This window comes from Microbacterium sp. EG9 (assembly GCF_059759475.1).
Map to the genome: position 1 here is coordinate 1,413,327 of NZ_CM186217.1, position 54,215 is coordinate 1,467,541.

Sequence of the window (54,215 nt, forward strand, 5' to 3'; positions counted from 1 at the left end):
GGCGCCGATCAGCTCGGCGACGAGTGCAGCGAGCCGGTCGTTGTCGCCGAAGCGGATCTCGTGGGTGGCGACCGTGTCGTTCTCGTTGACGATCGGGAGCACGCCCAGCCCGAGGAGCCGGTCGACGGCACGGCGCGCGTTGGCGCGGTGAGCCGGGTTCTCGAGGTCGCCGGCGGTCAGCAGCACCTGCCCCGCCAGCATCCCGTGCCGGTCGAGCGAGGTCTGATAACGCCACATCAGCACGTTCTGGCCGACCGCCGCGGCGGCCTGCTGGGTCGCGAGGTCGGACGGCCGCCCTTCGAGGTGCAGGAAGGGCAGTGCGGTCGCGATCGCGCCGGAGGAGACCAGCACGACCTGCGTGCCCCGCGCGCGCGCCGCGGCGAGGGCGTCGACGATGGACTCGATGCGGTAGTGGTTCTCGCCGCTGATCGACGACGAGCCGACCTTCACGACGACCCGCTGCGCTCCTGCGATCTGTGACCGGTCCTGCACGCTCACGCTTCCTCGTCGTCCTCCCACTGGTACGCGTCCGCCGCGCCGCCGAGGCGCTCGGCCTCGAGGTCGGCGCGCGCTTCCGCCTTGGCGTCCATGCGCTCGTGATACCGCTCGCGTCGCTGCGACGTGGTGCGTCGCGGGTTCAAGTCCAGACGCGGGTCGGTGCCGCGGGGCGCCGTCATGAGCTCGGCCGCCGACGAGAGCGACGGATGCCAGTCGAACACGATCCCGTCGCCGGGGCCGATGACGACGGTCGAGCCGGCGACCGCGCCGACGCGGTAGAGCTCGTCCTCGACACCGAGCTTCTCGAGGCGGTCCGCGAGGAAGCCGACGGCCTCCTCGTTCTGGAAGTCGGTCTGCTGCACCCAGCGCAGCGGCTTGTCGCCGAGGATGCGGTAGACGTTGCCGTAGGTGCCGCCTTCGACCCGGATCTCGAAGTCCTTGTCGGCGCCCTTCGGTCGGATGACGATCCGCTCCGCCACCGGGGTCTCGGCCAGGTGCGCGCGGTGCGCGGCGACGATGTCGCCGAGGGCGAAGGTGAGCCGACGCAGACCCTCGTGGCTCACGGTCGAGATCTCGAACACGCGGTAGCCGCGCTCCTCGAGCTCGGGGCGGACGAGGTCGGCGAGATCCTTCGCCTCGGGCACGTCGACCTTGTTCAGCGCGATGAGCTGCGGGCGCTCGAGCAGAGGCGTCTGCCCCTCGGGCACCGGATAGTTGCCGAGCTCCTCGAGGATGACGTCCAGGTCGCTCAGCGGGTCACGGCCCGGCTCGAGGGTCGCGCAGTCGAGCACGTGCACCAGGGCGGTGCAGCGCTCCACGTGGCGCAGGAACTCCAGTCCGAGCCCCTTGCCCTCGCTGGCCCCTTCGATGAGGCCGGGCACGTCGGCGACGGTGTAGCGGGTCTCCCCCGCCTGGACGACGCCGAGGTTCGGATGCAGGGTCGTGAACGGGTAGTCCGCGATCTTCGGCCGTGCTGCGGACACTGCGGCGATGAGGCTCGACTTTCCCGCAGACGGGAAGCCGACCAGGGCCACGTCGGCCACCGTCTTCAGTTCGAGGAGGACGTCGCCCTCCCAGCCCGGTGTTCCGAGCAGCGCGAACCCCGGCGCCTTGCGCTTGGGGTTGGCGAGGGCGGCGTTGCCGAGACCGCCCTGGCCGCCCGGGGCGACGACGAAGCGGGTGCCGGGGACGATGAGATCCGTCAGGGTCTCGCCGTCGGCATCCTTCACCACGGTGCCGACGGGGACGGCGAGCTCGAGGCTCTCGCCCGCGGCGCCCGAGCGGTTGTCGCCCATGCCGAAGCCGCCATTGCCCGCGGAGCGGTGCGGCGAGTGGTGGTACGAGAGCAGCGTGGTCACCTGCGGATCGGCGACGAGCACGATGTCGCCGCCGTGACCGCCGTTGCCGCCGTCGGGACCGGCGAGCGGCTTGAACTTCTCGCGGCGGACGGACACGCAGCCGTTGCCGCCCTTGCCGGCTCGCAGATGGAGCGTCACTCGATCGACGAAGGTCACCATGTCGGTCTCCTGACGGGATGGGTCGAAGTGGGGGTGGATCTCGGTGGTAAAGAAGGAGGGGCGAGCCGAAGCCCGCCCCTCACCTCATGTCTGTGGTCGACCGCGCGGTCACTCCGCTGCGGCGACGATGTTGACGACCTTGCGGCCGCCCTTGCTGCCGAACTCGACCGCACCCGCGGCGAGGGCGAACAGCGTGTCGTCTCCACCGCGGCCGACGTTGGCGCCCGGGTGGAAGTGCGTGCCGCGCTGGCGGACGAGGATCTCGCCGGCGAGGACCTGCTGGCCGCCGAAGCGCTTCACGCCCAGTCGCTGGGCGTTGGAGTCACGACCGTTACGGGTAGAGCTTGCGCCCTTCTTGTGTGCCATCTCGTCTGCCTCTTCCGCTTACTTGATGCCGGTGATCTTGACGCGCGTGAGGTCCTGACGGTGGCCCTGGCGCTTCTTGTAGCCGGTCTTGTTCTTGAACTTCTGGATGACGATCTTCGGACCGCGCTCCTCGCCGAGGACCTCGGCGGTGACGGTCACCTTCGCGAGCTTGTCGGCGTCGGTCGTCACGGCGTCGCCATCGACGAGCAGCACCGCGGGCAGCTCGAGCTTCTCGCCGACCTTGGCCTGCTGACGATCGAGGACGACGATCGTGCCGACCTCCACCTTCTCCTGACGGCCACCGGCGCGCACAACTGCGTAAACCACTTCACACCTGTTTTTCTTCTGCGGAACCTGCGGCTCCGGCTGTCTTCATGGGACGAGCACGTCCCGGGAAGGTCGTGCCCAAACATCCAGTGCGGAGGCGGAACTCGACGCACCAAGGGTCTACTTTACCGGATGCCGGGGACATCGGCAAAAGCAGAGTGAGGCGTGTCGCGCGTCGACCTAGACTGCGGGCATGGCGATCCTCATCGATGACCCCCGCTGGCCGGCCCATGGGCGGCTCTGGGCGCATCTGGTCAGCGACAGCGACCTCGAGGAGCTCCACGCCTTCGCCGCGGCCAACGGCATCCCCCGTCGCGGATTCGACCGCGATCACTACGACGTCCCGGAGGACGCGCTCGACCGTCTCGTGGCCGCCGGTGCGGAGCACGTCAGCGGCCACGAGCTGGTCAAGCGCCTCATCGCGTCGGGCTTGCGGATCACCGCCCGCGAGCGCCGCGAGAGCTGAGGCTCACTCGCCCGACGCGGCCTCCGTGGACTCCCCCGCGGGCGTCGCCGCCACCGGCGTGCCGGTGAGTGCAGCCGTGGTCACGCGGCGTCGACCGCGTCCCTGTCCCGGCGCCTTCGGCTCGGGAAGGGCGCTGAGGACCGAGTCGAGGAGGATGTCCTTCTCGGTCTTCTTCTCGGCCGTCGCGCGCGTGGAGGGCTCGCGCTTCTTGCGCGGGCGCTTGGGGCGCTCGGCGGCGGCGTCGTTCTCCGGGTCGGGCAGCGTGATCACGGGCGTCGCGTCGGCCTGCGCCGCGGCATCCTCGGCCGTCGTGTGGATCGTGGAGGCGGCGATCTGCGCGAGCGCGGACTTCGCGCTCTCCGTGATCACGTGCGTGCCTCCGTTGGCGCTGGCGCCGTTGCCGCCGGCGGGCGCGCTCTGACGCGAGCGGCGACCGCCGTTGGAGGACGGAGCCTGCGAGCCGCGGTGCTTGACCACCGGGTCGTGGTGCACGATCACGCCACGGCCGGCGCAGACCTCGCAGGGCTCGCTGAAGGTCTCGAGCAGACCCAACCCCAGCTTCTTGCGGGTCATCTGCACGAGGCCGAGCGAGGTGACCTCGGCGACCTGGTGCTTGGTCCGGTCGCGGCTGAGGCACTCCACGAGGCGGCGGAGCACGAGATCGCGGTTGGACTCGAGCACCATGTCGATGAAGTCCACGACGATGATGCCGCCGATGTCGCGCAGCCGGAGCTGTCGGACGATCTCCTCGGCCGCTTCGAGGTTGTTCTTGGTGACGGTCTCTTCGAGGTTGCCGCCGGAGCCGACGAACTTGCCGGTGTTGACGTCGACGACCGTCATCGCCTCGGTGCGGTCGATGACGAGCGAACCGCCCGACGGCAGCCACACCTTGCGGTCGAGAGCCTTCTCGATCTGCTCGGTCACGCGGAACCGATCGAAGGGATCCTGGTCGTCCTCGTACTTCTCGACGCGCTCCAGCAGGTCGGGCGCGACACCCGCGAGGTAGGCCGTGATGGTCTGGTAGGCGTCCTCGCCCTGGATGAGCATCTTCGAGAAGTCCTCGTTGAAGACGTCGCGGACGATCTTCACCAGCAGGTCCGGCTCGGAGTGCAGCAGGGCGGGGGCGCCGATCGTCTCGACCTGCGTGGAGATGTGCTCCCACTGCGCTGTGAGGCGCTGGACGTCGCGGGTCAGCTGCTCCTCGGTGGCGCCCTCGGCCGCCGTCCGCACGATGACGCCGCTCGACTCCGGAAGGACATCCTTCAGGATGCGCTTGAGGCGGGCCCGCTCCGTGTCGGGGAGCTTGCGGGAGATGCCGTTCATCGCGCCGCCCGGGACGTACACGAGGTAGCGGCCGGGAAGGGAGATCTGGCTCGTCAGGCGGGCGCCCTTGTGGCCCACCGGGTCCTTCGTGACCTGCACGAGCACACGGTCGCCGCTCTTGAGGGCGAGCTCGATGCGTCGCGGCTGGTTGCCGGTCTCGACGGCGTCCCAGTCCACCTCGCCCGAGTACAGCACCGCGTTGCGGCCGCGGCCGATGTCGACGAAGGCCGCCTCCATGCTCGGGAGCACGTTCTGCACGCGACCGAGGTAGACGTTGCCGATGAGCGACGATTCCTGGCTGCGGGCGACGTAGTGCTCGACGAGCACGTTGTCCTCCAGGACGGCGATCTGGATGCGACCGTTCTTGGAGCGGACGATCATGTCGCGGTCGACGGCTTCGCGCCGGGCGAGGAACTCCGCCTCCGTGACGACGGTGCGACGGCGGCCGGCCTCGCGGCCGTCGCGACGGCGCTGCTTCTTCGCCTCCAGGCGCGTCGAGCCCTTGATGCGCTGGGGCTCGGTGATGAGCTCGACGGCGCGGCGGCGCGGCTGGTTCTGCTCGCGGGGCGCGTCGTCGGCGTCGGATGCCGAGCCGCCTCCCCCGCGCCGACGGTTGCGCCGGCGTGCGCTGGAGCCGCTGTCGGGCCCCTGCTCCTCGCGCTCGTCGCGGCTCTCGGGCCGCGCACCCGGGCGCGGCGGGAGCGGCGCGATGGCGGGCGCGTAGAAGACGAGCTGGGTGGAGACCGCCGAGACGAAGTCGGCGGGCAGCAGCCCCAGGCTGACCGCGGTGAGGGGCTCGTCCTTGGCGGGCTCCTCGGCCGCGGCGGACTCGGTCGCCTCCACCGAGGGCGTGTCGGACGCGGGGGTCTCGGGCGCCTCGGCCTCCGTCGGCGCCGCGTCGGCCTCCGCAGGAGCGGCCTCTGCGGGAGCCGCGTCCGCAGGAGCAGCCTCGGGTGCGGTGTCTGCAGCGGACGTCTCGGGCTCCGCGGACGTCTCGGGCTCCGCGTACGTCTCGGCGGCCGGTTCGGTCGCCGCGGGGGCCACCTCGACGTCGGCCGGCTCGTGGGCGGTCGCAGCGGTGGATTCGGGGGCGTTCAGCGCCCCGTCCGCGGCGATGGTGGACTGATCGTTGTTGTCATCGGCCATCTCTGGCTTACTCCTCGCCGCCGGCTCCGCGTGCCGGCGGGTGAACTCTGGCGGCCTCACCCGGGTGCCGGGGAACCGCGTACTCACTCGGTCTGCAGCCTCACCCGCTCGTCGGCGGGGCTCGTGCTGCCAAGGGCGTTCATCGCCCGAAGTCTTCGGTGATGCCGGTTGCGGCGCGGCCGCGATGCATCGGCCCCCATTATCGCATCTTCTCGTGAGGATTGAGCAGAGGCGCCGCCGAGCATCGCGTGTTCCGTCGGAGTGGACCCAGCGGACCTCATGCACATGGATGCGATAATCGCCGTCATGGCCTCACGCACGATCGACAGTCGCCCGAGAATCCTCGCGATCTGGCTGGTGATCGCCGGAGCGATCGGATGGATCGCCGCCTTCGCCCTGACGCTCGAGAAGTTCGACAAGGTCGCGGACTCGACGGTCGCGGCATCCTGCGACTTCAGCATCGTGGTGCAGTGCAGCGCGAACCTGAACTCGCCGCAGGGCAGCGCGTTCGGGTTCCCGAACCCGATCATCGGGCTGACGGGATGGATGGCGCCCATCGTCGTGGGGATGGCGATCCTCGCGGGCGCCCGCTTCGCCCGATGGTTCTGGTGGACCTTCTTCGCGGGGATCACCTTCGCGTTCGGATTCGTCATCTGGCTCATCAGCCAGAGCATCTACATCCTGGGCACGCTCTGCCCGTGGTGCATGGTCACATGGCTCGTGACGATCCCGACGTTCTACGCGGTCGCCGTCCATCTCCTGCGATCGGGAGTGGTCTCCGACAACGCCCGTGTCCGCGCCGTCGGCACGGCGCTGAGCGCGTGGGTGCCGCTGATGGCGTTCGTCACCTACGCCGTCGTGCTGCTGTTGGCGCAGCTGCGCCTCGACGCGATCCCTCAGCTGATCGACGTCATCTTCTGATCGACGCCGAAAGCGGTGGCCGGCAGCGCCGGCCACCGGCTCAGAACCAGATCGCGAGCTCGCGTGCGGCGGACTCGGGGCTGTCGCTGCCGTGCACGAGGTTCTGCTGAACCTTCAGGCCCCAGTCGCGTCCGAAGTCGCCGCGGATGGTGCCGGGGGCGGCCGTCGTGGGATCGGTCGTGCCCGCCAGCGAACGGAAGCCCTCGATCACGCGGTTGCCGGCGAGGCGGATGGCGACCGACGGCCCGGACAGCATGAACTCGAGCAGGGGCTCGTAGAAGGGCTTGCCGGCGTGCTCCGCGTAGTGCTGCTCGAGCACGTCGCGGTCGGGCTCGACGAGCTTGATGTCGACGAGGGCGTAGCCCTTCGCCTCGATGCGGGCGAGGATCGCGCCGGTGAGACCGCGTGCGACGCCGTCCGGCTTGACGAGGACGAGGGTTTCTTCGGTGGGCATGTCATTCTCCGTTCGGGGCGTGCGGGGAGGAAGCGTGCGCGCGCGAGGCATTGCGGCGATCGAGCGCTCTGCCCTTGATCGTCGCATACGCGTACATCCCACCGAAAATGACGCCGACGATCACGAGGGCCGGCACGATGAACCCGCCCAGCACGATGAGCGCCTGCCAGAGCCAGCCGAGCACGATACCCCACCGGAAGCGGACGACGCCGGTCGTCGCGATCATGAGCACCGCCAGCACGGAACCCGCGACGATCCCCCACCACGAGGCGATGCCGGCAGGGAGGGCGTTCAAGCCGTAGACGGCGAGGCCGCCGAGGAAGACGATGATCGACTCGAACCCGAGCACCACCTGCGCGAGCGACTCCTCGGCGCCCCGAGCGCGGCGCACGCGCCCGCTCACGCGCGCCATCCGCTCTTCCAGTCCTCATCCGCAGCGAGCTGCAGGGCCTCACCGGCGAGCACGACGCTGCCGGCGATGACCACGGCACGCCGCTCCGAACCCGATGCCCACTCGCGTGCCGCCTCGGCCGCGTACGCCAGGGCGGGGTGGACCGTGACGGGGATGCCGACGGCCTCGACCAGATCGGCCAGCGCCTCCGGGTCGGCGGCGCGCTCGGAATCCGGCGCGGTGACGAAGACGTGCGCGGCCGCGGGGGCGAGCGTCGACACGATTCCGGCCGTGTCCTTGTCGCCGAAGGCGCCGAACACGATCCCCCACTCGTCGAAGTCGAACGAGTCGCCCAGCGCCGCGACCAGCGCGCGGGCGCCGTGCGGGTTGTGCGCGCTGTCGACGAGCACCGTGGGAGCGACCCCGATCAGCTGCAGGCGACCGGGAGAGGTCACCTGCGCGAGTCCGTCGGTGAGCACGTCGGGGGCGATCGGCTGCACGCCGGCGCCGATGAGCGATTCGACCGCGGCGATCGCCAGCGCGGCGTTGTGTCCCTGGTGGGCGCCGTACAGCGGCAGGTAGAGGTCGTCATAGGCGGCGGCGAGGCCGCGGACGGCGAGCTGCTGGCCGCCGACCGCCAGGCGCTGACTCGTCAACCCGAACGCCGAGCCCTCCACCGCGAGCGAGGCGTCGCGCGCGGCGGCGGCGTCGGTGAGGGCCGCCAGTGCCGACGCATCCTGCTGCGCCGACACCACGGCGGCGCCGGGCTTGATGATGCCCGCCTTGACCGTCGCGATCTCGGCGATGGTGTGTCCGAGCTTGTCGGCGTGGTCGAGGTCGATCGGGGCGATCACCGCCACATCGCCGTCCGCCGTGTTGGTGGAGTCCCACGTGCCGCCCATGCCGACTTCGACGACCGCGACGTCGACCGGGGCGTCGGCGAACGCGACGAAGGCCAGCACCGTGAGCAGCTCGAAGAAGGTGAGGGCGGCGTCGTCGGATGCCGCGAGCTCCGCATCCACGAGATCGACGATGGGAGCGATCTCGTCCCACGCGTCGGCGATGAGTCCGTCGTCGATGGGCTCGCCGTCGATCATGATGCGCTCCGTGAAGCGCTCCAGGTGCGGGCTCGTGAACAGGCCGGTCCGCAGGCCGTGCGCGCGGACGATGGACTCGATGATCCTGCTCGTGGAGGTCTTGCCGTTGGTGCCCGTCACGTGAACGACGCGGTAGGTGCGCTGGGGGTCATCGAGCAGCTCGAGGACCCGACGCGTGCGTTCGACGCGCGGCTGCACCCACTGCTCGCCCTGTCGGGTGAGCAGGGCGCGGTAGACGGCGTCGGCGCGGTTGCGATCGCTCACGAGTCTGCTCCGATCCGGGTGACGGCCACCGTGAAGGCGCCGGTGTTGGCATAGGTGCCCGCGGCGATCAGCGCGGTGTGGTCGGCGTCGATCGTTTCGGCCGCGGCCAGCACCGAGCCCTCGCCGAGCAGCGCCGTGCCGTTGGGATCGACCACGGCGTAGTCGAGGGCGAGCGTCTCCCCCGCGACATCCGCCGCCCCGAACGCCGACGCCACCGCGTCGGCATCCTCGCGCGCCTCGAACAGCAGCTGCAGGCGGATGCGGTCGCTCACGTCGAACCCGGCCGCCTTGCGGGTGTCCTGCACGGCGCGGATCGTGTCGCGGGCGAGTCCTTCGGCCTCCAGCTCGGGCGTGGTCGTCGTATCCAGCAGCACGAACCCGCCCTGGCGGTCGGCCGCGCCCGGAAGCACGGCGAGCGCCTCCCCCTCGGGACGCCCCGCCGTCTCGAGCACCAGGTCGTACTCGCCCGGCTCGAGGGCGATGCCGCCGACCGTCACGACGCCGTCGTACTCGCTCCACTCGCCGGCGCGCGCGGCGCCGATGACCTGCTGCACCTGCTTGCCGAGGCGGGGGCCGGCGGCACGCGCGTTCACCGAGAGGCGGTGCGTGATGCCGAACTCCGCGGCGGTGCCGGCCTCCAGCTCCACCAGTTCCACGGCCTTGACGTTCAGCTCCTCGCGGACGATGTCCTCGAACTGCGCCAGGGCGCGCGCGTCGGGCACGACGACCGTGAGACGCGGAAGCGGCAGGCGCACCCGCTTGCCCTCCTTCTTGCGGAGCGCGTTCGCGACGCTGGACACCTCGCGCACGGCGTCCATCGCCGTGCGGATGTCGGTGGCGGCGGGGAACGCGTCGGCGTCGGGCCAGTCCTCCAGGTGCACGCTGCGGCCCCCGGTGAGCCCCTGCCAGACGCGCTCGGACACGAGCGGGATCAGCGGTGCGGCGACGCGCGTGAGCGTCTCGAGCACCGTGTACAGGGTGTCGAAGGCCTCGGTCGACGCCTCGTCGTCGGTCACCCCGACCCAGAACCGGTCGCGCGAGCGACGCACGTACCAGTTGGTGAGCGCCTCCGCGAAGTCGCGGAGCTTCGCCGCGGCCGTCGTCGAGTCGAGCTGTTCGAGGTCGGCGGCGACACCGCGCACGAGGTCGCCGGTGAGGGCGAGGATGTAGCGGTCCAGCACGTTCGTCGAGTCGGTGCGCCAGCGCGCCTCGTATCCGTCGGCGGTCGCGGCGTTCGCATAGGTCGCGAAGAAGTACCACGTGTTCCACAGCGGCAGCAGGAACTCGCGGACGCCCGCGCGGATGCCCTCCTCCGTGACGATCAGGTTGCCGCCGCGCAGCACCGACGAGGCCATGAGGAACCAGCGCATCGCGTCGGAGCCGTCGCGATCGAACACCTCGCTGACGTCGGGGTAGTTGCGCAGCGACTTGCTCATCTTCTGGCCGTCGCTGCCGAGCACGATGCCGTGGCAGGCGACGCCCGTGAAGGCGGGCCGGTCGAACAGCGCGCCGGAGAGCACGTGCATGACGTAGAACCAGCCACGCGTCTGACCGATGTACTCCACGATGAAGTCGGCCGGCGCGTGCTCGTCGAACCACTCGCGGTTCTCAAACGGATAGTGCACCTGCGCGTAGGGCATCGAGCCCGAGTCGAACCACACGTCGAACACGTCCTCGATGCGGCGCATCGTGCTCTGTCCGGTCGGGTCGTCGGGGTTGGGTCGGGTCAGCTCGTCGATGTACGGACGGTGCAGATCGACCTCGCCCTGCGCATTGCGCGGAAGGCGTCCGAAGTCCTGCTCCAGCTCGGCCAGAGATCCGTAGACGTCGACCCGCGGGTACTCCGGGTCATCGCTGCGCCAGACCGGGATCGGCGAGCCCCAGAAGCGGTTGCGGCTGATGGACCAGTCGCGCGCGCCCTCGAGCCACTTGCCGAATTGGCCGTGCTTGACGTTCTCCGGTGCCCAGGTGATCTGCTCGTTGAGCTCGATGAGCCGGTCCTTGATCGCGGTCACGCGCACGAACCAGCTGGAGACGGCCTTGTAGATCAGAGGGTTCCGGCACCGCCAGCAGTGCGGGTAGGAGTGCTCGTAGGAGGCCTCGCGCAGCAGTCGTCCCTCCGCGCGCAGCAGCCGGATCAGCGGACGGTTCGCGTCCATCCAGAGCTCGCCGGCCACGTCCGCGACCTGGGGCAGGAAGCGTCCGCCGTCGTCCAGGCTCATGATGAGCGGGATGCCGGCGGCCTCGGTGATCCGCTGGTCGTCCTCGCCGTAGGCGGGCGCCTGGTGCACGATGCCCGTGCCGTCGGTGGTGCTCACGTAGTCGTCGACGAGGATGCGCCAGGCCGTGCCGGTCCCCCACACCTCGGCATCCGCGTAGTAGTCGAACAGGCGGTCGTAGTGCACGTCCGCGAGCTCCGCACCCCGGATCGTCCGCTCCACCGCTTCGGCCGCATCGGCGGCGTTCTCGTAGCCGAGGTCCTTCGCGTAGCCGCCGAGGAGGTCGGAGGCGAGCAGGTAGCGGTGCGCCGTGGCGCCTTCGTCGTCGCCGGATGCCGGGACGTCGGCGGCGCCCTGCGGCCCGCCGGGGACCACGACGTACTCGATCTCGGGCCCGACGGCCAGAGCGAGGTTGGTCGGGAGGGTCCAGGGGGTGGTCGTCCACGCGAGGGCGCGGACGCCGGTGAGCCCGAGGCTCTCCGCCTTCACCCCGACGAGCGGGAAGGTGACGGTGACCGACGGGTCCTGACGCATCTTGTACACGTCGTCGTCCATCCGCAGCTCGTGGTTGGACAGTGGCGTCTCGTCGCGCCAGCAGTAGGGCAGCACGCGGTGGCCCTCGTAGGCGAGCCCCTTGTCCCACAGACCCTTGAAGGCCCACAGCACCGACTCCATGTAGCCCGTGTCGAGCGTCTTGTAGCCGCGCTCGAAGTCGACCCAGCGCGCCTGGCGGGTGACGTAGTCCTCCCACTGCTGCGTGTACTCGAGCACCGACTCGCGCGCCTTCGCGTTGAAGGCGGCGATCCCCATCTGCTCGATCTCGCTCTTCTCGGTGATGCCGAGCTGCTTCATGGCCTCGAGCTCGGCGGGAAGGCCGTGCGTGTCCCACCCGAAGACGCGGTCGACCTTCTTGCCGCGCATCGTCTGGAAGCGCGGAAAGAGGTCCTTGGCGTACCCGGTGAGCAGGTGCCCGTAGTGCGGAAGGCCGTTGGCGAAGGGCGGGCCGTCGTAGAAGACCCACTCCTCGGCGCCTTCACGGCGGGCGATCGACGCCCGGAAGGTGTCGTCGCGCGACCAGAAGTCGAGGATGTCGCGCTCGATCTCGGGGAATCGCGGGCTCGGCGACACCTCGGCGGCGGGCCCGAAGGCGCTGGCGCCGTCGGCGGTGGGGGCGCTCGTCGAAGGGCGGGGGTAGGTCATGTCACTCCAGCAGGGGCTCGTGCATCGTGTGAATCGTGCAGTCTTCCTGCGAGGACGATCATGCGACCGCGGTACCACCCCGCTTGCCGACGCGCGAGGCGGCGGCCACTCGTACTGCGGCTGTGACGGGCCTGCCCCGCGCGGTTCTAGCGGCCCCGTGAGGGACTTTCTTCCGCGAGCTCCCCGGTGATGGCCGGATCGTTGCTGATCAGCCCATCATACCGTCCGCGTAGGCTCGAGGCATGGCCGCGCGTTCCCGCACCCCTTTCGCCCCTCGCACGGGAGCCCCCGACCTGCCGGCGGTGCTCGACGAGGTCTCCGCCGTCCACGCCCGCGACGACCTGCTCGGCGTCGCGCTGGTCGGCCTCGGCGGCGACGTGGATGCCGCGCACGCCCGCATCGGCGAGTCGCGTCTGGCCGGGGCGACGGTGGGTCATCTCGATCTCACCGGCACGACGCTCGTCGATGTGGCCGTCGACGACCTGCGGGCCGTCGAGGTCATCGCCCGCGACGGCACCTGGCGCAACGTCGAGATCTCCGGCGGACGCATCACGACGCTCGACGGACTCCGTGCGCGCTGGGACAGCGTGGTGCTGCGTGGCGTGCACGTCGACTACCTGTCGCTTCCCTCGGCGGAGGTGACGGACGTGCTCTTCGTCGACTGCCGGTTCGGGACGATCGACCTCCCCGAGGGCCGGCTGACGCGCGTCGCGTTCCAGGGATGCCGGGCCGACGAGGTCGACACCCGCGGTCTCCGCGCCGCGGATCTCGACCTGCGCGGCCTCGAGGCGTTGTCGTTCACCGATGCGCGCTCCCTGACGGGCGCCTGGCTCGAACCCCGACAGGCGGAACTGCACGCGGCGACGTTCGCCCAGGCCCTCGGCATCCGGATCGCGACGTGATCCTCGCGACCCCACGCCTGGAGCTCCGCGAGATGACCGACGACGACCTGCCGGCCCTTCGACGGATTCTTCAGGATCCGCAGGCCATGCGCGCGTACGAGGGCGCGTTCTCCGAGGAGGAGACGAGGCAGTGGCTCGATCGCCAGGTGCAGCGCTACCACGACGACGGTCACGGCCTGTGGGCCGTCGTCCACCGCGACTCCGGCGAGATGATCGGCCAGTGCGGCGTCACGCGTCAGCGCATCGACCTGGACGAGGTCGTGGAGGTCGGTTACCTCTTCGAACGGGCGCACTGGCACCGCGGGTATGCCGTCGAGGCGGCGTCGGCATGCCGCGACTGGGCCTTCGCCACCCTGCCGATCGACGAGCTGTATGCGAAGGTGCGGGCGACGAACGTGGCCTCCATGAACGTCGCGATCCGGCTGGGCATGACGGTCCGGCGCACCTTCACGACGCACTACCGCGGCGTCGACATGCCGCACCTCGCCTTCGCCGTCGATCGCGCGAGCTGGCGGCGCGGCGCGGTCGCGCCGTCACGCGCCGACCGATCGCGAGGAGATGTCGAGAGCTGAGGACGGGATGCCGGTGAGTGCTCCTCGGCATCTGGCGGCTCCTCGGCATCCGGCGGCTCCTCCGCATCCGGCGAGGGACCGGCGTCCGGGTGGTGCGCTCAGCGGGCGATGTGCAGCCCTTGCGCGACCGCCCTCATGACCAGCGCCTGCACCTCGTGCCAGCGGTGGACGATCTGGCCGTAGCCGACACGGATGACGTGATAGCCGAGCAGCATGAGCTCGGCGTCGTGGGCGATATCGCTCGTGCGCTGCGCGCCGACGTGCGTTCCGCCGTCGATCTGGAACACCAGCCGTGCGCCGATGAGGAAATCCACGCGGTGGCCGGCGATCCACACCTGCGGAACGATCGGCACGCCCAGCCAGCTCAGGCGAGCCATGAAGAGGGTCTCGAGTCCCGATCCCGAGTACGGACTCGCCCGATCGAGCAGTTCCCGGGCGGCGCCGCGAAAGGGCAGGCGGCGGAGCTCGTCGAGCGTCACGAGCTTGTGGTCGAGTGCCGATTCCCACACGATCAGCGCCTCCTCGAACGGGAGGCACTGCGCGACGAGAGCCAGGACGTTCTCGATCTCGTCGACGAGGGCGTCGGGATGTCGGGGCACGATCGGCTGCGCCCAGTGCACGTGCGCGCGGGGCGCGCGGACCGCGCCCGATCGCGGCGACGCCGCCACGTGCGGCTGGGCGGTGCGTTCGAGCAGCCACGGGCCGAGTCGTTCTGCTTGGGTCACGCACGAGATCACCACCCCGGCGCGGGCCGCCGCCGTGAGATGTGGGTCCGCGTCGGGGAGCGCGACCCAGCCCTTGCGCGGACGCGACAGTCGTCGGGTCTCGACGGCCGCGCGCAGCTGCCGCTCGCTCCAGCCGCGTTCGCGCAGCCGCCGCACGCGCACGATGCCGCCCGCACCGCGCACGTCGTCTTCGATCCCCATGCGACCACCGTGCCGCGGTGCGGCGCCTCAGGTGGCGCCGTAGACGCCTCCGTGGACGATCGGTGCGGTCCGCGGGGCTAGTGGAGGGGCCGGCGGCGCGGCCGGACACCGCCCGATCCCGAGGAGATGTCGAGAACCGAGGACGGGATGCCGGTGCAAGCTCCTCGGCATCCGCCAGCTCCTCGGCATCCGCACTCGGCCGGTAGACTGGGCGGACATCCACACTCAGGCACGCTCACACAGTGCCGCACATATCGCTCGAGGAGACCTCCATGTCGAACGCGCAGATTCCCGACAAGCCCGCCCTGGAAGGCCTCGAGCAGAAGTGGGATGCCGCGTGGAGCGCGGCCGGCACCTACCTGTTCGACCGCGACGCCGCCAAGGCCAAGGGCCGTGCCGGAGTCTTCTCGATCGACACGCCGCCGCCGACCGCATCCGGATCGCTGCACATCGGCCACGTGTTCAGCTACACGCACACCGACGTGAAGGTGCGCTTCGAGCGCATGCGCGGCAAGACCGTCTTCTACCCGATGGGCTGGGACGACAACGGTCTGCCGACCGAGCGCCGCGTGCAGAACTTCTACGGCGTCCGCTGCGACACGTCGCTGCCCTACGACCCCGACTTCACTCCCCCGTTCCGCGGCGACGCGAAGAGCCTCAAGCCCGCCGACCAGGTGCCCATCAGCCGTCGCAACTTCATCGAGCTCTGCGAAGAGCTGACCCTGGAGGACGAGAAGGCGTTCGAGGACGTCTTCCGCCAGCTCGGACTGTCGGTGGACTGGACGCAGACCTACCGCACGATCTCCGACGACACGATCCGCACGAGCCAGCTCGCGTTCCTGCGCAACCTCGAGCGCGGAGAGGCCTATCAGGCGCTCGCGCCGACGCTGTGGGACATCGACTTCCGCTCGGCGATCGCGCAGGCCGAGCTGGAGGACCGCGAGCAGCAGGCCTCCTACCACCGCCTCGCCTTCCACAAGGGCGACGGCTCGGGCGACATCCACATCGAGACCACCCGCCCCGAGCTCCTCGCCGCGTGCGTCGCGCTCGTCGCGAACCCCGCGGACGAGCGCTACCAGCCGTACTTCGGCACGACGGTGCGCACGCCCGTCTTCGGCGTCGAGGTCCCGGTGCTCGCCCATCCCCTCGCGCAGCAGGACAAGGGCTCGGGCATCGCGATGGTCTGCACCTTCGGCGACGTCACCGACATCATCTGGTGGCGCGAACTCGACCTGCCCAACCGCACGATCCTCGGCCAGGACGGCCGCATCCTCGCCGAGGCGCCCGACGCGCTCGTGACGGATGCCGCCAAGCGCGCGTACGCCGAGATCGCCGGCCTCACGGTCTTCAGCGCGAAGAAGAAGATGGTCGAGCTCCTCGAGGCGTCGGGCGAGCTGCTCGAGGTCTCGACCCCGTTCAGCCACCCGGTGAAGTTCTACGAGAAGGGCGACCGCGCCCTCGAGATCGTCTCGACGCGCCAGTGGTACCTGCGAAACGGCGCCCGCGACGAGGCGTTCCGCGACAAGCTCATCGCGCTCGGCCAGGGCATGAACTGGCATCCCGACTTCATGCGCGTGCGCTACGAGAACTGGACCAACGGCCTCACCGGAGACTGGCTCATCAGCCGTCAGCGTTTCTTCGGCGTGCCGATCCCGGTCTGGTACCCGCTGGACGAGAACGGCGACCGCGTCGAGGGTGGCGTGATCACCGCCGCGGCAGCGAGCCTGCCGGTGGATCCGACGACCGACGTGCCGCCCGGGTTCACGGAGGCTCAGCGCGGCGTCCCCGGCGGCTTCGAGGGCGAGAAGGACATCTTCGACACGTGGGCCACGTCGTCGCTCACGCCGCAGCTCGCGGGCGGGTGGCAGCGCGACGACGAGCTGTGGAACCTCGTCGCGCCGTTCGACCTGCGCCCGCAGGGACAGGACATCATCCGCACGTGGCTGTTCTCCACGATGGTGCGCTCCGCGCTCGAGGACGACAGGGCTCCGTGGACGGATGCCGCCATCAGCGGCTTCATCGTCGATCCCGACCGCAAGAAGATGTCGAAGTCGAAGGGCAACGTCGTCACGCCGGCCGACATCCTCGATCAGCACGGCACCGACGCGGTGCGCTACTGGGCGGCCTCGAGCCGGCTGGGCGCCGACGCCGCCTTCGACCCCCAGAACCCGACGCAGGTCAAGATCGGCCGTCGGCTCGCGATCAAGGTCCTGAACGCGGCGAAGTTCGTGCTGTCGTTCCCCGTGCCCGCGGGCGCCGAGGTGACGCACGCCCTGGATGCCGCGATGCTCGCGACGCTCGACCAGGTCGTGCGCGACGCGACGAAGGCGTTCGAGGCCTACGACCACGCCCGCGCGCTGGAGATCACCGAGGCCTTCTTCTGGACCTTCTGCGACGACTACCTCGAGCTCGTGAAGGAGCGCGCCTACAACCAGACCGATGTGGGCCAGGCTTCGGCCGCGCTCGCACTGCGGCTGGCCCTCTCGACGCTGCTGCGCCTGCTCGCGCCGGTGCTCGCGTTCGCCGCGGAGGAGGCGTGGTCGTGGTTCGAGGACGGTTCGGTGCACACCGCGCCCTGGCCGGAGCCGGCGGGCATCGACGGCGACCCCGCGATCCTCGTCGCCGCGAGCGCCGCGCTCATCGGCATCCGCCGTGCGAAGACGGAGGCCAAGGCGTCGCAGAAGACGCCGGTCGCGCGCCTCGTCCTGCGCGGGGATGACGCGACGATCGCCGCGCTGCGCCTCGCCGAGGGCGATCTCAAGGCCGTCGGTCGGATCTCCGACCTGCAGCTGGTCGGCGGCGGCGAGGCCCTCGTCGTGGATGCCGTCGAGCTCGCGCCGGAGGCCTGAGATGCAGCTCGGAACCCGATGGACGAGCGGCGACGAGCCTCCCGCGGCCGTTCCGGCGGTGCTGCGAGGGCAGATCCACGCCGTCGATCGTGCGCTCCCCCGCGACGAGCTGGGACAGCCGCGTCCGCGGTGGACCCTCACGTTCCTCGAAGGCCGCCCGATCGCGGAACTCGACACCGGTGTGATCGTGGAGGCCACGGCATCCGGCGAGGTGGTCGTGCGGCACGACGACGAGGACGACTTCGCCTGAGTGCGGGAACGGCCGTCAGTCGGTGTGCCCGGCCGCGGCCTCGACGCGGTAGACGAGGCGGGCGAACGGACCGACCGCGTCGGCACGGCGCAGGGTGAGGCGGTCGGACTCGATGCGTCGCGGCAGCACCGGCGCGCCGCCGCCGAGTGTCACGGGTGCGATCGACACGGCGATCTCGTCGAGGGCGCCGGCGTCGAAGAACTGGCCGGCCAGGTCGCCGCCGCCGACGACCCAGATGTCGCGATCGCCTGCGGCCGCCCGGATCTGCGGCAGCGCCTCGGCGACCGAGCCGGACACCAGGGTGACGTCCGCACCGACGGGGACCGGGAGTGCACGCGTGGTGAAGACGAAGGTCGGCTTGTCCGCGTAGAGCTGTTGCCAGCGTTCGGGGTGCGAGAGCAGGTCTTCGGCGGCGAGCACCCACTCGTAGGTGGTCGATCCCTCCACGAGAACCCCCGCATCCGACGGCAGCAGCTCCGGGTCGGGTTCCGCGTCACCCGCCGCGGCGAACAGCCACGCGAGCGCGTTGTCGGCGTCGGCGATGAACCCGTCGAGCGAGGCGGCGGTGTCGTAGATGATTCGTGCCATGCCGACGACGCTAGCGGCGGTCACCGACACCGACACCCACGCCCCTCCGACGCGGGGGCCGCGCCCGTCTCACGGCAGTTCGGCTCCCGCCTCGCGGGTTCCCACGATGAGCAGCCGCACGCCGAGGAGGGCGACGATGGCCGTCGCGGCGCCGCCCACGAGGAACGGCAGACGCAGATCGACGCGGGCGACCAGGCCGCCGAGGATCGTCGCGATCGGGAACAGCCCCCACGTCACGGTGCGAGCCACTCCGAGCACGCGGCCGAAGATCTCGGGGGGCACGATCTGCTGGCGGAGACTGCCCCACGGCACGTTCCAGATCGACACGGCGCACGCCGCGAGGGCGAACGCGATGATGGCGGTCCAGATCGACGGAGCGAGCCCCGTGAGGAGCATGGCGATGCCGCCGCTGAAGATCGCCCAGAACATCACCGGCCCGCGACCCCAGCGCGCGACCAGGCGCGGTGAGACGAGGGAGCCGCAGAGGGCGCCGACGCCGATGCCCGCCGTGACGAATCCGATCGCGGCCGCGGGCACGGCCATGGCGTCGATGAAGAACAGCACGAGGACGGCCTGCGCGAAGGCGAGGGCGCTCCCGGTGAAGGCCGTGAACATCACCATGGTGCGCAGATACCGGTGGTGCCAGAGATAGGCGAGGGCGTCGCGCGTGCCGGTCCGCGGCGCGGGTGTCGTGTCCGCGGTGGCGGTCGCGGCCGTGTCGCCGCGGAGCGAGCGCGCCGCCGACAGCGGCGGCAGCAGCAGGGCGAGCACGACCGGCACGAGGTAGCCCGCCGAGCCGATCCACAGCGGAAGGGCGAGCGAGACGGCGAACAGCACACCCGAGATCGGCGTCGCGATGAAGCTGTCCACGGTGACCTGGGCGGCTTGGACCCACCCGTTGGCGCGATCCAGCTGATCCCGCTCCACGACACCGGGAATGACCGCGTTCGTGGCGTTGTCGAACAGGGTCTCGCCGAGGCCGAAGATCAGGGTCGCGGCGAACAACGCCCAGAGGGTGAGTCCTCCGGAGGCGCCGAGGATCGCGAGCCACAGCGCGACGCCGCCGCGGATCACGTTGGCCAGCGCCATGACGTAGCGACGGTCGAGCCGGTCGACGATCATGCCGGCCGGCAACCCGAAGACCAGCCACGGCAGGAAGGCGAGCGCGGTCAGCACCGAGATCACCAGGGGGTCGGAGCTGAGCGTGATGGCGACCAGCGGCACGGCCGTGCGGCCGATGCCGTCGGCGAGGTTGCTGAAGACGGCGGCCGACCAGAGGGTGCGGAAGCCCCGGCCCAGCGGACGCTTGTGCACGGGCACGTCCGGTGCGGATGCCGGCGCGGCGGCATCCGGAGAAGCGGTGGGAACGGTCATGAGCTGAGTCCTTCGTCGGGGAGGGGGAACAGGTCGGTACGGATGCTGACCGGGCGCAGGCCCTCGCCGGTCTGGTCGCGGTAGAGATCGACGTAGCGCAGCACGACCTCGTGGATCTCGGTCGCCAAGGCCTCCATCTGCGCGGACGTGAGCCGCAGCGTGGAGGTGGCGATCATGGCCTCGGCCTCGTCGAGACTCTCGGCGGAGATGAGCGTCTCGTTGACGTAGCGCATCAGCTGCTGATGGCGGCGGGTGAGGAACTCGCTCATGACGAGCTGGGTCGCGGCCTTGCCCGCGGGCGTCTTCATCGCCTCCGGGTTCGTGAAGGAGATGCCGCCCTTGGGGCGCTCCCACCAGCGCTCCCGCCCCGTGCCGCGGTCGCTGACCTCGCGGATGAGATCGTGCTTCGCGAGGGCGCGCAGGTGATAGCTGGTCGCGCCGGAGGACTCCCCCGTCATCGCCGCCAGGGAGCTCGCCGTCTGGGGGCCGTACTGGTTGAGGATGTCGTAGATCTCGATGCGGAGCGGGTGCGCGAGCGCGCGCAGGGCTCCGGCATCGAGCCGGCGCTCCTCCTCGCGCACGTTCGCGACGGCAGGGGCCGCGTCGTCTGTGGTCATGTTGCAAAGATAGCGTTGCAAAGAATGCTTTGCAAGGGAATCTTTGCACGGAAGCGGCCTACGCTGGTGTCATGACCGACGTCGATCCCCACCCCCTGCTGACGCCCTCCTCCCTGCCCTACGGACTCCCCGACTACCCCTCGATCTCGCCCGCGCACTACCTCCCCGCCTTCACCGAGGCGTTCGCCCGCCACCGTGCGGAGATCGACGCGATCATCGGCGATGAGTCCGCCCCGACGTTCGAGAACACGATCGTCGCGCTCGAGCGTGCCGGCGACCTGCTCGGTCAGGTCTCGCGGACCTTCTACACCGTCTCCTCCGCCGACGCGACGCCCGAGATCCAGCAGATCGAAGAGACCCTGGCGCCGCTGATGGCCGCGCACCACGATGCCGTGCAGCTGGACAGCGCCCTCTACGCGCGCGTGCGCGCCGTGTACGAGAGCCGCGAGGGCCTCGACCTGTCACCGGAGGAGCGCTATCTCGTGGAACGCCGGTTCCGCGAGATGACGCACGCCGGCGCCGGCCTGGACGATGCCCAGAAGGCGCAGCTCACCGCGCTGAACCAGCACCTCTCGGTGCTGACGACGACGTTCGAGAAGAACCTCCTGGCCGACACGAACGAGCTCGCGGTGGTCTTCGACGACGCGGACGAGCTCGACGGTCTCACCGACGGCGAGCTGTCCGCCGCCGCGCAGAACGCGGTGGATCGCGGCCTCCCCGGGCGGTATGTCGTGACGCTCACGCTGTTCACCGGGCATCCCTATCTGTCCAGCCTCACCCGGCGCGACAGCCGTCGCCGGCTGCTGGAGGCATCGCGCGCCCGGGGGTCTCGGGGAAACGCCCACGACAACCGCGACGTGCTACGCCGGATCGTGCGCCTGCGTGCCCAGCGGGCGGCGCTGCTGGGCTACGAGAACCACGCGGCCTACGTCACGAGCGACGAGACCGCGGGCTCGCCCGAAGCCGTGCACGCGCTGCTGCGGGAGCTGGCGGCGCCGGCGGCGGCGAACGCCCGCTCCGAGCAGGCGGCGCTGCAGGCGATGGTGGATGCCGAGTCCGCACCCTTCCCGCTCGAGGCGCACGACTGGGCCTTCTACACCGAGCGGGTGCGGGCGGCCGAGTATGACCTCGACCGCACCGCGCTGCGTCCGTGGTTCGAGGCCGAACGGGTCCTCATCGACGGCGTGTTCCATGCGGCCACGGCCCTGTACGGCATCACGTTCACCGAGCGCCCCGACCTTCCCGCGTACCACCCCGACGTGCGGGTCTTCGAGGTCCACAATGCCGACGGGTCGGAGCTGGGGCTGTTCCTGTTCGATCTGTACACGCGCGACACCAAGCGGGGCGGTGCGTGGATGAACTCCATCGTCACGCAGTCGCGTCTGCGCGGCACGCGTCCCATCGTCGTCAACAACCTCAATGTGCCCAAGCCCGCCCCGGGGATGCCGACGCTGCTGACCCTCGACGAGGTCACCACACTCTTCCATGAATTCGGCCACGCGCTGCACGGCCTGTTCGCGACCGTCACCTTCCCCCACTTCGCGGGGACGGCGGTCTTCCGCGACTTCGTGGAGTTCCCGAGCCAGGTGAACGAGATGTGGATCCTCTGGCCCGAGATCCTCTCGGCCTACGCTCGGCACGTGGACACGGGCGAGCCGCTCCCCCAGGACGTCGTCGACAAGCTCCACGCCTCCGAAGCCTTCAACCAGGGCTTTGCGACCAGTGAGTACCTCGCCGCCGCCTGGCTCGATCAGGCCTGGCACTCCCTCGACCTCGCGGCCGCGGACGCCGTCGAGGACGTGGCGGGCTTCGAGGCCTCCGCCCTCGCGGACATCGGTCTGGACAACCCCGTCGTCCCCACCCGCTACTCCTCCACCTACTTCGCCCACGTCTTCTCGGGCGGGTACAGCGCCGGCTACTACTCGTACATCTGGAGCGAGGTGCTCGACGCCGACACCGTCGAGTGGTTCAAGGAGAACGGCGGGCTCACGCGTGCCGGAGGCGACCGCTTCCGCGAGCGTCTGCTGGGCGTCGGAGGCTCGAAGGATCCGCTCGAGGCCTACCGGGACTTCCGCGGTCGTGACGCGGTCATCGCGCCGCTGCTCGCCCGCCGGGGTCTCGCCGGCTGACGCGCGTGCGTGCGGGCGGCCGGGCACCGTGCCCCGGCCGCCCGCACATCACGGGGTGGACGTCGGTGTCGCCGGCGCCGGAGACACCGAAGCGGTCGGCGATGCGGACGGGGTCGCCGGGGGGATGCTGGCGGGGCAGTCGATCGGGCGGTACCACGCGCGGCTCTCCCGCACGTGGAAGCGGAAGCACTCCTGAGCGCTGCCCGCCGCGACCCCGGGCTGGAACAGCTCCCTCGACGGCTGGGAGCCGACGTCCACACGGATCGCGACGTCGACGCGGGCGCCGTCCGCGTCGGAGGTCGTGCCGCGCCAGGCGTAGGGGTCGATGTGGGCGCCCCCGATGTCGCCGAACTGCGTGGCGGCGAGAGTCTCGGCATCCGTGGCCGTGTGGGGCGCCGACAGGCGGTGTTCGAGCGCACGCGCCGCGGCATCCACACGATCGTGCGCGATCGACTCCCCGTCGCGCGGTCCGAAGGCGTGCATGAAGGTCACGGCGCCGACGCCGGCGACGATGAGGGCGGCCATGATCGTCGCGAGTGCGATGCGGAGGACGCGAAGACCCGTGCTCTGCGGCGGGCGGGCCGGATCCGGTGCCGTCACCGGGGTCAGGCGCTCTTGCGCTTGTGCTCCAGCACGAGGGTCGGCGGAGCACCTTCGGTCACGGCGGCGCGGGTGACGATCACCTTGGCGACGTCTTCTGTCGAGGGGATCTCGAACATGATCGGACCGAGGACGTCCTCGAGGATCGCGCGCAGGCCGCGGGCGCCGGTCTTGCGGGCCACGGCGAGATCGGCGATCGCGCGGAGCGCGTCCTCCTCGAACTCGAGCTCGGCGCCGTCGAGCTCGAACATGCGCTGGTACTGCTTGACGAACGCGTTCTTCGGTCCGGTGAGGATCTCGATCAGCGCGGTCTGGTCCAGTGGAGCGACGGAGGTGACCACGGGCAGGCGACCGATGAACTCGGGGATCAGGCCGAACTTGTGCAGGTCCTCCGGCTCGACCTCGCTGAACAGGTCGAGCTCCTTGCCCTTCTCCTGCAGGGGGGCGCCGAAGCCGACGCCGTGCTTGCCCACCCGCGACGAGATGATGTCCTCGAGACCGGCGAACGCACCGGCCACGATGAACAGCACGTTCGTCGTGTCGATCTGGATGAACTCCTGGTGGGGATGCTTGCGGCCGCCCTGCGGGGGCACCGAGGCCACGGTCCCCTCGAGGATCTTCAGCAGCGCCTGCTGGACGCCCTCGCCCGACACGTCGCGGGTGATGGAGGGGTTCTCGGCCTTCCGGGCGATCTTGTCGACCTCGTCGATGTAGATGATGCCCGTCTCGGCCCGCTTGACGTCGAAGTCGGCGGCCTGCAGAAGCTTCAGGAGGATGTTCTCGACGTCTTCGCCGACGTAGCCCGCCTCGGTCAGTGCCGTCGCGTCGGCCACCGCGAAGGGGACGTTCAACCGCTTCGCGAGGGTCTGCGCCAGATAGGTCTTGCCGCATCCGGTGGGACCGAGGAGCAGGATGTTGCTCTTCGCGATCTCGACCTCATCGGCCCGCTGCTCGGCGCTCTGCAGGGTGCCGTGGGCGCGGACGCGCTTGTAGTGGTTGTAGACGGCGACCGAGAGCGCCTTCTTGGCGGCATCCTGGCCGACGACGTACTCCTCGAGGAACGAGAAGATCTCGCGCGGCTTGGGGAGGTCGAAGTCGCTGACGACGCCGTCGGAAGACTCCGCCATGCGCTCTTCGATGATCTCGTTGCACAGCTCGACGCACTCGTCGCAGATGTACACGCCGGGACCGGCGATCAGCTGCTGCACTTGCTTCTGGCTCTTGCCGCAGAAGGAGCATTTGAACAGGTCGGCGCTCTCACCGATGCGAGCCATGATGCCCCTCCTCCAGAAAACTCTCAGGGATGCGTTTCGAGCCTAACCGCTGAGACCGACATCTCGGCGGATTGCGACACGGAAGTGAACGTCTCGACGTATGACGAGGCCCCGTCGTCGGCGGGACGACGGGGCCTCGATCGGCAGAGGCCGCGGGATCAGGCGGTCAGCGCCGCGGGAACCCGCTTGCGCGAGGTCAGCACCTGGTCGACGATGCCGTACTCGAGCGCCTCGGACGCCGAGAGGATCTTGTCGCGGTCGATGTCCTTGTTGACCTGCTCCTGCGTGCGGTTGGTGTGCCGGGCCATCGTCTCCTCCAGCCACGTGCGCATGCGCATGATCTCCGCGGCCTGGATCTCGATGTCCGACGCCTGGCCGTGTCCGGCCTCGCCGACGGCGGGCTGGTGCATCAGGATGCGGGCGTTCGGCAGTGCGAGGCGCTTGCCGGGGGCGCCGGCGGCCAGCAGCACCGAGGCGGCCGAGGCGGCCTGGCCCAGTACGACGGTCTGGATCTGCGGCGACACGTACTGCATGGTGTCGTAGATCGCGGTCATGGCCGTGAACGAGCCGCCCGGCGAGTTGATGTACATGACGATGTCGCGGTCGGGGTCCTGAGACTCGAGAACGAGCAACTGAGCCATGACGTCGTCGGCCGAGGCGTCGTCGACCTGCACGCCGAGGAAGATCACGCGGTCTTCGAACAGCTTGTTGTACGGGTCCTGGCGCTTGTAGCCGTAGGCGGTGCGCTCCTCGAACTGGGGCAGGATGTAGCGGCTGGAGGGCATCTGGAAGCCCTGCGGGATGCCGGCGGTGGGCATGTTCATGATCGGGTCCTTCAGTTCTTGGTGCCGCCGCCGCCGATGACATCGGTGGCCGATTCGCGGATGTGGTCGACGAAGCCGTAGGCGAGGGCCTCCTCGGCGGAGAACCAGCGGTCGCGGTCGCCGTCGGCGTTGACCTGCTCGACGGACTTGCCCGTCTGCGCCGCCGTGATCTCCGCGAGACGCTTCTTCATGTCGAGGATGAGCTGCGCCTGGGTCTGGATGTCGCTCGCGGTTCCGCCGAAGCCGCCGTGGGGCTGGTGCAGCAGCACACGAGCGTTGGGCGTGATGTAGCGCTTGCCCTTCGTGCCGGCGGTGAGCAGCAGCTGGCCCATCGATGCGGCCATGCCGATGCCGACGGTGACGATGTCGTTCGGCACGAACTGCATCGTGTCGTAGATCGCCATGCCGGCCGTGATCGATCCGCCGGGCGAGTTGATGTAGAGGTAGATGTCCTTCTCGCTGTCCTCGGCCGCGAGGAGCAGGATCTTGGCGCAGATCTCGTTCGCGTTCTCGTCACGCACCTCCGACCCGAGCCAGATGATGCGGTCTCTCAGCAGCCTGTCGAAGACGCTCGTAGCGACAAGTGGTTCAGCCATGGATACTCCTGATTCCGGGTTTCCGTACGCCATTGAATCTATCTGCGCGCGCCGTCCGCCTCGCCCGTGTTCGCCGTCGGCGGAGCACCGTGTCGGGCGCGCCGTCTCGGGGACGACGAAGGGTCGGATGCCGTGGCATCCGACCCTCCGCACCGGGGTACCCGGTCGTTGAGCGAGCGGAGCGCGTCGAACGCTCCCCCGCCGCGCCCCGTCGTTGAGCGAGCGCAGCGAGTCGAAACGCTCCGCGCCGCGAGCTTTACTCGGCGTCCGCCTTCTTGGCCGGAGCCTTCTTGGCGGCGGGCTTCTTCGCAGCCGGCTTCTCGGCGGCATCCGCGTCGGCCTTCTTGGCGGCCGGCTTGCGGGCCGGGGCCTTCTTGGCGGGCTTCGCCTCGGCGTCGGCGGCCTCGTCGGCGATCTCCTGCGCCTCGGCGACGACCTCTTCCTCGGCCTCCGCCTCGTCCTCGACGATGAAGCCGGTCAGGTTGACCGTCTTGCCGTTGGTGTCGACGACCGACACCTTGCCGAGCGCGATCGCGAGGGCCTTGTTACGGGCGACCTCGCCGACCATCGCCGGGAGCTGGTTGCCCTGCTGGAGCGCGTCGACGAACTCCTGGGGCGCCATGCCGTACTGCGCGGCGGACTGGATGAGGTACTGGGTCAGCTCCTCCTGCGAGACCTGCACGTCGTGCGCCTCGGCGAGCTTGTCGAGGATCATCTGGGTGCGGAACTGCTTCTCGCTGGCCTCGGTGACCTCGGCGCGGTGCTCGTCGTCCTCGAGGCGTCCCTCGCCCTCGAGGTGGGCGTGAACCTCGTCCTCGACGAGCTGCGCGGGAACGGGGATCTCGACCTTGGCGAGGAGGGCCTCGATGAGCTTGTCGCGCGCCGCGGCGCCCTGGACGTACACCGACTGCTCGGAGACGCGCTCGACGAGGCTGTCGCGCAGCTCGGCGATGGTGTCGAACTCGCTGGCCATCTGGGCGAAGTCGTCGTCGGCCTCGGGAAGCTCGCGCTCCTTCACGGCGGTGACGGTGACGGACACCTCGGCCTCGTCGCCGGCGTGGTCGCCGCCGACGAGCTTGCTGCGGAACGTCGTGTCCTCACCGGCGGTGAGCGACTCGACGGCCTCGTCGATGCCCTCGAGCAGCTCGCCCGAACCGACCTCGTACGAGACGCCCTCGGCGCGGTCGATCTCGGCGCCGTCGATGGTGGCGACGAGGTTGAGCTCGACGAAGTCGCCCTTCGCCGCGGGACGGTCGACGGTCACGAGGGTGCCGAAGCGGCCGCGGAGGCGGTCGAGCTCGGCGTCGACGGCGGCGTCGTCGGTCTCGACGGCATCCACCTCGACCGTGACGTCGTCGAGGGCGGGCAGGTCGAACTCGGGGCGGACGTCCACCTCGACCTCGACCTTGAGGTCACCCGAGAAGTCCTTGTCGCTGGGCCACTCGATGACCTCGGCCGACGGACGGCCGACGATGCGGATCTCGTTGGCGGTGACGGCTTCGCGGTAGAAGTTGTCGAGGCCTTCGCTCACGGCGTGCTCGATCACGGCGCCGCGCCCGACGCGCTGATCGATGATCGGCGCGGGGACCTTGCCCTTGCGGAAACCGGGGATCTGGATGTCCTGGGCGATGTGCTCGTACGCGTGCGAGATGCTCGGCTTGAGCTCGTCCGGGGTGACCGTGATGTGCAGCTTGACCCGCGTCGGGCTGAGCTTCTCGACGGTGCTGGTGACCATGCCTGTTGTTCTCCTCGTGTCCGGACGCGCACGTGCACGTCCGTGGTTTCTTAGGTCTTGGGGTCGTTCTGTCGGGGCGACAGGATTTGAACCTGCGGCCTCCCGCTCCCAAAGCGGGCGCTCTACCAAGCTGAGCTACGCCCCGGGCGCGCACTCACCGTTGCAGGTCGCGTGCGCCGTCTAACGGCCGTTGGTCAGTCTAGCCGACAAGACCTTGTAGACTCTTCGGGATGCCGCTTCCGCGCGGCCTCGGGGATGTAGCTCAATGGTAGAGCCTCAGTCTTCCAAACTGATGGTGCGGGTTCGATTCCCGTCATCCCCTCCACAGCTTCACTTCGCGACCTGCACTCACCGCGCGTCCGACGCCGCGGCGTGGGATGCCGAATGCGCCCGGTAGATCTGGGCGTTGCGGAGGATCCCGGCCTTCTCCTCGTCGGTCAGCTCTCGGCGCACCTTGGCCGGGACGCCGGCGACGAGCGATCCGTCGGGGATGACGGCGCCTTCGAGGACGACCGCTCCCCCGGCGATCAGGCACCCCGAGCCGATGACCGCGCCCGACAGGATCACGCTGCCCATCCCGATGAGCGAGCCGTCGCCGATCCGGCAGCCGTGCACGACCGCGTTGTGACCCACCGAGACGTCGCGTCCGATGACCACGGAGTGTCCGGCATCCACGTGGACCGAGACGTTGTCCTGCAGGTTGCTTCCGGCTCCCACCGTGATGGCGGCGCTGTCGCCGCGGACGACGGCGTTGTACCAGACGCTCGCACCCTCTTCGAGGGTCACGGCGCCGACCAGGCGCGCGCCGGCCGCGACGAACGCGCTCTCGTGTACCTGCGGCGTACCGGCGGGAATCGACAGGATCGAGGCGTCTACGGCGATCGTCATGACGCCGACGATAGTCGCCCTACCAAATTCACGGCTCGTGCGTAAGCCCAGCCTTCTCTTCCTTGCGGAATGAACGGCGCTGAGTAGCGTTGACAGCAACGGGGGACAACCCCGACGAACGGAGACGAGAACATGACCAAGACGCAGAACATTTCCATGACCGCTGCCGGCCCCGAGGCGGCCGCCGGCACCGCCCAGTTCCTGACGCCCGTCGTGCTCGGCCTGCAGGCTCTCGCCGTCAACGGCAAGCAGGCGCACTGGAACGTGCGCGGAGCGAACTTCATCGCGATCCACGAACTGCTCGACCAGGTCGTCAGCAACGCTCAGGGCTTCGCCGATCTCGCCGCCGAGCGGATCGTCGCCCTCGGCCTGCCGCTCGACGCCCGCGTGTCGACGGTGGCCGAGAAGACCGGCACCACCGCCGTTCCCGCCGGCTTCGCGCAGTGGCAGGACGAGATCGTCGCCGTCGTCGCCGACATGGATGCCGTCATCGCCGACGTCCAGGCCGCGATCGACGGGCTCGACGAGACCGACCTCACCAGCCAGGATGTCGCCATCGCGATCAAGGCCGGCCTCGAGAAGGACCGTTGGTTCCTCTCGGCTCACCTCGCCGCGTAACCGCGTCTTCGACGCAGAACGGAAGCCCCGGGCCTGTCGCCCGGGGCTTCCGTCGTTGCACGGCGCCTCACGCGACGTGGGTGAGGCGGCCTTCGATCATCGTGGCGCGCGCCGCCGTCGCCCTCAGCTCGGTCTCCGACGCGCCGAGGGGGTCGCGGTCGACGACCACGAGATCCGCCCGGTCGCCCGGGAAGAGCGCCGAGCCCGAGAGCGATCCGCCCCACGTCGATGCGGCCAGCGCGGTCGCGGCATCCACACCTTCCTCGGGGTGCCAGGCGGGCCGGCCATCGCGGGTCCGGAAGACCGCGGCGGCCATCGCGGCCCACGGATCAAGCGGCGCGACGGGCGCGTCCGAGCCGAACAGCAGGTTCGTGCCGGCGGCGGCGAGCGAGCGCAGCCCGTACGGCAGACCCGTCTGCGTCGCCCAGACCGTGTCGGTGATGTCGCGGTCGTCGATGGCGTGCTCCGGCTGAACGCTCGCGCCCACGCCCAGGCGCGCGAAGCGCGGAACATCGGCGTGGGCCACGAGCTGCGCATGCTCGATCGTCCCGGTGGCGCCGCTGGCGGCGAACGCGTCGAGCGCGTGGGAGTTCGCGACGTCGCCGATCGCATGGACGGCGCATTCCAGACCGCCGCCGGTCGCGCGCACCATCAGCTCGACCAGGGCATCGGGCGGCACGGTGAGCACGCCGTGGTTGTGCGGGTCGCCCGGGTACGCGTGCGAGCATGCGGCGGTGCGGGTGCCGAGTGAGCCGTCGGTGATGACCTTCAGCGGGCCGACGCACACGAGTCCGGCGGGGTCGAGCGCGTCGCCGGAGGCCAGGCCCTCGGCGAGCGCGCGCTCCAGCTGCCCGGGATAGATCCCGAAGCGGATGCGGGTCGTGTCGAAACCGGCATCCAGCCGGCGGGCCCACGCCTCGGCGTTCCAGGCCATGTCGAGGTCGACGACGCCGACGATGCCGCGCGCCGCCGCCGTCTGCAGCGCCGACCGGACGAGGCGGTCGCCGATCGCGGGGTCGGCGGCGTTGAGGCGCCGCGAGATCTCGAAGGCGGGCTCCTCGCGGAGCACACCCGTGTCGTCGACGGGGAAGCCCTCACGCTGGAGGGCGGCGGTGTTGAGCCAGACGCTGTGCACGTCGGCGTTGATGAGGTAGGTGGGCACCGTCCCGGTCGCCGCGTCGAGGGCCGCGAGGGTCATCTCGTCGGCCCAGAGTGCGTCGCGGAAGCCGCTTCCGACCCGGCGACCATCGGCGAGCACGGCCGCCCGGCCCATCCGTGAGGCCGCGTCGGCGGCCGACGTCGCGTCGCCGAGAGGCTCGCGCTGCGCCACGAGCGCCCACTGGACGGTGTGGACGTGGTGGTCCCAGAGGCCGGGGATCACCCAGCCGCCGTCGGCGTCGAGGACTGTCCCCTGCCGCGGCAGGGCACGGGCGGGGGCGATGTCGACGATGCGGCCGTGGGACAGGTGGATGTCCACCGCATCCGCTCCGAACGGGTCGAGCCGGTCGGCGCCGGTGAGGCGCACGTCGGCGATGACGTCGACCGACTCGCCGCGCGAGGGCATCCCGCTCACAACTCCTCCTCGGCGGCGCTGCGGGGTGCAGCTGCGGCGTCTGCCGCCGTGTTCTGGCGGAGTTGCGCGGCTCGGCCCGCGCGGATCGCCGCGTGGGCACGGCGCATCTCGCCCGCCAGTCGCTGATCGGCGTACGGGCTGTTGCCGGCCTCCAGCTGCACCACGATCTCGTCCACGGTCTCGTCCGGCCGGTTCTGACTGAGCTTGCGTTTGGCCACCACGCGCGTCGGCGTGAGCCGGAAGCCGACCGTGCCCCTCTCCAGCCGCCGCACGTACTCCTCGTCGTTGGGCGGCTGCCACATCAGTCGCGGCTGCGGGAGTCCGCTCTCGAACCGCGCGACGAGGCGGTCGAGCACGCGCAGGTTCTCCTCCGGCGTGAGGATCTCGGGGATGCCGGACAGGTGCACCGCCACGTAGTTCCAGGTCGGCACGTTGGGCCCCGGCGGATACCAGCCGGGCGAGATGTAGCCGTGCGGGCCCTGGGCGACGATGAGCAGTTCGCGCTCCCCCAGCCCGTGCACCGCATCGTCGGGCTTGCCGACGTGTCCGACGACCGTGAGGTCATCGCGCTCCTCGTCCAGCAGGACGGCGTAGTGGGAGGCGACGAGCCCTCCGTCGGAGGCGCTGACCAGCGTCATCCAGGGATTCAGCTCGAGGATGCGGCGAAGCTCCCCGACATCCGTCATCGCGAAGCTGGGGTTCTGTCTCATCCGCTCTCCTCCACCCCGGCGGCCTGGGCCGCCGTCGTCACTTCTGGCAGCTCGGGCACCAGTACAGCTTGCGTGCGCCCATCTCCTCCAGCACGATCTCCGTGCCGCACATCCGGCAGGGCAGGCCGGCCCGGTGATACACCCAGTGCCGGTCGTCTCGGCTCGCCATGGCCCGGCGGTACGCCTCCGGGTCGAGGTCGTCCATCGTCATCATCTGGCCGGTCTCGACGCCGATCACGAGCAGGCGGGCCCAATCCCGCCACAGTTCCCGGACGACCTCCTCGGGCACGAGCTTGCCCGGCGTGTGCGGGTCGAGCAGCGCCCGGTAGAGGAGTTCGGCGCGGTAGACGTTGCCGATGCCGCTGACGACCGACTGATCCATCAGCAGCAGCCCGATGGGGGTGGGCTTGCGGCGGACGGTCGCCACGAAACGCTCTTCGCCCTCGCCGAGGTCGTCGACCAGCGGATCGGGTCCGAGCTTGGCGATCGTCGCCTGCACCTCGTCCGGCGTCTGCAGCTCGCACGCCGTCGGTCCGCGCAGATCGGCCGAGGTCACGGCGGTGAGCAGACGCAGCCGCACCTGCCCGACCACCGGCGGCGGCCACTGGTCGTCGTCGGCGCTCTCGAGCCCGCGCGTCTGCTCGCTCATCCGCACGTGCACACGGGTGCGACGCGGCGCTCCGATCGAGCTCAGCGAGTTCTCGCCGGCGTCGTCGAAGACGGCGTCGAGATCGGTGCCGCGCTGGTTGGTCTGACCCATCCGGCCGTTGGCGGACGCGATCGTCGGATCGACCTCGATCTCGCCGGCGAAGTCCCACGCGCCGTACATGCCGAGGTGCACCCGCAGCCAGACGTCGCCGTCGAAGGCGAGGAACATCTGCTTGCCGACGGCGCGCACCTCGACGGCTTCGCGCCCGTCGATGACGGCGGCCCCCTCGGCGAAGCGGCCCTGCGGGCTGGATGCGGCGACCTCGCGGCCGACGATGTTGCGCTCGAACTGCCGCGCGATGCGGTGGACGGAGTGACCCTCGGGCATCAGCCGGCTTCGGGGTCCAACGCGTCGGCCGACTCCCCACCGACCGAGACGCCGGCCGTCGCGCGGGGGTCGGGGAGCAGGGAGCCGTCGGTCTCGAACGCCGCGAGCTGGGCGATGCGGCGCGCGTGCCGTTCCTCCCCCGAGAACGGCGTGGCGATGAAGCGGTCGATGAACGCGATGGCCTCGGTGACCGTGTGCTGGCGCGCACCGATCGAGATCACGTTGGCGTCGTTGTGCTCGCGGGCGAGTTCGGCGGTCGCGAGGTTCCAGACGAGGGCAGCGCGGATGCCGCGCACCTTGTTCGCGGCGATCTGCTCGCCGTTGCCGGAGCCGCCGAAGACGACGCCGAGCGTCTCGATGCCCGCGGCCTGGTCGCGCACGACGGCTTCGGCCGCGCGGATGCAGAACGCCGGGTAGTCGTCGAGGGGGTCGTACTCGATGGGGCCGTGGTCCACGACATCGTGGCCCTGTTCGGCGAGGTGGTGCTGCAGCTGCGTCGAGAACTCGAGCCCCGCGTGATCGGTGGCGATGTGGATGCGCATGGTCACCATCCTAGGGACGGCCGCGACCGCGCGGCGGCGGCGATATGATGAATCCATCATGCCATTCACCCAGACGCAACGACCGTTGTACGAGGTCAAGGCCAACCTGTTCAAAGGACTCGCCCACCCGTTCCGGATCCGGCTGCTCGAACTGCTCGCGGGGGCGCCGGAGGTGAGCGTCGCCGACCTGCAGCGCCAGACGGGCCTGGAGGCCTCGCATCTGTCGCAGCATCTCTCGGTGCTCCGCCGGCACCGTCTGGTCGAGTCGGAGCGCCGCGCGAGTCATGTGTATTACCGGCTGTCCGACCCCAAGGTCGCCGATCTGCTCTCGGCGGCGCGCGAACTGCTTCTGGGCATCCTGAGCGCCGACGGCGACCTCCTCCTCGACGCGCAGGCGCTGCCGGCGCTGCCCGTGCCGGGCGCCCGCTCATGAGCGCGGGCGTGCGCTCGCTGCTGCCCTCCCGCGCCGACTACGCGCAGGTCGGGCGGACGTGGCGCGGCGACCTGCTCGCCGGGCTCACGGTCGGGATCGTCGCCCTCCCCCTCGCGCTCGGCTTCGGAGTCAGCTCCGGCCTCAGCGCCGAGGCGGGCCTGATCACCGCCGTGATCGCCGGGGTGATCGCGGCCGTCTTCGGCGGCTCGAACGTGCAGGTCTCCGGGCCCACGGGGGCCATGGTCGTCGTGCTCGTCCCCATCGTCGCCACCCACGGCGTCGGTGCGGTGGCCGTCGTCAACCTCATGGCCGGCGTCCTCGTCATCGCGGCGGGAGCCCTGCGTCTCGGTCGCGCCGTCTCCTTCATCCCCTGGCCCGTCATCGAGGGCTTCACGCTCGGCATCGGCGTCATCATCTTCGCCCAGCAGATCCCCTCCCTCGTCTCGGCCCACACGGCGGGCGCCGGTGAGCACAGCTCCAACGCCCTCGTGGCGGCCGTGCAGTCGTTCGCCCGGCTCGACCCCGGCTACGCGCTGTGGGCGCTGGGCGCGGTCGTCGTCGTCGCGGTCTGCATGCTCGGCGCACCGCGGCTGCACCGGGCGATTCCCGGCTCCCTCGTCGGCATCGTGGTCGTCTCCGTGGTGTGCCTGCTCGTGGGCAGCCCTCTGGCGCGCATCGGCGCCCTGCCCGCCTCGCTCCCGGTCCCGGCTCTGCCCGCGGTGGATGCCGCGACCCTCGGCTCGCTCGTCGTGCCCGCCGTGACGGTCGCCGCCCTCGCGGCGATCGAGTCGCTCCTGTCGGCCCGGGTCGCGGCGAGCCTCGCCGACACGGGGCCCTACGATCCCGACCGTGAGCTCGTGGGTCAGGGGCTCGCCTCCATCGGCTCGTCGCTGTTCGGCGGCATGCCGGCCACCGGCGCCATCGCGCGCACCGCGGTGAACGTCCGCTCCGGAGGGCGCAGTCGCCTGGCCGCCGTCACGCATGCCGCCGTGCTGCTCGTCGTCGTCCTCGTGGCCGCCGGCCCGGTCGGCCAGATCCCGATGGCGGCCCTGGCGGGCGTACTCATGGTCACCGCCGTGCGGATGGTGCACGCCGACACGGTACGGGCGATCCTCCGGTCGACGCGCGCGGACGCGGTCGCGTTCCTCGCCACCGCGGTGATCACCGTCTCATTCGACCTGATCGTGGCCGTGCTCATCGGGGTCGCCTTCGCGGGCTTCTTCGCGCTGCGCGGGATGTCGCGCGCGTCGCGGGTGCGCCGGGAGGACCTCCGCGGCGACGCGCAACCGGGCGACGAGCGCATCGCGATCCTGCGCTTCGACGGCCCGCTGTCGTTCACCTCGTCCGACCGCATCTTCGCCGAGGTCGATGCCGTGCGGGGCGTCTCCGTCGTCATCATGCGGATGAGCCAGCTCGAACTCGTGGATGCGACCGGCGCGCACATGCTGGGCGAGGTCGTGCAGTCGCTCGAACGCCGCGGCATCACCGTCCTCATCAAGGGGGTGCAGCCGCGTCATGAAGACCTGTTCCGCACGGTCGGCGTCCTGGCTGCGCTGCGTCATCACAATCACCTGTTCACCGAGCTGCCGGCCGCCATCGCGCACGCCCGCAGCCACGTGCGCCGCGAAACCGCGAGCGCGTAGGCTGGGTGGGTTGCCGTCGGCGCCAGCAGTGCCGGACGGTTCAGACCACGCCCCTCACCCACGGGAGTACCGCAGTGCCTGGAGAGAACCTCACCCGCATCGAAGCGCAGGAGCGCCGCGCGATCGTCGAGACCCACTCGTACGACATCGCCCTCGATCTCACCCGGGGACCGGAGGTGTTCGGCTCGCGCACGGTGGTGCGTTTCGCCGCGACCGAGGGCGCCTCGACGTTCATCGATCTGATCGCGCGCGATGTCCGCGAGATCACGTTGAACGGCGTCGCGGTCGACGCGGCGGCGTTCGCCGACTCGCGGATCGCCCTGGACGGGCTCCGCGCGCAGAACGAGCTGATCGTCGACGCGGACTGCCTCTACACGAACACGGGCGAAGGCCTGCACCGGTTCGTCGACCCGGTCGACGGCGAGGTGTACCTGTACTCGCAGTTCGAGGTGCCCGACTCGCGTCGTGTGTTCGCGGTCTTCGAGCAGCCCGACCTCAAGGCCACCTTCCGCTTCACCGTGACGGCGCCGTCCGCATGGAAGGTCGTCTCCAACTCCCCCACTCCCGAGCCCGTGCCCGCCGACGAGGGGTCCGCGATCTGGGCCTTCGAGCCGACGCCGCGGATCTCGTCGTACATCACGGCGATCGTCGCCGGTCCCTACGAGGCGACCTTCAGCGAGCTCACCAGCGCCTCCGGCACCGTCATCCCGCTCGGCGTGTACGGACGCAAGAGCCTCTGGCAGCACCTCGACGCGGACTACATCTTCGACAAGACGCGCGAGGGCTTCGCCTACTACGAGCAGAAGTTCGGGGTCCCGTACCCGTTCGCCAAGTACGACCAGCTCTTCGTCCCGGAGTTCAACGCGGGCGCGATGGAGAACGCGGGCGCGGTGACCTTCACCGAGACCTACGTCTTCCGCAGCAAGGTGACGGATGCCGTGAAGGAGCGCCGGGTCGTCACGATCCTGCACGAGCTCGCGCACATGTGGTTCGGCGACCTGGTCACCATGAAGTGGTGGAACGACCTGTGGCTCAACGAGTCGTTCGCCGAGTGGGCGTCGACGATCGCGACGGCCGAGGCCACCGAGTGGACCGAGGCGTGGACGACGTTCAACGCCATGGAGAAGACCTGGGCCTACCGTCAGGACCAGCTGCCCTCGACCCACCCCGTCGTCGCGACCATCAACGACCTGGAGGACGTGCAGGTCAACTTCGACGGCATCACCTACGCGAAGGGCGGCTCCGTCCTCAAGCAGCTCGCGGCGTGGGTCGGTATCGACGCCTTCTTCGCGGGCGTCGGCCAGTACTTCCAGAAGCACGCCTTCGGCAACACCGAGCTGTCCGACCTGCTCGTCGAGCTGGAGGCCACCAGCGGTCGCGATCTGTCCGGGTGGTCGAAGAAGTGGCTCGAGACGGCGGGCGTCAACACGCTCGCACCCGAGCTGCGCGTCGGCGACGACGGCGTGATCGCGCGGTTCGCGATCGTGCAGACCGCTCCGGCGGACTACCCGACGATCCGTCCGCACCGCCTCGGCGTCGGCTTCTACGCGCTGGAGGGCGACGCGCTGGTGCGCACGCGCCACGTCGAGCTCGACGTCGACGGCGATCTCACCGAGGTGCCCGAGCTGGTGGGCGAGCGTCAGCCCGATCTGATCCTGCTCAACGACGAGGACCTCGCGTACGCGAAGATCCGTCTCGACCCGCGATCGCTCACCACGGCCATCGACCACCTGGCCCGCATCAGCGACCCGCTGGCGCGGTCGCTCGTCTGGGGTGCGGCCTGGGATCAGACGCGGGATGCCGAGGCCTCGGCATCCGACTACATCGATCTGGTGCTGCGCAACATCGGCTCCGAGACCGAGTCCACGACGGTGCGCACGACCCTCGCTCAGCTGCAGCTCGCCGCGAACGCCTACGTCGCGCCCGAGAAGCGCGAGGCCGCGCGCGTGCGGGTGGCCGAGGGTCTCTGGGAGCTCGCGCAGGGCGCCGAGGGCGGCAGTGACAGCCAGCTCCAGTTCGTGACCGCCTTCGCATCGGCGGCGGCGACCGACGCCCAGTGGGAGACCGTGCGCGCCCTGCGGGACGGTGACGTGACGCTTCCGGGTCTCGACATCGACGCCGACCTGTCCTGGGCGCTGCTGGTGTCGCTCGCGGCCGGTGGTGTGGTCACCGCGGAGCAGATCGACGCCGCGCTGGCCGCGGACAACACGGCGAAGGGCGGCGAGTTCGCCGCGCAGGCCAAGGCCGCGCTGCCGACGGTCGACGCCAAGCGTGCGGCCTGGGCCTCGCTCGTCGACAGCGCCGACCTGCCGAACACCGTCGTGCGCTCCGCCGCACTCGGGTTCGTGCACCCGGCCGGCGTCGAGGCGCTGGCGTCGTTCGTGGACGCCTACTTCGACATGCTGTTGCCGGTCTGGGAATCACGCACCTACCAGATCGCGAACTACCTGATCACGGGGCTCTACCCCGCTCCCCTGGCGTCCGTGGCGCTCCGGGACGCGACGCGGCGGTGGCTCGCGGACCACGCGGATGCGCCGGCGGCGCTGCGTCGCCTCGTGAACGAGAACCTCGCGGGAGTCGAGCGCGCCCTCGCGGTTCAGGAGCGCGACGCGGACAGCTGAGGTCGGCCACGCGGTCGGGTCGTGCGCGCGCGGCGGCGCGCGACCCGATGCGCGGGGACGACGCCGCCGGCGATCGCGCCCGGGCGCGATCGGGGTCGTTCCGGGGAACGACTTCCGGTCAGCGCGATCTCATCCTCTCGCAGGATGCGGCCCCGACCGCAGGCCCCGTAGCGTCGAAGCATGATCGTTGCTGAGAACCTCACGAAGAGATACGGAAGCACCACCGCCGTCGACGACGTCTCGTTCGCCGTGCAGCCCGGGCAGGTCACCGGGTTCCTCGGCCCCAACGGAGCCGGCAAGTCGACCACCATGCGCATGATCGTGGGCCTCGACGCGCCCTCCTCGGGGCGTGTGACGGTCGGCGGGCACCTCTACACCCACAGCCGCTCTCCGCTCACCGAGGTCGGGGTGCTGCTCGACGCGAAGGCCGTGCACACGGGTCGATCGGCGCGCGGGCACCTGCGGGCGATGGCGGCGACGCACGGCATCCCCACCTCCCGCGTCGACGAGGTCATCGCGCTGACAGGGCTCGAGGCCGTCGCGAACAAGCGCGCCGGCAAGTTCTCGCTCGGCATGGGGCAGCGCCTCGGCATCGCCGCCGCGCTGCTCGGAGACCCGCAGACGCTCATCCTCGACGAGCCCGTCAACGGCCTCGATCCCGAGGGCGTGCGCTGGGTGCGCCAGTTCGTGCGCCACCTCGCCGGTGAGGGACGGACGGTCCTGCTGTCCAGCCACCTCATGAGCGAGATGTCGCAGACCGCCGACCACGTGATCGTGCTCGGACGCGGACGCGTGCTCGCCGACGCGCCGCTGGCCGAGCTCGTCAGCGCGTGGACGCGCAACGAGGTGCTCGTGCGCACTCCGCGTGCCGCCGACCTCGCCGCCGCGCTCGGCTCGCCCGACGTCACCGTGACCGACACCGGCGAGGGCAGGCTCGTCGTCGCCGGCATCGCCGCGAGCGCCATCGGCGACATCGCCGCGCAGCGCGGCATCCCGCTGCACGAGCTGACCCCGCGCAGCGGCTCGCTGGAAGAGGCCTACATGGCGCTCACCGAAGGCGCCGTCCAGTACAAGACCAAGGAGATCGCATGACCACCGCGACCGTCCCCGCCGCTGCCGCGGGCTCCGTCTCGGCCCGCCCCGGGTCGCCCTACCACCTGTCGTTCGTCCGCGTCGTGCGCAGCGAGTGGATCAAGCTGCTGTCGCTGCGCTCGACGTGGTGGTCGCTCGCCATCACGGTCGTGCTGTCGGTGGGCATCTCCCTCATGATGGCCGCCGCCCTGCGCGACTTCGACTCGGGCTTCGCGCCCGTCATGGTGGTCGTCATGCCGATGCAGTTCACGATGCTCGTCGCGGGCATCCTCGGCGCGATCGCGATCACGGGCGAGTATTCGACGGGCATGATCCGCTCGACGCTGACGGCCGAGCCGCGTCGCGGCGCGGTCCTGCTGGCCAAGGCGCTCGTCGTGACGGTGCTCCTGGCCCTCGCCACCGCCGCCACCTATGCGATCTCCGTGCTGGCGACGGCGCCGATCCTCACGACGGCGATCGACTGGGCCGACCCGGCGCAGTCGTGGTCGCCGCTGCTGGCGGGCGTCTTCGCGATGGCGACGTTCGCGCTCATCGGACTCGGCTTCGGCTTCATCGTCCGCAACGGCGCCGGTGCGATCGCCGCGACCGTCGGTGTGCTGTTCGTGCTGCCCATCGTCCTGTCGATGTTCTCCTTCGCCGGGGAGGGCTGGAAGTGGATCGTCGATGCGAGTCAGTACCTGCCGATGTCCGGAGCCCAGTCCGCGACGACGGCCGGCGGGGACGAGGTCGTCCGTGGCCTGCTGACGCTCGCCGCCTGGCCTGCGGCACTGCTGCTCGGCGCGTGGGCGGCACTGCGCGGCCGCGACGCCTGACACCGCCATGGTGTCTGCCGGAAGCCGCGGCTCTCCCGACCCCGCGTCGAGCGAGCTGCGGCTTCCGCGTCCGCCGGGAGTCATCCGGCGCTTCTGGGCGCGGCACCGGCGCACCGCCGACGTTCTGATCGCGCTCGCGACGGCGACTCTCACCTTCTCCGCACCGGGACGCACCGAGGCGCGAGACGTGGGCGTGCTCTGGGAGAGCGCGCGACCGTTCGCGGTCGTCCTGCTGGCCGTCGCCTGCGTCGCCCTCCTCTGGCGGCGGCAGAGGCCGATGGTCGCGTTCGCCTTCGCGACGACGGGTGCCGTGCTCGCCGTCTCGTCCGGCGCCGGCGTGGGAGGCGCGGCGGTGGCCGTCGCGGTCTTCGCGGTCGCCGTGTACACGGGGTCGGCCGCGGCGTGGCGTGCCGGGGCCGTCGCCGGCGGAGCAGCGCTGGCGTGCGCGGGGGTGATGGTGCTGAGCGGCGCCACCGACCTCGTCGCCGCACTCAACGGCTGTGCGGCACTCATCGTGAGCCTTCTGCTCGGCACGCTCGTCGGCGTCAACGTCGGCAACCGCGCCCGCTACCTCGCCGCGCTGATGGACACGTCGCGCCAGCTCTGGGCCGAGCGGGAACGGCACGCTCGGCTCGCGGCGAGCGCGGAGCGCACCCGCATCGCGCGAGAGATGCACGACGTGGTCTCCCACTCGCTGACGGTCGTCGTCGCGCTGGCCGAGGGGGCCAGCGCGACCTCCGACGTGGAGCGCGGTCGGGCGGCGACGGCTCAGATCGCCGTCACGGCGCGCAGTGCGCTCGACGAGATGCGCGCGATGCTGGGGCTGCTCCGCGACGGGGATGCCGAGGACGACGCACCGCTCGTCCCCCTCGACGGCGACACCGTGCGTGCCGCGGTCGCGGCGGCCCGCAGCGCCGGGCTTCCCGTCACCGTGGAGACCTCGGGTCCCCCCATCGATGACCGCCACCTCAGACTGGCCGTTGCGCGCGTCGTACAGGAGGGACTGACGAACGTGATGCGACACGCCCCGTCGGCGAGCTTCGTGGCGGTGACCATCTCGACGGACCGCGGCGGAGTGGAGGTCGAGGTCGTCAACGACGGCGTGGTCGCAGGGGCTTCCCCCGCCACCGGTGGCTACGGCATCCGTGGACTGCACGAGCGCGCCGCGCGCGTGGGCGGCACAGCCGAGGCCGGACCCATCGGGGGCGGCCGGTGGCGCGTGCGCCTGACGGTGCCGCAGGACGCGGCGGTGGCGAGGTGACGACCGCGGCGGGGCCGATCCGTGTCGTCGTCGCCGACGACCAGCAACTGATCCGACTGGGATTCGGACTCGTGCTGGGGGCCGAGGACGACATCGTCGTCGTGGGCGAGGCCTCCGACGGCGAGGAAGCGGTCGAGCTCTGCGTCGCGCTCGATCCCGACGTCGTGTTGATGGACGTGCGGATGCCGAGGCTCGACGGTGTCGCCGCCACCGCGCGGATCGTCGGCACCGTCCCGCGCACGCGCGTGATGGTGCTGACCACCTTCGATCTCGACGAGTACGCCTTCGGTGCGCTGGATGCCGGAGCCAGCGGCTTCCTGCTCAAGGACGTCGATCGCGCGGCGTTGGTCGGCGCCGTCCGTGCCGTCGCCGCCGGCGACGCCGTGCTCTCTCCGCGCGTCACCCGTGAGGTGCTCCGGCGCCGCAACGCGGCGAACGCCCACGCGACGGATGCGGACGGCGCCGCAGCGGAGCTCGCGGCCCGGCTCACCGAGCTCACGCCCCGCGAACGCGAGGTGTTCCATGCGATCGCGCGCGGCCTCACGAATGCCGAGATCGCCGCCGAGCTCTACCTCGGCGAGACGACCGTGAAGACGCACGTCGGCCGCATCCTGGCGAAGCTCGGCGCGCGCGACCGCATCCAGGCGGTGATCCTCGCCCACCGGGGTGAGGCGCTCCTCGATCGTCTCCCGGCACCGCGCGACCCGGATGCGCACGCTCCTCACGATCACTCCCCAGGGCGTGCTCGTTAGGATCGGAACGATGCTGTACTTCCAAGACACCGGTGGAGATCCCGCCGCCCCCGTCATCGATCCGAAGCTGTGGGAGAACGTGCTGGTCTTCCTCGGCCAGGCGGGCATGAACGTGCTCGCGAGCATCGGCATCGCCGTCGGCGCCTTCTTCGCCTCCTGGATCCTTCGCCTCGTCATCCGCCGCATCGTCAACCGCATCGTGTCCGGGGCGAAGAGCAAGGCGAACGTCGACGACACGCAGGCCCTCGAGCGCTCGCCCCTCGCCGCGATGCGTCTGGTCCAACGCACCCGCACACTGGGTTCGATCCTCCAGAACATCGTCAACGTCGCCATCGTGATCATCGCGATCCTGTTGATCTTCGGAACGGTCGCCCCCGACGCGCTCGGCTCGTTCGCGCTGCTGTCCGCGGCGATCGGCGCCGGCCTCGGCTTCGGTGCCCAAAACATCGTCAAGGACGTGCTCAACGGCATCTTCATCGTCGCGGAGGACCAGGTGGGGATCGGCGACGTCGTCGACCTCGGATTGGCGACGGGCATCGTCGAGTACGTCAGCGTGCGGATCACGCACGTCCGCGACGTCAACGGCACGCTCTGGTACGTGCGCAACGGGGAGATCACGCGCATCGGAAACATGTCGCAGGGCTGGTCGCGCGTCATCATCGACCTCGCGCTGCCGGTCGACGTCGACATCGATCAGGTCGAGAAGTCGATGCTCGCCACCGCGAAGTCTCTCGCGAAGGATCCGAAGTGGCGCACGCGCGTGATCGAGCAGCCCGAGGTGTGGGGACTCGAGTCGATCACCGGCGATGCCCTCGTGATCCGTCTCGTGATGAAGACGCGCGCCAATGCGAAGGACGACGTCGCGCGCGAGCTGCGCATGCGGCTCAAGCGTGCGATGGACGAGCTCGGTGTGACGCTGCCGTCGATGAACACCGTCATGCTCGCCGGGCTCGAGGGAGCCCAGCGCGTGCGGGGCGCGAACCCGCCACGCACCCGGCCGACCCCGGTGGCGACCGCCGACGGCAAGGGCATCTGGAAGCCCAAGCGCGGAGGCGCCGCCTCGAAGCGGACCGGCGCGGAGGAGAACTCGTCGGCGACGACGGACGGCGCTCCGGCTCCGCAGACGAAGGGCGAGGACTCATGACCGCGCAGAGCGGGAGCTTCTACGACGAGATCGGTGGGCATGACACGTTCGTCCGGCTGGTCGACGCCTTCTACCGGGGCGTGGCCGACGACGAGGTGCTGCGGCCGATGTACCCCGAGGCCGACCTCGGCCCGGCGGCGGAGCGGCTGACGCTGTTCCTGGAGCAGTACTGGGGCGGGCCGACCACCTACACCGAGCGCCGCGGGCACCCCCGGCTGCGCATGCGGCACATCCCCTTCCACGTCAATCCCGACGCCCGCGACCGCTGGCTCGCACACATGCGCACCGCCGTCGACGAGCTCGACCTCTCGCCGCTGCACGAAGCGACGCTCTGGGACTACCTGCAGCGGGCCGCGCATGCCATGGTGAACACGTTCGAGCCCAGCGGCATCGGTCCCGATCGTCCGTCCAGCGCCGCGCACCTGCCGGTGCACCCGCGCCCGACGGAGGATGCCGCGGCATCCCCCGAGCGCTGACGGTCCGAATCTCAGCGACGAGACGACGAAGGAGTCGACGATGAGCACCACCACGACACGCGAGGTCGACGTCCTCGTCATCGGATGGGGCCTCGCCGGTCTCGTCGCGGCGACCGAAGCGGCCGCCGCCGGAAAGACCGTCGCCCTCCTCGACCAGGAGCCGCGCCCCAATCTGGGTGGGCAGGCGTTCTGGTCGTTCGGCGGCCTGTTCTTCGTCGATTCCCCCGAACAGCGACGGATGGGGATCGCGGACTCCCTCGAGCTCGCTCGGCAGGACTGGTTCGCCACCGCCGGGTTCGACCGCGACGAGGATCTCTGGCCGCGCCGGTGGGCGGAGGCCTACCTGCAGTTCGCCAGCGGCGAGAAGCGCGCCTGGCTCCGCGAGAAGGGCGTGGGCTTCTTCCCCGTGGTCGGCTGGGCCGAGCGCGGAGGCTACAACGCCACCGGACCGGGAAACTCCGTCCCGCGCTTCCACATCACCTGGGGTACCGGCCCCGGGCTCGTCGCCCCTTTCCAGGCGGCCATCGAGCAGGCGGAGGCGACGGGGCGGCTCACGGTGCTCCCCCGGCACCGCGTGACGGCCCTGACCACCGGCGGGGCCGGCGTCACCGGCGCACGCGGCGACATCCTCGCCCCCTCCGGCGCACCACGGGGCGCCGTCAGCTCGCGCGAGATCGTCGGAGCCTTCGAGGTCACGGCGGGCGCCACGATCGTCGCGTCGGGCGGGATCGGCGGCAACCACGACCTCGTGCGCGCCCAGTGGCCCGCCCGCCTCGGGACCGCCCCCGACACGATGATCACCGGGGTTCCCGCCTACGTCGACGGATCGATGCAGCCGGTATCCGCCGCCGCCGGCGCCCGCCTCATCAACGGCGACCGCATGTGGCACTACGTCGAGGGGATCCAGAACTGGAATCCGATCTGGCCGAACCACGGCATCCGGATCCTGCCCGGGCCGTCGTCGGTGTGGCTGGACGCCACCGGCGCGCGGCTTCCCGTTCCGCTCTACCCCGGCTTCGACACCCTGGGAACCCTCGCGCACCTGCGCGCCACCGGCCACGACCATTCGTGGTTCGTCCTCTCGCAGAAGATCATCGAGAAGGAGTTCACCCTCTCGGGGAGCGAGCAGAACCCGGACCTCACCGGCAAAGACGTGCCCCTGCTGGTGCGCTCGCGGCTCGGCGCGGGGGCCGCCGGGCCCGTGCAGGACTTCCTCGACCACGGTGCGGACTTCGTGGTGCGCCGGACGCTGGACGAGCTGATCGACGGCATGCGTGCGCTGCCGGGCGGTGAAGCACTGGACGCGTCCACGGTGCGACGCGAACTCGAAGCGCGCGACCGCGAGATCGAGAACGACTTCACGAAGGATGCGCAGATCGCGATGCTGCGCGCAGCCCGTGCCTACCGCGGCGACCGGCTCATCCGCACCGCGAAGCCGCACCGCATCCTCGATCCGCAGAACGGGCCCCTCATCGCCGTGAAGCTCCACGTGCTCACCCGCAAGTCGCTCGGCGGGATCGAGACCGACCTGTCGGGTCGTGCCCTCGGCACCGACGGAGCTCCGGTCGGCGGGCTGTACGCGGCCGGCGAGGCTGCGGGCTTCGGAGGCGGCGGCGTGCACGGCTACCGCGCACTCGAGGGCACCTTCGTCGGTGGATGCCTGTTCTCGGGCAGGATCGCCGGACGGGCGGCCGCCGCCGCGCTCTGAGCGCGACCACCGCGTCGACGGGGTCGACCTGGGTCAGGCGGCGCCCGTCGTCCGGACCTCGGTGAGCCCCGAGTGCACCCGGGTGCGCGTGAGGACGTGTCCCCGGCGCAGGCTCACGCGGGTCCACGGTCCGCTGCGATGGACGGTCGCCGTCTCCTCGCCCCCGATGAAGCCGAGGGCGAAGGCGGCGAACGCCACGCCGCGCGGCAGGTCCACGACCTCGCCGTCCGGCTCGCCCCACACCTGCGCCCGTACCAGTCGTACGACGTCTTCGCCCGCCGCGTCCGGGACGGCCTCCGCGACGGCGGCGATGCCCCACTGCGCACGAGCGGCGAGGGTCGCCGCATCGAGGGAGGCGGCGCGCTCCCACCCGGAGCGCGGCGGGGAGACCCCGGCCCAGGGCGCCGTCACCGCGGAGTCCGGCAGGGCGATCGCGTTCGGGGCGTCGCCGGGTGCCAGCGCGGCGGCATCCACGACGAGGTCGCACTCCAGCTCGGGATCCACGCGCACGAAACGCATGCCGAGGACGGTCGGCGTCGCCTCCAAGAGCGTCTGCGGAGCCAGCGGCGCCGAGGTCACGGCGAGGGTGCCTCCCGATGCGCGCAGACGCACCGTCCCGTCGCCGAGACGGGCGGCGCGCTGGGCGAAGACGAGCACGTCGGCGGCGCTCGGGGCGTCGGGGAACAGGAGGTGGGCGGACATCCCACCTAAACTATCAAGCGGCAGCGGAGACGGACGGAGAGCACGTGGAGACGGCAGGGTGAGCGGCGAGGATCCCGTCGCGGAGATGCTGGACGTGCTCGACCTCTCCTCGGGAGACGCGCGCACGACCGAGGACATCTTCACCGGAGCCTCGCATCCGATGCCGACCGGACGGATCTTCGGCGGACAGGTGCTCGCGCAGGCGATCATCGCGGCCGACCGGACGACCGACGACGACCGCGTCCCGCACTCGATGCACGGGTACTTCCTCCGTCCCGGCGACGCGGGGCGCGGCGTGACGCTGTCGGTGGATCGGATCCACGACGGACGCTCGTTCTCGACGCGCCGCACGCAGGTCTTCCAGGACGGCGTGCCCATCTTCTCCATGATCGCCTCGTTCGAACGCGAGGACCCGGGCCTGGATCATCAGAGCGGGATGCCGGAGGGGATCCTCACGCCCGAAGAGGCGATCCGGCAGTGGCCGGCCGCCGGACGGCATCCGCTGTCGCAACGCCTCCTCGCCAGCAGCCCCATCGAGGTCGTCCACGCCGAGGGAGCGATCTACGACGCCGTGGCCCCGCAGCGCAGCGCGCAGCAGAACGTGTGGATGCGCGCGAAGCGGCCCATCGGCGACGATCCCGCGCTGCACCGCGCCGTCCTGGCTTACATGAGCGATCTGACCATCCAGGAGTCCGTGCTGCGCGCGCACGGCATCGCGTGGTCGCAACCGGGGCTCAAAGTCGCCAGCCTGGACCACGCGATGTGGTGGCACCGCCCGGCACGGGTCGACGAATGGCTCCTGTACGCGCAGAACTCCCCCAGTGCGCGCGCCGGGAGAGGACTGTCCTCCGGACGCATCTTCACCCGCGACGGCGATCTGGTCGCGTCGGTCGGTCAGGAGATCATGGTGCGGGTACCGGATCGCACCTGACCCGCGCCGCAGTCGTCGCGGTCAGTGCCGCCGGAACGCGACCGGCTCCCCCACGTAGGGGCTCCAGGCGTCGCGCATCGTGTCGGTCAGCCGCACGGGGCGGAAGGTCTGCGCGTCGACGAGGACGACCGACGAGGAGGCCCGCGCGTACAGCGTCTGGTCGCCGTCGCTGCGCGGGCTGTACACCTCGTAGCAGACCTCGATGCTCGAGCCGCCGAGCTTGCCGAACCACATCTGGATGTCGAGGGGCTCGCGGCGGTACGGGACCGGCGCGAGGTACTCGATCTCCTGACGCGCGATGAGCGTCAGCACCCCGGCATCCACACCCGCGTCGATGACGGCGGTGTCGGGCGCCGAGTCACCGAACACGGGTGTCCAGAACACCCGCACGCGCGCCTCTTCGAGCAGCTTCAACATCGTCGCGTTGTTCACGTGGTTGAACGCGTCGAGATCACCCCATCTCAGATGGATGGGAACGTGGAGGCGCTCAGTCACGGGTGAGCTTGCGGTGCGTGGAGCGGTGCGGGTTCGCGGCGTCCGGGCCGAGGCGCTCGATCTTGTTCGCCTCGTACGCCTCGAAGTTGCCCTCGAACCAGTACCACTTGTCCGGCTGCTCGTCGGTGCCCTCGTAGGCGAGGATGTGCGTCGCGATGCGGTCGAGGAACCACCGGTCGTGCGTGATGACCACCGCGCAGCCGGGGAACTCGAGCAGGGCGTTCTCCAGCGAGCTCAGCGTCTCGACGTCGAGGTCGTTCGTGGGCTCGTCGAGGAGGAGCAGGTTGCCGCCCTCCTTCAGCGTGAGAGCGAGGTTCAGCCGGTTGCGCTCACCGCCCGAGAGCACACCCGCCTTCTTCTGCTGGTCGGGTCCCTTGAAGCCGAACTTGGAGACGTAGGCCCGCGAAGGGATCTCCGTCTTGCCGACGGTGATGATGTCGAGCCCGTCGGACACGACCTCCCACAGCGTCTTGTTCGGGTCGATGTTGGCCCGGCTCTGGTCGACGTAGCTGATCTTGACCGTCTCACCGATCTTCAGATCGCCGCCGTCGAGCGGCTCGAGGCCGACGATCGTCTTGAACAGCGTCGTCTTTCCGACGCCGTTGGGTCCGATGACACCCACGATGCCGTTGGGCGGCAGGCTGAAGCTGAGACCGTCGATGAGCGAGCGGTCGCCGAACCCCTTCTGCAGCTTCTTCGCCTCGATCACGACGGTGCCGAGGCGCGGGCCGGCGGGGATCTGGATCTCCTCGAATTCGAGCTTGCGGGTGCGCTCCGCCTCGGCCGCCATCTCTTCGTAGCGGGCCAGACGAGCCTTCGACTTCGTCTGACGGCCCTTGGCCGACGAACGGACCCAGTCGAGCTCGTCCTTCAGACGCTTGGCGAGCTTGGCGTCCTTCTTGCCCTGGATGTCGAGGCGCTCGGCCTTCTTCTCCAGGTAGGTGGAGTAGTTGCCCTCGTAGCCGATGAGCCGGCCGCGGTCGACCTCGGCGATCCACTCCGCGACGTTGTCGAGGAAGTACCGGTCGTGGGTGATGGCGATGACGGCACCCTTGTACGACTGGAGGTGCTGCTCGAGCCACAACACGCTCTCCGCGTCGAGGTGGTTGGTGGGCTCGTCCAGCAGGAGCAGGTCGGGCTTCTGCAGCAGGAGCTTGGCGAGGGCGACGCGGCGCCGCTCACCACCGGAGAGCTTGGTGACCGGCTCGTCGGCGGGCGGGGTGCGGAGGGCATCCATCGCCTGCTCGAGCTGCGAGTCGAGGTCCCAGCCGTCCGCGGCGTCGATCTCCTCCTGGAGCACGCCCATCTCGGCCAGCAGCGAATCGAAGTCCGCGTCGGGATCGGCCATGAGAGCGGAGATCTCGTTGAAGCGGTCGAGCTTCGCCTTGATCGCCACGCCGTCCTGGATGTTCTCGAGCACGGTCTTGGTGTCGTCGAGCTCGGGCTCCTGCATGAGGATGCCGACGCTGAACCCGGGGGTGAGCTTGGCCTCGCCGTTGGACGGCGCGTCGAGGCCCGCCATGATCTTCAGGATCGTCGACTTACCGGCGCCGTTGGGGCCGACCATGCCGATCTTGGCGCCGGGGAGGAACGCCATCGTGACGTCATCGAGGATCAGCTTCTCGCCCACCGCTTTGCGGGCACGGACCATGGAGTAGATGTATTCGGCCATAACGGCCCAAGTCTACGCGGACGGGGTCGTGCGCTCGGCCCGCTCGCGCGGGGACGGCGACAGCCGAGGGGCTGACGGCGGCGTGGGGCGTGGCCGCGGCCGGGTCACCAGTCGATCGGACGCGTCTGTCCCACGAGGCAGGTGCCGCCGGGCACCTCCGGAAGCACCCGGGTCTGCGGGCCAGAGACGGAGGGGCCGACCTGTCCCACGAGGCACTCCCCCTGCCATCGCACCGAGAACTGGATGGAGTCGGCCTGGTTGCCGACCGTCGTCAGGTCCTGCGTGACCTCCATCGCCGACTTGTCGAAGCCGGCCGCGACGAGGGCATCGATGTAGGCCCGGCCCTGCAGGGCGGTGGGGCCGGCGGCGACGGCGTCGACGATCGAGCTGAAGAAGGGGAGGTTCTGCGTCGCCGTGCCGCCCGGCTCGAGCACCGGTCCCGTCGGCGTGGGCGTGGCCGTGGCCGACGGTGTCGCGGTGACGGACGGGGACGGCGCGGGAGTCGGCGACGGCGCGCATCCGGCGAGAGCCAGCGTCACCGCGAGGCCGACGGCGAGCAGGCCGGGGGCCGCGCGATGGACGTCTCTTCTCACGCCTCGAGTCTAGGCGGCGTCGCTGGACGCCCACTCCACACCGGCCCCGGCACGACCGCGCGCTCGTCACACCCGGCGGATGGGGGTCGCGATCAGAACGGTGTCTCGTCGTCGCGCGCCGGCGACCACGCGCCCGCACCGACGAGTTGCGCAGACTCCCCCGACGCGTCGGCGGCCGCGACCGGCTGCTCCCCGCCGATCGCATCCGGGTCGTGCGCGACACCGCCGGGAACCGACCACCCGGTCGCGTCGGCGGCGGATGCGGGCGGCTGCACGGACGTCGCGGACGGCTTGTGGAAGGTCGTCGTGCCGAACAGCAGGTCGTGGCCGAGCCCGTCGGCGTCGATCTCGGCCGACGAGCCGCTCTTTCCTCCCGACTCCCACTGCTTGATGCGGAACCGCCCCGTCACGATGACGCGTTGCCCCTTCTCGAGCGAGGCGAGGGCGTGCTCGGCGAGCCGCCGGTAGGCCGAGACCCAGTACCAGTTCGTGTGCGCATCGACCCACTGCCCGTTCTCGTGTCGTCGCTCGCTGCTCGCGAGGCGGAAGCTGATGGCGGGGATCCCCCCGGGCAGCTCCCGCCGTTCCGGGGTCGAGGCCACGTTTCCGACGACGGTGATGCGATCGCTCATGGTTCCCACTCCTCTCATCGCCCCGGACTCTCCGGGGCCGCTGCGGCACCCGGGTGCCCGCCGGGCGCCGCAGCACGAACAGCGTCCCTCCGCACACCGACGCGATCGGCGTCTCGCGCGCCATCCGTGGAGAGTTCCGCAGGGCCGCGACCTGTGCAGGAGGCTCGGACGACGCGCTCCGTTCGATGTCGGACGTCGAAGCTATGTTCGATCACGACAGAGTCAGGAGTTCCGATGACACGTACGCTCGCTCCCGTCCCCGCGGCCGTTCGCGGCTGCTCGTTCCACCCGGTCTCCCCGCAGCGCTGGCGCGTGCTCGATCGCTCCGGACGCGTCATCGGCCATGTGCGATGGGAGGAGTGCGCCGACGGCGTGCGCTATCACGCCGAGCGGTTCGACCTGGCGCGTGCGCGACTGCGTCCGCTCGGCGCCTTCTGGACGGCGCGGGAGGCCGTCGACTGCCTGATCTACCTCCGCTGAGGCCCTGATCCCCCTCCGATGAGACTCAGACGACGGCGTCGACCAACTCGCCGCCGTGTACCGGAGCAGCAGCCCGCACCGTCGGCCACGCCCGCGCGAGCACGTCGACGGCGCGCCGGAGCTCTTCGGGAGGGGCGGTGAAGGGAATGCGCAGATGCCGATCGTGCGGGCCGTCCACGCCGAAGCGCGATCCGGCGGACAGATACACCCCGTGGGCACGAGCAGCCAGCACCAGACCGGTGCTGAGGGGCGCGTCGAGCTCCACCCAGAGCGCGACGCCACCGTCGACGACGGGCACGTGCCACGTCGGCAGTGCGGCGCCGAGCGCCTCGACGACGGTGTCACGACCCACGCGTAGGAGCTCGGCCCGCTGCGCGAGGATCTCGGGCATCCGTGCGATCAGTCGCGTCGTGACCACCTGCTCGAACTCGGGCGTTCCGAGCTCGCGCGGCGGACGCGCCGCCACGATGCGCTGCAGGAGCTCCTCCTCGGCTCGGATCCACCCCACGCGCAGTCCGCCCCAGACCGACTTGCCCACCGATCCGACGCGGATGACGCGCTCCGAAGCGAAAGCGGGCGGCGTCGCCGGGCCGTCGATCACGAGCTCCGCCGTGGTCTCGTCGACGATCAGGGTGGTGCCGGCATCGCGTGCCGACCGGGAGAAGAGGGCTTCTTCCGACGCGCTCATCGAGCGACCGGTCGGGTTCTGGAAGCGCGGCATCAGGTACGCCAGCCGGGGCCGCGTGCGCGCGAACACCTGGGCGGCTCTGTCCAGGTCCCATCCGCCGGCCGTCGTCACGGGCACGGCGCTGAGCCGCGCTCCGGCCGAACGAAGGGCCTCCGCGGCATGCGGATAGGTGGGGGTCTCGATCAGCGCGCGATCTCCGCGACCGATCAGCACGGTCGCCAGGAGGTGGATGGCCGACTGCGCTCCCGTCGTGACGACGATCTGTTCCGCCGACGTCGGGATGCCGAGGCGGCGGTATCGGCCCGCGATCGCCTCCCGCAACTCGAGGGAGCCGCGCACGTCGTAACCGGCGTGCGACACGATGCTGGCCGCATCGGCCGCCGCCTCGCTGATGACGCCGGCCAGCCCGGGCCATGCCGCCGGACTGGCCTGTTGCAGGTCGATCGCCCCCTCGTCCGCGGCGACGCGACCCACGTCGCGTCGGGGGCGCGGGCGGGTCACGCTTCCGGAGCCGCGGAGGCTCTCGATGTGGCCGCTGTCGCGCAGGCTGCGGTACGCCGCGGCCACCGTCGTTCGACTCACCCGCAGGGTCGCCGCCAGATCGCGCTCCGCCGGCAACGCCGTGTGCGCGGCGATGCGGTTGTCGAGGCACAGCAGTCGGATACCGTCGGCGAGTGCCTCGTATGCGGGCTCACGCGTCCGCCATCCGCCGAGTGCGGAGGAGAGGGCGCGCGCCGTGATCCGGGAGTCCATGACGTCCACCGTATCGCGATTGGACTGGTCTGAGAGGTCCAATACTGCGATTGGATGTCGTCATGTCGATTCGCGTCATCCGTCTCCTCGTCGGCCTCGCCCTGTACGGCGCGGGGTGCGGCATCATGGTCCGCGCCGGCATCGGGCTGGACCCGTGGACCGTGTTCGCCCAGGGACTGTCGGTGCAGACCGGGGTCGGCATCGGCTGGATCACGAACATCGTCGGGCTGCTGGTCCTGCTGCTGTGGATCCCTCTGCGACAGAAGCCGGGCATCGGGACCGTCGCGAACATCCTGATCGTCGGGACGAGCATGCAGGTGACCGTCAGCACCGTCCCCGCGGTCTCGGGCTTCGGAGCGCAGCTGGCCGTGTTCGTCCTCGGCATGGTCCTGGTCGCGGTGGCATCAGGCATCTACATCGGCGCCCACTTCGGCGCCGGTCCACGCGACGGGCTGATGACGGGGATGCACACGCGCCTCGGCTGGCCGATCTGGGCCTGTCGCCTCCTCGTCGAGGCCTCCGTGCTGCTGGCGGGCTGGCTCCTCGGAGGCACGGTGGGACTGGGCACGCTGCTGTTCGCGGCGGGCATCGGACCGCTCGTCCACGTGGCGCTCCCGCTGCTGGACCCCGACGCGCGCAGCGCGCACGGCAGGGCGGCCGCGGGACGCCGGACGGGAGCGATCGTGGCCGAGCCGTCGCGGTGAGCGAGGCGTCGCGCGGGTGTCAGTGCTCGCGGAACCGCGGCCAGTCGGATCCGTGGGGAAGATGCCCGTGCAGCGCGTTCTTGGCGATGTCCATGGTGGGGTACGTGCCGATACTGGCGGAGGCCCCCGCGATCGTGGAGGTGTAGCCCTCCGGCGACTTGCGGACCGTGCCGACGACGTTGCCTTCGGCGCCGTACGCGACCCAGAGCGTGGACGATGTGGTGCTCATGCTGACTCCTCTCGTCGGATCCGACGCTACGCCCCCGGGCGCGTCCGCGCGAGAGGGCGGCGGCCGTCTCTCGCACGGCTCGCGCGCGAAGCGGGGCGCACCCGGTACGGTGGAGATGTCGTCCCACCCCTCCATAGCTCAGTGGATAGAGCGAGCGGTTTCTACCCGCCAGGTCGGGGGTTCGAATCCTCCTGGAGGGACGTCTTCGCAGCGTCGCGTCGCGCCTCTGCGCCGTGCGCGACGCGGCGCGACGTCGGCGGCGCTCAGTAGGATGAACGCATGGTGAATGCCGCGGAGAACGACCGCCTCGTCTGGATCGACTGCGAGATGACCGGGCTCGATCTGGAGGTCGACGAGCTGGTCGAGATCGCGATCATCGTCACCGACTTCGAGCTGAACGCGCTCGATCCCGGCTTCCAGATCGTCATCCGGCCCGACGCCTCCGCGCTCGAGAACATGAACGACTTCGTCACGCGGATGCACAAGACGTCCGGTCTGCTGGCGGAGATCCCCCACGGCGTGAGCCTGGCGGAGGCCGAGTTCGAGGCCCTGGAGTACATCCAGCGGTTCGCCCCCGAGGGCAAGGCCCCGCTGGCGGGGAACACCATCGGCACCGATCGGATGTTCCTGGCCAAGTACATGCCGCGCGTGGACCGGTGGCTGCACTATCGCAGCGTCGACGTGTCCAGCATCAAGGAGCTCTCTCGGCGCTGGTACCCGCGCGCGTACTTCAACGCGCCGGCGAAGGACGGCGGGCATCGGGCGCTGGCCGACATCCAGGAGTCGATCCGCGAGCTCGCCTACTACCGTCAGGCGGTCTTCGTGCCCGAGCCGGGACCGACGAGCGATCAGGCCAGAGAGGCTGCTGCGGCCGCCGTGTCGTCATTCGCGCCAGGTGTGTAATAGAATCGTCTGGTTGCCTGGAAGCAGGCACATGGTGGCTATAGCTCAGTTGGTAGAGCACCGCGTTGTGGTCGCGGGGGTCGCGGGTTCAAGCCCCGTTAGCCACCCCACTCACTTCCCTGTCGGGAGTCCCTCATGATCGATCTGGATGCCGACGGCTTCGAGGACCTCGTGTCCGACGAGATCGACCTGTTGCCGGATGACATGCTGGTCGGTCTCGACAACGTGGTCTTCGTCGTGGAGGATCGCCCGGAGGACGGCTCGCTGGACCTTCTCGGGCTCTATGACGGCCTCGCCCTGACCGAGCGCGACCGCTACGGCTCCGGCGAGCTCCCGGACCGCATCATCGTCTACCGGGAGCCCCATCTGCACGCCTGCGAGAGCATCGAAGAGTTGCGCGACGAGGTGCACACGACCCTCGTCCACGAGATCGCGCACTTCTACGGCATCGACGACGCCCGCCTGCACGAATTGGGGTGGGCGTGACGATCCCTCTGGAGGACCTCCGCCTCGACATCCGCTCGGAGACCGCGGGGCCGTGGCAGGCGGTCGTGTGGAACGACCCGGTGAACTTGATGAGCTACGTCGTCCACGTCTTTCGAACCTACTTCGGCTACTCCCGGGAGCGCGCGGAGCAGCTGATGCTCCTCGTCCACCACGAGGGGCACGCGGTCGTGGCGGAAGGCGCCCGCGAGCAGA

At 70.5% G+C, this 54,215-nt stretch carries 54 protein-coding genes and 4 tRNA genes (2 of these 58 cut by a window edge); 27 read left to right on the top strand and 31 right to left on the bottom strand.

What is annotated here, in order from left to right:
• The 4 genes from proB to rplU form a co-directional block, all read right to left on the bottom strand.
• On the bottom strand, positions 1-498 hold the 5' portion of the coding sequence (gene proB / locus AC6CQV_RS06600; RefSeq protein WP_060958558.1) for a glutamate 5-kinase. The gene continues 336 nt to the left of window position 1, outside the view; the window shows 498 of its 834 coding nt (coding positions 1-498); its start codon is at positions 496-498; the stop codon falls past the left edge of the window.
• Positions 495-2,015 (bottom strand): GTPase ObgE, encoded by a 1,521-nt coding sequence (gene obgE, locus AC6CQV_RS06605; protein ID WP_498260570.1) that lies wholly within the window; start codon positions 2,013-2,015, stop codon positions 495-497. The genes proB and obgE overlap by 4 nt, the downstream gene beginning before the upstream one ends.
• Before the next feature lie 108 nt (positions 2,016-2,123).
• The gene (gene rpmA / locus AC6CQV_RS06610; RefSeq protein WP_060958556.1) at positions 2,124-2,381 is read right to left on the bottom strand and encodes a 50S ribosomal protein L27; all 258 of its coding nucleotides are present in this window, start codon (positions 2,379-2,381) and stop codon (positions 2,124-2,126) included.
• Between the two features lie 18 nt (positions 2,382-2,399).
• Positions 2,400-2,708 (bottom strand): 50S ribosomal protein L21, encoded by a 309-nt coding sequence (gene rplU / locus AC6CQV_RS06615; protein WP_060958555.1) that lies wholly within the window; start codon positions 2,706-2,708, stop codon positions 2,400-2,402.
• Between the two features lie 193 nt (positions 2,709-2,901).
• Between rplU and AC6CQV_RS06620 the strand changes: the two genes are divergently transcribed.
• On the top strand, positions 2,902-3,174 hold the full coding sequence (locus AC6CQV_RS06620; RefSeq protein ID WP_060958554.1) for a DUF4031 domain-containing protein: 273 nt from the start codon (positions 2,902-2,904) through the stop codon (positions 3,172-3,174).
• A 3-nt stretch (positions 3,175-3,177) separates the two neighbouring features.
• Here AC6CQV_RS06620 and AC6CQV_RS06625 read toward each other — a convergent pair whose 3' ends face one another.
• Positions 3,178-5,643, bottom strand: a complete 2,466-nt coding sequence (locus tag AC6CQV_RS06625; protein WP_498260571.1) for an Rne/Rng family ribonuclease — start codon at positions 5,641-5,643, stop codon at positions 3,178-3,180.
• Between the two features lie 306 nt (positions 5,644-5,949).
• Here AC6CQV_RS06625 and AC6CQV_RS06630 point away from each other — a divergent pair, with 306 nt between their 5' ends.
• Positions 5,950-6,564, top strand: a complete 615-nt coding sequence (locus AC6CQV_RS06630; protein WP_060958552.1) for a vitamin K epoxide reductase family protein — start codon at positions 5,950-5,952, stop codon at positions 6,562-6,564.
• 40 nt (positions 6,565-6,604) lie between these two features.
• Here AC6CQV_RS06630 and ndk read toward each other — a convergent pair whose 3' ends face one another.
• Genes ndk through ileS form a run of 4 tightly spaced genes read right to left on the bottom strand, consistent with a single transcriptional unit; the run spans position 6,605 to position 12,189 of the window.
• On the bottom strand, positions 6,605-7,018 hold the full coding sequence (gene ndk, locus AC6CQV_RS06635) for a nucleoside-diphosphate kinase (protein ID WP_005053482.1): 414 nt from the start codon (positions 7,016-7,018) through the stop codon (positions 6,605-6,607).
• Between the two features lies 1 nt (position 7,019).
• Positions 7,020-7,430: a DUF4233 domain-containing protein gene (locus tag AC6CQV_RS06640; RefSeq protein ID WP_498260572.1), complete on the bottom strand. Its 411-nt coding sequence runs from the start codon at positions 7,428-7,430 to the stop codon at positions 7,020-7,022.
• Entirely contained in the window at positions 7,418-8,770 is a 1,353-nt protein-coding gene (locus AC6CQV_RS06645; protein WP_498260573.1) for a bifunctional folylpolyglutamate synthase/dihydrofolate synthase, read from the bottom strand. Before AC6CQV_RS06645 ends, AC6CQV_RS06640 begins: the two co-directional genes overlap by 13 nt.
• Positions 8,767-12,189 (bottom strand): isoleucine--tRNA ligase, encoded by a 3,423-nt coding sequence (gene ileS, locus AC6CQV_RS06650; protein ID WP_498260574.1) that lies wholly within the window; start codon positions 12,187-12,189, stop codon positions 8,767-8,769. Before ileS ends, AC6CQV_RS06645 begins: the two co-directional genes overlap by 4 nt.
• 242 nt (positions 12,190-12,431) lie before the next feature.
• Between ileS and AC6CQV_RS06655 the strand changes: the two genes are divergently transcribed.
• A complete protein-coding gene (locus AC6CQV_RS06655; protein WP_498260575.1) occupies positions 12,432-13,091 on the top strand; it encodes a pentapeptide repeat-containing protein in 660 nt (219 codons plus the stop codon).
• Entirely contained in the window at positions 13,088-13,663 is a 576-nt protein-coding gene (locus AC6CQV_RS06660; RefSeq protein WP_498260576.1) for a GNAT family N-acetyltransferase, read from the top strand. Before AC6CQV_RS06655 ends, AC6CQV_RS06660 begins: the two co-directional genes overlap by 4 nt.
• Before the next feature lie 98 nt (positions 13,664-13,761).
• Here AC6CQV_RS06660 and AC6CQV_RS06665 read toward each other — a convergent pair whose 3' ends face one another.
• A complete protein-coding gene (locus tag AC6CQV_RS06665) occupies positions 13,762-14,589 on the bottom strand; it encodes an endonuclease domain-containing protein (protein ID WP_498260577.1) in 828 nt (275 codons plus the stop codon).
• A 272-nt stretch (positions 14,590-14,861) separates the two neighbouring features.
• Here AC6CQV_RS06665 and valS point away from each other — a divergent pair, with 272 nt between their 5' ends.
• Both valS and AC6CQV_RS06675 read left to right on the top strand, forming a co-directional pair.
• Complete coding sequence (valS, locus tag AC6CQV_RS06670; RefSeq protein WP_498260578.1) at positions 14,862-17,438, top strand: valine--tRNA ligase; 2,577 nt, start codon at positions 14,862-14,864, stop codon at positions 17,436-17,438.
• Position 17,439: 1 nt separating this feature from the next.
• The gene (locus AC6CQV_RS06675; protein ID WP_060958545.1) at positions 17,440-17,688 is read left to right on the top strand and encodes a hypothetical protein; all 249 of its coding nucleotides are present in this window, start codon (positions 17,440-17,442) and stop codon (positions 17,686-17,688) included.
• A gap of 15 nt (positions 17,689-17,703) precedes the next feature.
• Here the strand turns inward: AC6CQV_RS06675 and AC6CQV_RS06680 are convergent, their stop codons facing one another.
• From AC6CQV_RS06680 to AC6CQV_RS06690, 3 genes are all read right to left on the bottom strand, one after another.
• Entirely contained in the window at positions 17,704-18,276 is a 573-nt protein-coding gene (locus AC6CQV_RS06680) for a dihydrofolate reductase family protein (protein ID WP_492490732.1), read from the bottom strand.
• A gap of 69 nt (positions 18,277-18,345) precedes the next feature.
• Complete coding sequence (locus tag AC6CQV_RS06685) at positions 18,346-19,650, bottom strand: MFS transporter (RefSeq protein ID WP_498260579.1); 1,305 nt, start codon at positions 19,648-19,650, stop codon at positions 18,346-18,348.
• Positions 19,647-20,267 (bottom strand): helix-turn-helix domain-containing protein, encoded by a 621-nt coding sequence (locus AC6CQV_RS06690; protein ID WP_498260580.1) that lies wholly within the window; start codon positions 20,265-20,267, stop codon positions 19,647-19,649. The genes AC6CQV_RS06685 and AC6CQV_RS06690 overlap by 4 nt, the downstream gene beginning before the upstream one ends.
• A gap of 71 nt (positions 20,268-20,338) precedes the next feature.
• On the opposite strand from AC6CQV_RS06690, the gene AC6CQV_RS06695 reads away from it, so the two are divergent.
• Positions 20,339-22,396, top strand: a complete 2,058-nt coding sequence (locus AC6CQV_RS06695; protein ID WP_498260581.1) for a M3 family metallopeptidase — start codon at positions 20,339-20,341, stop codon at positions 22,394-22,396.
• Between the two features lie 48 nt (positions 22,397-22,444).
• Here AC6CQV_RS06695 and AC6CQV_RS06700 read toward each other — a convergent pair whose 3' ends face one another.
• From AC6CQV_RS06700 to AC6CQV_RS06725, 6 genes are all read right to left on the bottom strand, one after another.
• The gene (locus AC6CQV_RS06700; protein WP_498260582.1) at positions 22,445-22,996 is read right to left on the bottom strand and encodes a hypothetical protein; all 552 of its coding nucleotides are present in this window, start codon (positions 22,994-22,996) and stop codon (positions 22,445-22,447) included.
• 5 nt (positions 22,997-23,001) lie between these two features.
• Positions 23,002-24,270, bottom strand: a complete 1,269-nt coding sequence (gene clpX / locus AC6CQV_RS06705; RefSeq protein WP_060958541.1) for an ATP-dependent Clp protease ATP-binding subunit ClpX — start codon at positions 24,268-24,270, stop codon at positions 23,002-23,004.
• A 158-nt stretch (positions 24,271-24,428) separates the two neighbouring features.
• The gene (locus AC6CQV_RS06710) at positions 24,429-25,094 is read right to left on the bottom strand and encodes an ATP-dependent Clp protease proteolytic subunit (RefSeq protein ID WP_060958540.1); all 666 of its coding nucleotides are present in this window, start codon (positions 25,092-25,094) and stop codon (positions 24,429-24,431) included.
• A gap of 11 nt (positions 25,095-25,105) precedes the next feature.
• The gene (locus AC6CQV_RS06715; RefSeq protein ID WP_060958539.1) at positions 25,106-25,690 is read right to left on the bottom strand and encodes an ATP-dependent Clp protease proteolytic subunit; all 585 of its coding nucleotides are present in this window, start codon (positions 25,688-25,690) and stop codon (positions 25,106-25,108) included.
• Positions 25,691-25,946: 256 nt separating this feature from the next.
• Positions 25,947-27,425 carry a trigger factor gene (gene tig, locus AC6CQV_RS06720; protein ID WP_061781787.1) on the bottom strand — a complete coding sequence of 493 codons (1,479 nt, stop codon included), beginning with the start codon at positions 27,423-27,425 and terminating at the stop codon, positions 25,947-25,949.
• 71 nt (positions 27,426-27,496) lie between these two features.
• Positions 27,497-27,570 (bottom strand) — tRNA-Pro (locus AC6CQV_RS06725).
• A gap of 106 nt (positions 27,571-27,676) precedes the next feature.
• Between AC6CQV_RS06725 and AC6CQV_RS06730 the strand changes: the two genes are divergently transcribed.
• Positions 27,677-27,750 (top strand) — tRNA-Gly (locus tag AC6CQV_RS06730).
• 23 nt (positions 27,751-27,773) lie between these two features.
• Here AC6CQV_RS06730 and AC6CQV_RS06735 read toward each other — a convergent pair.
• Entirely contained in the window at positions 27,774-28,313 is a 540-nt protein-coding gene (locus AC6CQV_RS06735; RefSeq protein ID WP_498260583.1) for a gamma carbonic anhydrase family protein, read from the bottom strand.
• A 132-nt stretch (positions 28,314-28,445) separates the two neighbouring features.
• Between AC6CQV_RS06735 and AC6CQV_RS06740 the strand changes: the two genes are divergently transcribed.
• Positions 28,446-28,931 carry a Dps family protein gene (locus AC6CQV_RS06740; RefSeq protein ID WP_060958536.1) on the top strand — a complete coding sequence of 162 codons (486 nt, stop codon included), beginning with the start codon at positions 28,446-28,448 and terminating at the stop codon, positions 28,929-28,931.
• A gap of 67 nt (positions 28,932-28,998) precedes the next feature.
• Here AC6CQV_RS06740 and AC6CQV_RS06745 read toward each other — a convergent pair whose 3' ends face one another.
• The 4 genes from AC6CQV_RS06745 to AC6CQV_RS06760 are packed head-to-tail and all read right to left on the bottom strand — an operon-like array spanning position 28,999 to position 32,792.
• Positions 28,999-30,495 carry an amidohydrolase gene (locus AC6CQV_RS06745; RefSeq protein WP_498260689.1) on the bottom strand — a complete coding sequence of 499 codons (1,497 nt, stop codon included), beginning with the start codon at positions 30,493-30,495 and terminating at the stop codon, positions 28,999-29,001.
• A gap of 5 nt (positions 30,496-30,500) precedes the next feature.
• Positions 30,501-31,214: an FMN-binding negative transcriptional regulator gene (locus AC6CQV_RS06750; protein WP_498260584.1), complete on the bottom strand. Its 714-nt coding sequence runs from the start codon at positions 31,212-31,214 to the stop codon at positions 30,501-30,503.
• Positions 31,215-31,251: 37 nt separating this feature from the next.
• A complete protein-coding gene (locus AC6CQV_RS06755; RefSeq protein ID WP_498260585.1) occupies positions 31,252-32,250 on the bottom strand; it encodes an Fpg/Nei family DNA glycosylase in 999 nt (332 codons plus the stop codon).
• Complete coding sequence (locus AC6CQV_RS06760; protein ID WP_498260586.1) at positions 32,250-32,792, bottom strand: ribose-5-phosphate isomerase; 543 nt, start codon at positions 32,790-32,792, stop codon at positions 32,250-32,252. Before AC6CQV_RS06760 ends, AC6CQV_RS06755 begins: the two co-directional genes overlap by 1 nt.
• Before the next feature lie 58 nt (positions 32,793-32,850).
• Between AC6CQV_RS06760 and AC6CQV_RS06765 the strand changes: the two genes are divergently transcribed.
• The 10 genes from AC6CQV_RS06765 to AC6CQV_RS06810 all read left to right on the top strand — a co-directional run bounded on the left by AC6CQV_RS06765 (position 32,851) and on the right by AC6CQV_RS06810 (position 44,734).
• Positions 32,851-33,225: an ArsR/SmtB family transcription factor gene (locus tag AC6CQV_RS06765; protein WP_060958531.1), complete on the top strand. Its 375-nt coding sequence runs from the start codon at positions 32,851-32,853 to the stop codon at positions 33,223-33,225.
• Complete coding sequence (locus AC6CQV_RS06770; RefSeq protein ID WP_498260587.1) at positions 33,222-34,868, top strand: SulP family inorganic anion transporter; 1,647 nt, start codon at positions 33,222-33,224, stop codon at positions 34,866-34,868. Before AC6CQV_RS06765 ends, AC6CQV_RS06770 begins: the two co-directional genes overlap by 4 nt.
• 74 nt (positions 34,869-34,942) lie before the next feature.
• On the top strand, positions 34,943-37,489 hold the full coding sequence (pepN, locus tag AC6CQV_RS06775) for an aminopeptidase N (protein ID WP_101306267.1): 2,547 nt from the start codon (positions 34,943-34,945) through the stop codon (positions 37,487-37,489).
• A gap of 180 nt (positions 37,490-37,669) precedes the next feature.
• Positions 37,670-38,581 carry an ABC transporter ATP-binding protein gene (locus AC6CQV_RS06780; protein ID WP_061781789.1) on the top strand — a complete coding sequence of 304 codons (912 nt, stop codon included), beginning with the start codon at positions 37,670-37,672 and terminating at the stop codon, positions 38,579-38,581.
• Positions 38,578-39,393: an ABC transporter permease gene (locus AC6CQV_RS06785; RefSeq protein ID WP_060958527.1), complete on the top strand. Its 816-nt coding sequence runs from the start codon at positions 38,578-38,580 to the stop codon at positions 39,391-39,393. The genes AC6CQV_RS06780 and AC6CQV_RS06785 overlap by 4 nt, the downstream gene beginning before the upstream one ends.
• A gap of 7 nt (positions 39,394-39,400) precedes the next feature.
• Complete coding sequence (locus tag AC6CQV_RS06790) at positions 39,401-40,654, top strand: sensor histidine kinase (protein WP_498260588.1); 1,254 nt, start codon at positions 39,401-39,403, stop codon at positions 40,652-40,654.
• Complete coding sequence (locus tag AC6CQV_RS06795) at positions 40,651-41,406, top strand: response regulator (RefSeq protein ID WP_498260589.1); 756 nt, start codon at positions 40,651-40,653, stop codon at positions 41,404-41,406. Before AC6CQV_RS06790 ends, AC6CQV_RS06795 begins: the two co-directional genes overlap by 4 nt.
• Positions 41,407-41,416: 10 nt before the next feature.
• Entirely contained in the window at positions 41,417-42,550 is a 1,134-nt protein-coding gene (locus AC6CQV_RS06800; protein WP_498260590.1) for a mechanosensitive ion channel family protein, read from the top strand.
• Positions 42,547-43,026: a globin gene (locus AC6CQV_RS06805; RefSeq protein ID WP_498260591.1), complete on the top strand. Its 480-nt coding sequence runs from the start codon at positions 42,547-42,549 to the stop codon at positions 43,024-43,026. Before AC6CQV_RS06800 ends, AC6CQV_RS06805 begins: the two co-directional genes overlap by 4 nt.
• Before the next feature lie 40 nt (positions 43,027-43,066).
• Positions 43,067-44,734, top strand: coding sequence for an FAD-binding dehydrogenase (locus AC6CQV_RS06810; RefSeq protein ID WP_498260592.1), 1,668 nt, complete (start codon positions 43,067-43,069; stop codon positions 44,732-44,734).
• Between the two features lie 33 nt (positions 44,735-44,767).
• Here AC6CQV_RS06810 and AC6CQV_RS06815 read toward each other — a convergent pair whose 3' ends face one another.
• Positions 44,768-45,436: a DUF8185 domain-containing protein gene (locus AC6CQV_RS06815; protein ID WP_191008526.1), complete on the bottom strand. Its 669-nt coding sequence runs from the start codon at positions 45,434-45,436 to the stop codon at positions 44,768-44,770.
• Between the two features lie 58 nt (positions 45,437-45,494).
• Between AC6CQV_RS06815 and AC6CQV_RS06820 the strand changes: the two genes are divergently transcribed.
• Positions 45,495-46,367, top strand: coding sequence for an acyl-CoA thioesterase (locus AC6CQV_RS06820; RefSeq protein WP_371836315.1), 873 nt, complete (start codon positions 45,495-45,497; stop codon positions 46,365-46,367).
• 21 nt (positions 46,368-46,388) lie between these two features.
• Here AC6CQV_RS06820 and AC6CQV_RS06825 read toward each other — a convergent pair whose 3' ends face one another.
• The 4 genes from AC6CQV_RS06825 to AC6CQV_RS06840 all read right to left on the bottom strand — a co-directional run bounded on the left by AC6CQV_RS06825 (position 46,389) and on the right by AC6CQV_RS06840 (position 49,759).
• Positions 46,389-46,862, bottom strand: a complete 474-nt coding sequence (locus tag AC6CQV_RS06825; RefSeq protein WP_101306262.1) for an acyl-CoA thioesterase — start codon at positions 46,860-46,862, stop codon at positions 46,389-46,391.
• Positions 46,855-48,534 carry an energy-dependent translational throttle protein EttA gene (gene ettA, locus AC6CQV_RS06830; protein WP_498260593.1) on the bottom strand — a complete coding sequence of 560 codons (1,680 nt, stop codon included), beginning with the start codon at positions 48,532-48,534 and terminating at the stop codon, positions 46,855-46,857. Before ettA ends, AC6CQV_RS06825 begins: the two co-directional genes overlap by 8 nt.
• Before the next feature lie 104 nt (positions 48,535-48,638).
• A complete protein-coding gene (locus tag AC6CQV_RS06835) occupies positions 48,639-49,127 on the bottom strand; it encodes a DUF6993 domain-containing protein (protein WP_191008525.1) in 489 nt (162 codons plus the stop codon).
• Between the two features lie 92 nt (positions 49,128-49,219).
• Positions 49,220-49,759 (bottom strand): single-stranded DNA-binding protein, encoded by a 540-nt coding sequence (locus AC6CQV_RS06840; protein WP_498260594.1) that lies wholly within the window; start codon positions 49,757-49,759, stop codon positions 49,220-49,222.
• A 234-nt stretch (positions 49,760-49,993) separates the two neighbouring features.
• Between AC6CQV_RS06840 and AC6CQV_RS06845 the strand changes: the two genes are divergently transcribed.
• A complete protein-coding gene (locus AC6CQV_RS06845; protein WP_101306260.1) occupies positions 49,994-50,239 on the top strand; it encodes a DNA mismatch repair protein in 246 nt (81 codons plus the stop codon).
• A 25-nt stretch (positions 50,240-50,264) separates the two neighbouring features.
• Here the strand turns inward: AC6CQV_RS06845 and yczR are convergent, their stop codons facing one another.
• Positions 50,265-51,680, bottom strand: coding sequence for a MocR-like transcription factor YczR (gene yczR, locus AC6CQV_RS06850; protein ID WP_498260595.1), 1,416 nt, complete (start codon positions 51,678-51,680; stop codon positions 50,265-50,267).
• A gap of 62 nt (positions 51,681-51,742) precedes the next feature.
• Between yczR and yczE the strand changes: the two genes are divergently transcribed.
• The gene (gene yczE / locus AC6CQV_RS06855; RefSeq protein ID WP_498260596.1) at positions 51,743-52,384 is read left to right on the top strand and encodes a membrane protein YczE; all 642 of its coding nucleotides are present in this window, start codon (positions 51,743-51,745) and stop codon (positions 52,382-52,384) included.
• Between the two features lie 19 nt (positions 52,385-52,403).
• Here yczE and AC6CQV_RS06860 read toward each other — a convergent pair whose 3' ends face one another.
• Positions 52,404-52,613 (bottom strand): hypothetical protein, encoded by a 210-nt coding sequence (locus AC6CQV_RS06860; protein ID WP_060958515.1) that lies wholly within the window; start codon positions 52,611-52,613, stop codon positions 52,404-52,406.
• Positions 52,614-52,740: 127 nt separating this feature from the next.
• On the opposite strand from AC6CQV_RS06860, the gene AC6CQV_RS06865 reads away from it, so the two are divergent.
• The 5 genes from AC6CQV_RS06865 to clpS all read left to right on the top strand — a co-directional run.
• Positions 52,741-52,813 (top strand) — tRNA-Arg (locus AC6CQV_RS06865).
• Between the two features lie 79 nt (positions 52,814-52,892).
• Positions 52,893-53,516, top strand: coding sequence for an oligoribonuclease (orn, locus tag AC6CQV_RS06870; RefSeq protein WP_498260597.1), 624 nt, complete (start codon positions 52,893-52,895; stop codon positions 53,514-53,516).
• Between the two features lie 34 nt (positions 53,517-53,550).
• Positions 53,551-53,626, top strand: a tRNA-His gene (locus AC6CQV_RS06875).
• A 25-nt stretch (positions 53,627-53,651) separates the two neighbouring features.
• Positions 53,652-54,002: a metallopeptidase family protein gene (locus AC6CQV_RS06880; protein ID WP_060958513.1), complete on the top strand. Its 351-nt coding sequence runs from the start codon at positions 53,652-53,654 to the stop codon at positions 54,000-54,002.
• On the top strand, positions 53,999-54,215 hold the 5' portion of the coding sequence (gene clpS, locus AC6CQV_RS06885; protein WP_060958584.1) for an ATP-dependent Clp protease adapter ClpS. The gene runs 68 nt beyond the window's last position; only the first 217 of its 285 coding nucleotides appear in the window; it begins with the start codon at positions 53,999-54,001; its stop codon lies off the right edge, out of view. The genes AC6CQV_RS06880 and clpS overlap by 4 nt, the downstream gene beginning before the upstream one ends.

What these genes read in the sequence shown, in the direction of transcription:
- obgE (WP_498260570.1), bottom strand. Translation starts at nt 2,015, where the DNA reads ATGGTGACCTTCGTCGATCGAGTGACGCTCCATCTGCGAGCCGGCAAG.
- AC6CQV_RS06665 (WP_498260577.1), bottom strand. Translation starts at nt 14,589, where the DNA reads ATGGGGATCGAAGACGACGTGCGCGGTGCGGGCGGCATCGTGCGCGTG.
- orn (WP_498260597.1), top strand. Translation starts at nt 52,893, where the DNA reads ATGGTGAATGCCGCGGAGAACGACCGCCTCGTCTGGATCGACTGCGAG.
- AC6CQV_RS06690 (WP_498260580.1), bottom strand. Translation starts at nt 20,267, where the DNA reads ATGACCACAGACGACGCGGCCCCTGCCGTCGCGAACGTGCGCGAGGAG.
- AC6CQV_RS06765 (WP_060958531.1), top strand. Translation starts at nt 32,851, where the DNA reads ATGCCATTCACCCAGACGCAACGACCGTTGTACGAGGTCAAGGCCAAC.
- AC6CQV_RS06755 (WP_498260585.1), bottom strand. Translation starts at nt 32,250, where the DNA reads ATGCCCGAGGGTCACTCCGTCCACCGCATCGCGCGGCAGTTCGAGCGC.
- ileS (WP_498260574.1), bottom strand. Translation starts at nt 12,189, where the DNA reads ATGACCTACCCCCGCCCTTCGACGAGCGCCCCCACCGCCGACGGCGCC.
- AC6CQV_RS06655 (WP_498260575.1), top strand. Translation starts at nt 12,432, where the DNA reads ATGGCCGCGCGTTCCCGCACCCCTTTCGCCCCTCGCACGGGAGCCCCC.
- yczR (WP_498260595.1), bottom strand. Translation starts at nt 51,680, where the DNA reads ATGGACTCCCGGATCACGGCGCGCGCCCTCTCCTCCGCACTCGGCGGA.
- valS (WP_498260578.1), top strand. Translation starts at nt 14,862, where the DNA reads ATGTCGAACGCGCAGATTCCCGACAAGCCCGCCCTGGAAGGCCTCGAG.
- AC6CQV_RS06740 (WP_060958536.1), top strand. Translation starts at nt 28,446, where the DNA reads ATGACCAAGACGCAGAACATTTCCATGACCGCTGCCGGCCCCGAGGCG.
- AC6CQV_RS06845 (WP_101306260.1), top strand. Translation starts at nt 49,994, where the DNA reads ATGACACGTACGCTCGCTCCCGTCCCCGCGGCCGTTCGCGGCTGCTCG.
- AC6CQV_RS06840 (WP_498260594.1), bottom strand. Translation starts at nt 49,759, where the DNA reads ATGAGCGATCGCATCACCGTCGTCGGAAACGTGGCCTCGACCCCGGAA.
- AC6CQV_RS06760 (WP_498260586.1), bottom strand. Translation starts at nt 32,792, where the DNA reads ATGCGCATCCACATCGCCACCGATCACGCGGGGCTCGAGTTCTCGACG.
- AC6CQV_RS06715 (WP_060958539.1), bottom strand. Translation starts at nt 25,690, where the DNA reads ATGGCTGAACCACTTGTCGCTACGAGCGTCTTCGACAGGCTGCTGAGA.
- AC6CQV_RS06640 (WP_498260572.1), bottom strand. Translation starts at nt 7,430, where the DNA reads ATGGCGCGCGTGAGCGGGCGCGTGCGCCGCGCTCGGGGCGCCGAGGAG.
- AC6CQV_RS06800 (WP_498260590.1), top strand. Translation starts at nt 41,417, where the DNA reads ATGCTGTACTTCCAAGACACCGGTGGAGATCCCGCCGCCCCCGTCATC.
- AC6CQV_RS06810 (WP_498260592.1), top strand. Translation starts at nt 43,067, where the DNA reads ATGAGCACCACCACGACACGCGAGGTCGACGTCCTCGTCATCGGATGG.
- AC6CQV_RS06815 (WP_191008526.1), bottom strand. Translation starts at nt 45,436, where the DNA reads ATGTCCGCCCACCTCCTGTTCCCCGACGCCCCGAGCGCCGCCGACGTG.
- AC6CQV_RS06710 (WP_060958540.1), bottom strand. Translation starts at nt 25,094, where the DNA reads ATGAACATGCCCACCGCCGGCATCCCGCAGGGCTTCCAGATGCCCTCC.
- AC6CQV_RS06735 (WP_498260583.1), bottom strand. Translation starts at nt 28,313, where the DNA reads ATGACGATCGCCGTAGACGCCTCGATCCTGTCGATTCCCGCCGGTACG.
- AC6CQV_RS06860 (WP_060958515.1), bottom strand. Translation starts at nt 52,613, where the DNA reads ATGAGCACCACATCGTCCACGCTCTGGGTCGCGTACGGCGCCGAAGGC.
- AC6CQV_RS06785 (WP_060958527.1), top strand. Translation starts at nt 38,578, where the DNA reads ATGACCACCGCGACCGTCCCCGCCGCTGCCGCGGGCTCCGTCTCGGCC.
- ettA (WP_498260593.1), bottom strand. Translation starts at nt 48,534, where the DNA reads ATGGCCGAATACATCTACTCCATGGTCCGTGCCCGCAAAGCGGTGGGC.
- rpmA (WP_060958556.1), bottom strand. Translation starts at nt 2,381, where the DNA reads ATGGCACACAAGAAGGGCGCAAGCTCTACCCGTAACGGTCGTGACTCC.
- AC6CQV_RS06695 (WP_498260581.1), top strand. Translation starts at nt 20,339, where the DNA reads ATGACCGACGTCGATCCCCACCCCCTGCTGACGCCCTCCTCCCTGCCC.
- AC6CQV_RS06770 (WP_498260587.1), top strand. Translation starts at nt 33,222, where the DNA reads ATGAGCGCGGGCGTGCGCTCGCTGCTGCCCTCCCGCGCCGACTACGCG.
- AC6CQV_RS06790 (WP_498260588.1), top strand. Translation starts at nt 39,401, where the DNA reads ATGGTGTCTGCCGGAAGCCGCGGCTCTCCCGACCCCGCGTCGAGCGAG.
- AC6CQV_RS06685 (WP_498260579.1), bottom strand. Translation starts at nt 19,650, where the DNA reads ATGACCGTTCCCACCGCTTCTCCGGATGCCGCCGCGCCGGCATCCGCA.
- AC6CQV_RS06880 (WP_060958513.1), top strand. Translation starts at nt 53,652, where the DNA reads ATGATCGATCTGGATGCCGACGGCTTCGAGGACCTCGTGTCCGACGAG.
- AC6CQV_RS06680 (WP_492490732.1), bottom strand. Translation starts at nt 18,276, where the DNA reads ATGGCACGAATCATCTACGACACCGCCGCCTCGCTCGACGGGTTCATC.
- AC6CQV_RS06780 (WP_061781789.1), top strand. Translation starts at nt 37,670, where the DNA reads ATGATCGTTGCTGAGAACCTCACGAAGAGATACGGAAGCACCACCGCC.
- AC6CQV_RS06805 (WP_498260591.1), top strand. Translation starts at nt 42,547, where the DNA reads ATGACCGCGCAGAGCGGGAGCTTCTACGACGAGATCGGTGGGCATGAC.
- clpX (WP_060958541.1), bottom strand. Translation starts at nt 24,270, where the DNA reads ATGGCTCGCATCGGTGAGAGCGCCGACCTGTTCAAATGCTCCTTCTGC.
- AC6CQV_RS06750 (WP_498260584.1), bottom strand. Translation starts at nt 31,214, where the DNA reads ATGAGACAGAACCCCAGCTTCGCGATGACGGATGTCGGGGAGCTTCGC.
- tig (WP_061781787.1), bottom strand. Translation starts at nt 27,425, where the DNA reads ATGGTCACCAGCACCGTCGAGAAGCTCAGCCCGACGCGGGTCAAGCTG.
- AC6CQV_RS06745 (WP_498260689.1), bottom strand. Translation starts at nt 30,495, where the DNA reads ATGCCCTCGCGCGGCGAGTCGGTCGACGTCATCGCCGACGTGCGCCTC.
- AC6CQV_RS06620 (WP_060958554.1), top strand. Translation starts at nt 2,902, where the DNA reads ATGGCGATCCTCATCGATGACCCCCGCTGGCCGGCCCATGGGCGGCTC.
- ndk (WP_005053482.1), bottom strand. Translation starts at nt 7,018, where the DNA reads ATGCCCACCGAAGAAACCCTCGTCCTCGTCAAGCCGGACGGCGTCGCA.
- AC6CQV_RS06625 (WP_498260571.1), bottom strand. Translation starts at nt 5,643, where the DNA reads ATGGCCGATGACAACAACGATCAGTCCACCATCGCCGCGGACGGGGCG.
- yczE (WP_498260596.1), top strand. Translation starts at nt 51,743, where the DNA reads ATGTCGATTCGCGTCATCCGTCTCCTCGTCGGCCTCGCCCTGTACGGC.
- AC6CQV_RS06630 (WP_060958552.1), top strand. Translation starts at nt 5,950, where the DNA reads ATGGCCTCACGCACGATCGACAGTCGCCCGAGAATCCTCGCGATCTGG.
- AC6CQV_RS06675 (WP_060958545.1), top strand. Translation starts at nt 17,440, where the DNA reads ATGCAGCTCGGAACCCGATGGACGAGCGGCGACGAGCCTCCCGCGGCC.